The 57671-nt window shown below is 71.7% G+C and carries 50 protein-coding genes and 4 tRNA genes (2 of these 54 cut by a window edge); 12 read left to right on the top strand and 42 right to left on the bottom strand.

Annotation, left to right across the window (positions count from 1 at the left end; genetic code table 11):
• The 16 genes from GRQ65_RS14190 to GRQ65_RS14115 form a co-directional block, all read right to left on the bottom strand.
• On the bottom strand, nucleotides 1-581 hold the 5' portion of the coding sequence (locus GRQ65_RS14190) for a prepilin peptidase (RefSeq protein ID WP_160878622.1). It extends 145 nt beyond the left edge of the window; only the first 581 of its 726 coding nucleotides appear in the window; the start codon lies at nucleotides 579-581; its stop codon lies off the left edge, out of view.
• A gap of 26 nt (nucleotides 582-607) precedes the next feature.
• On the bottom strand, nucleotides 608-1471 hold the full coding sequence (locus tag GRQ65_RS14185; RefSeq protein WP_337191731.1) for a shikimate dehydrogenase: 864 nt from the start codon (nucleotides 1469-1471) through the stop codon (nucleotides 608-610).
• Nucleotides 1472-1498: 27 nt separating this feature from the next.
• The gene (mltG, locus tag GRQ65_RS14180; RefSeq protein WP_160878621.1) at nucleotides 1499-2656 is read right to left on the bottom strand and encodes an endolytic transglycosylase MltG; all 1158 of its coding nucleotides are present in this window, start codon (nucleotides 2654-2656) and stop codon (nucleotides 1499-1501) included.
• A gap of 37 nt (nucleotides 2657-2693) precedes the next feature.
• Nucleotides 2694-3170 (bottom strand): Holliday junction resolvase RuvX, encoded by a 477-nt coding sequence (ruvX, locus tag GRQ65_RS14175; protein ID WP_160878620.1) that lies wholly within the window; start codon nucleotides 3168-3170, stop codon nucleotides 2694-2696.
• A gap of 5 nt (nucleotides 3171-3175) precedes the next feature.
• Entirely contained in the window at nucleotides 3176-5893 is a 2718-nt protein-coding gene (gene alaS / locus GRQ65_RS14170) for an alanine--tRNA ligase (RefSeq protein WP_237448264.1), read from the bottom strand.
• A complete protein-coding gene (locus tag GRQ65_RS14165) occupies nucleotides 5890-6189 on the bottom strand; it encodes a DUF6167 family protein (RefSeq protein ID WP_202388099.1) in 300 nt (99 codons plus the stop codon). The genes alaS and GRQ65_RS14165 overlap by 4 nt, the downstream gene beginning before the upstream one ends.
• A complete protein-coding gene (locus GRQ65_RS14160) occupies nucleotides 6186-6671 on the bottom strand; it encodes a hypothetical protein (RefSeq protein ID WP_160878619.1) in 486 nt (161 codons plus the stop codon). Before GRQ65_RS14160 ends, GRQ65_RS14165 begins: the two co-directional genes overlap by 4 nt.
• Nucleotides 6672-6682: 11 nt before the next feature.
• Complete coding sequence (locus GRQ65_RS14155; RefSeq protein ID WP_160878618.1) at nucleotides 6683-8059, bottom strand: AAA family ATPase; 1377 nt, start codon at nucleotides 8057-8059, stop codon at nucleotides 6683-6685.
• A gap of 49 nt (nucleotides 8060-8108) precedes the next feature.
• Nucleotides 8109-9407, bottom strand: a complete 1299-nt coding sequence (locus GRQ65_RS14150) for an ABC transporter ATP-binding protein (RefSeq protein WP_160878617.1) — start codon at nucleotides 9405-9407, stop codon at nucleotides 8109-8111.
• Nucleotides 9407-10516, bottom strand: a complete 1110-nt coding sequence (locus GRQ65_RS14145; protein ID WP_202388129.1) for an ABC transporter ATP-binding protein — start codon at nucleotides 10514-10516, stop codon at nucleotides 9407-9409. Before GRQ65_RS14145 ends, GRQ65_RS14150 begins: the two co-directional genes overlap by 1 nt.
• 138 nt (nucleotides 10517-10654) lie before the next feature.
• The gene (locus tag GRQ65_RS24070) at nucleotides 10655-11668 is read right to left on the bottom strand and encodes an ABC transporter permease subunit (protein WP_160878615.1); all 1014 of its coding nucleotides are present in this window, start codon (nucleotides 11666-11668) and stop codon (nucleotides 10655-10657) included.
• 191 nt (nucleotides 11669-11859) lie between these two features.
• Nucleotides 11860-13620, bottom strand: coding sequence for an ABC transporter substrate-binding protein (locus GRQ65_RS14135; protein WP_160878614.1), 1761 nt, complete (start codon nucleotides 13618-13620; stop codon nucleotides 11860-11862).
• Nucleotides 13621-13706: 86 nt separating this feature from the next.
• Nucleotides 13707-14738 carry an ABC transporter permease gene (locus tag GRQ65_RS14130; RefSeq protein ID WP_337191729.1) on the bottom strand — a complete coding sequence of 344 codons (1032 nt, stop codon included), beginning with the start codon at nucleotides 14736-14738 and terminating at the stop codon, nucleotides 13707-13709.
• 360 nt (nucleotides 14739-15098) lie between these two features.
• Nucleotides 15099-16892 (bottom strand): aspartate--tRNA ligase, encoded by a 1794-nt coding sequence (gene aspS / locus GRQ65_RS14125; RefSeq protein ID WP_160878613.1) that lies wholly within the window; start codon nucleotides 16890-16892, stop codon nucleotides 15099-15101.
• Nucleotides 16889-18232 carry a histidine--tRNA ligase gene (hisS, locus tag GRQ65_RS14120; protein WP_160878612.1) on the bottom strand — a complete coding sequence of 448 codons (1344 nt, stop codon included), beginning with the start codon at nucleotides 18230-18232 and terminating at the stop codon, nucleotides 16889-16891. Before hisS ends, aspS begins: the two co-directional genes overlap by 4 nt.
• Before the next feature lie 16 nt (nucleotides 18233-18248).
• The gene (locus GRQ65_RS14115) at nucleotides 18249-18938 is read right to left on the bottom strand and encodes an MBL fold metallo-hydrolase (RefSeq protein ID WP_160878611.1); all 690 of its coding nucleotides are present in this window, start codon (nucleotides 18936-18938) and stop codon (nucleotides 18249-18251) included.
• 457 nt (nucleotides 18939-19395) lie between these two features.
• Between GRQ65_RS14115 and GRQ65_RS14110 the strand changes: the two genes are divergently transcribed.
• Both GRQ65_RS14110 and GRQ65_RS14105 read left to right on the top strand, forming a co-directional pair.
• The gene (locus tag GRQ65_RS14110) at nucleotides 19396-20577 is read left to right on the top strand and encodes a DUF349 domain-containing protein (RefSeq protein ID WP_337191746.1); all 1182 of its coding nucleotides are present in this window, start codon (nucleotides 19396-19398) and stop codon (nucleotides 20575-20577) included.
• 272 nt (nucleotides 20578-20849) lie between these two features.
• Nucleotides 20850-21830 (top strand): type IV toxin-antitoxin system AbiEi family antitoxin domain-containing protein, encoded by a 981-nt coding sequence (locus GRQ65_RS14105; RefSeq protein WP_160878609.1) that lies wholly within the window; start codon nucleotides 20850-20852, stop codon nucleotides 21828-21830.
• A 185-nt stretch (nucleotides 21831-22015) separates the two neighbouring features.
• Here GRQ65_RS14105 and GRQ65_RS14100 read toward each other — a convergent pair whose 3' ends face one another.
• The 20 genes from GRQ65_RS14100 to GRQ65_RS14005 all read right to left on the bottom strand — a co-directional run bounded on the left by GRQ65_RS14100 (nucleotide 22016) and on the right by GRQ65_RS14005 (nucleotide 42099).
• Nucleotides 22016-24250 carry a RelA/SpoT family protein gene (locus GRQ65_RS14100; protein WP_160878704.1) on the bottom strand — a complete coding sequence of 745 codons (2235 nt, stop codon included), beginning with the start codon at nucleotides 24248-24250 and terminating at the stop codon, nucleotides 22016-22018.
• 191 nt (nucleotides 24251-24441) lie between these two features.
• Nucleotides 24442-25023 (bottom strand): adenine phosphoribosyltransferase, encoded by a 582-nt coding sequence (locus tag GRQ65_RS14095; protein WP_160878608.1) that lies wholly within the window; start codon nucleotides 25021-25023, stop codon nucleotides 24442-24444.
• A 10-nt stretch (nucleotides 25024-25033) separates the two neighbouring features.
• Nucleotides 25034-26287, bottom strand: coding sequence for a protein translocase subunit SecF (gene secF, locus GRQ65_RS14090; protein ID WP_160878607.1), 1254 nt, complete (start codon nucleotides 26285-26287; stop codon nucleotides 25034-25036).
• The gene (secD, locus tag GRQ65_RS14085; protein ID WP_160878606.1) at nucleotides 26287-28182 is read right to left on the bottom strand and encodes a protein translocase subunit SecD; all 1896 of its coding nucleotides are present in this window, start codon (nucleotides 28180-28182) and stop codon (nucleotides 26287-26289) included. Before secD ends, secF begins: the two co-directional genes overlap by 1 nt.
• The gene (yajC, locus tag GRQ65_RS14080) at nucleotides 28182-28502 is read right to left on the bottom strand and encodes a preprotein translocase subunit YajC (protein WP_160878605.1); all 321 of its coding nucleotides are present in this window, start codon (nucleotides 28500-28502) and stop codon (nucleotides 28182-28184) included. The genes secD and yajC overlap by 1 nt, the downstream gene beginning before the upstream one ends.
• 770 nt (nucleotides 28503-29272) lie before the next feature.
• Nucleotides 29273-30328 carry a Holliday junction branch migration DNA helicase RuvB gene (ruvB, locus tag GRQ65_RS14075; protein WP_160878604.1) on the bottom strand — a complete coding sequence of 352 codons (1056 nt, stop codon included), beginning with the start codon at nucleotides 30326-30328 and terminating at the stop codon, nucleotides 29273-29275.
• 4 nt (nucleotides 30329-30332) lie between these two features.
• A complete protein-coding gene (ruvA, locus tag GRQ65_RS14070) occupies nucleotides 30333-30929 on the bottom strand; it encodes a Holliday junction branch migration protein RuvA (protein WP_160878603.1) in 597 nt (198 codons plus the stop codon).
• Nucleotides 30926-31441 (bottom strand): crossover junction endodeoxyribonuclease RuvC, encoded by a 516-nt coding sequence (ruvC, locus tag GRQ65_RS14065; RefSeq protein WP_160878602.1) that lies wholly within the window; start codon nucleotides 31439-31441, stop codon nucleotides 30926-30928. Before ruvC ends, ruvA begins: the two co-directional genes overlap by 4 nt.
• A gap of 234 nt (nucleotides 31442-31675) precedes the next feature.
• Nucleotides 31676-32440, bottom strand: coding sequence for a YebC/PmpR family DNA-binding transcriptional regulator (locus tag GRQ65_RS14060; protein ID WP_160878601.1), 765 nt, complete (start codon nucleotides 32438-32440; stop codon nucleotides 31676-31678).
• A gap of 17 nt (nucleotides 32441-32457) precedes the next feature.
• On the bottom strand, nucleotides 32458-33090 hold the full coding sequence (gene pdxT / locus GRQ65_RS14055) for a pyridoxal 5'-phosphate synthase glutaminase subunit PdxT (protein WP_160878600.1): 633 nt from the start codon (nucleotides 33088-33090) through the stop codon (nucleotides 32458-32460).
• Nucleotides 33091-33121: 31 nt separating this feature from the next.
• Nucleotides 33122-33307 (bottom strand): hypothetical protein, encoded by a 186-nt coding sequence (locus tag GRQ65_RS14050; RefSeq protein WP_160878599.1) that lies wholly within the window; start codon nucleotides 33305-33307, stop codon nucleotides 33122-33124.
• Nucleotides 33308-33475: 168 nt separating this feature from the next.
• Nucleotides 33476-34387: a S26 family signal peptidase gene (locus GRQ65_RS14045; RefSeq protein ID WP_160878598.1), complete on the bottom strand. Its 912-nt coding sequence runs from the start codon at nucleotides 34385-34387 to the stop codon at nucleotides 33476-33478.
• A complete protein-coding gene (locus tag GRQ65_RS14040; protein ID WP_160878597.1) occupies nucleotides 34384-35787 on the bottom strand; it encodes a hypothetical protein in 1404 nt (467 codons plus the stop codon). The genes GRQ65_RS14045 and GRQ65_RS14040 overlap by 4 nt, the downstream gene beginning before the upstream one ends.
• Nucleotides 35772-36500 (bottom strand): hypothetical protein, encoded by a 729-nt coding sequence (locus GRQ65_RS14035; protein ID WP_160878596.1) that lies wholly within the window; start codon nucleotides 36498-36500, stop codon nucleotides 35772-35774. The genes GRQ65_RS14040 and GRQ65_RS14035 overlap by 16 nt, the downstream gene beginning before the upstream one ends.
• 213 nt (nucleotides 36501-36713) lie before the next feature.
• Nucleotides 36714-37649, bottom strand: coding sequence for a pyridoxal 5'-phosphate synthase lyase subunit PdxS (gene pdxS / locus GRQ65_RS14030; RefSeq protein WP_160878595.1), 936 nt, complete (start codon nucleotides 37647-37649; stop codon nucleotides 36714-36716).
• The gene (pgsA, locus tag GRQ65_RS14025; protein WP_160878594.1) at nucleotides 37646-38260 is read right to left on the bottom strand and encodes a phosphatidylinositol phosphate synthase; all 615 of its coding nucleotides are present in this window, start codon (nucleotides 38258-38260) and stop codon (nucleotides 37646-37648) included. Before pgsA ends, pdxS begins: the two co-directional genes overlap by 4 nt.
• 11 nt (nucleotides 38261-38271) lie before the next feature.
• A complete protein-coding gene (locus GRQ65_RS14020) occupies nucleotides 38272-38811 on the bottom strand; it encodes an HIT family protein (protein WP_160878593.1) in 540 nt (179 codons plus the stop codon).
• Nucleotides 38808-39539 carry a TetR/AcrR family transcriptional regulator gene (locus tag GRQ65_RS14015; protein ID WP_160878592.1) on the bottom strand — a complete coding sequence of 244 codons (732 nt, stop codon included), beginning with the start codon at nucleotides 39537-39539 and terminating at the stop codon, nucleotides 38808-38810. Before GRQ65_RS14015 ends, GRQ65_RS14020 begins: the two co-directional genes overlap by 4 nt.
• Nucleotides 39540-39638: 99 nt before the next feature.
• Nucleotides 39639-41042 (bottom strand): FAD-dependent oxidoreductase, encoded by a 1404-nt coding sequence (locus GRQ65_RS14010; RefSeq protein WP_160878591.1) that lies wholly within the window; start codon nucleotides 41040-41042, stop codon nucleotides 39639-39641.
• A gap of 19 nt (nucleotides 41043-41061) precedes the next feature.
• The gene (locus GRQ65_RS14005) at nucleotides 41062-42099 is read right to left on the bottom strand and encodes an AurF N-oxygenase family protein (protein WP_160878590.1); all 1038 of its coding nucleotides are present in this window, start codon (nucleotides 42097-42099) and stop codon (nucleotides 41062-41064) included.
• 398 nt (nucleotides 42100-42497) lie between these two features.
• Between GRQ65_RS14005 and GRQ65_RS14000 the strand changes: the two genes are divergently transcribed.
• Entirely contained in the window at nucleotides 42498-43787 is a 1290-nt protein-coding gene (locus tag GRQ65_RS14000) for an RsbRD N-terminal domain-containing protein (RefSeq protein ID WP_160878589.1), read from the top strand.
• A gap of 19 nt (nucleotides 43788-43806) precedes the next feature.
• On the opposite strand, the gene GRQ65_RS22175 is transcribed toward GRQ65_RS14000, so the two are convergent.
• The 5 genes from GRQ65_RS22175 to GRQ65_RS13975 form a co-directional block, all read right to left on the bottom strand.
• A complete protein-coding gene (locus GRQ65_RS22175) occupies nucleotides 43807-44805 on the bottom strand; it encodes a glycoside hydrolase family 25 domain-containing protein (RefSeq protein ID WP_202388098.1) in 999 nt (332 codons plus the stop codon).
• Nucleotides 44806-44825: 20 nt separating this feature from the next.
• A complete protein-coding gene (gene thrS / locus GRQ65_RS13990) occupies nucleotides 44826-46814 on the bottom strand; it encodes a threonine--tRNA ligase (protein WP_160878588.1) in 1989 nt (662 codons plus the stop codon).
• Nucleotides 46815-47157: 343 nt separating this feature from the next.
• Nucleotides 47158-49818 carry a binary toxin-like calcium binding domain-containing protein gene (locus GRQ65_RS13985; RefSeq protein WP_160878587.1) on the bottom strand — a complete coding sequence of 887 codons (2661 nt, stop codon included), beginning with the start codon at nucleotides 49816-49818 and terminating at the stop codon, nucleotides 47158-47160.
• Between the two features lie 374 nt (nucleotides 49819-50192).
• Nucleotides 50193-50264, bottom strand: a tRNA-Val gene (locus tag GRQ65_RS13980).
• Nucleotides 50265-50290: 26 nt separating this feature from the next.
• A complete protein-coding gene (locus GRQ65_RS13975; protein ID WP_160878586.1) occupies nucleotides 50291-51148 on the bottom strand; it encodes an aminotransferase class IV in 858 nt (285 codons plus the stop codon).
• Nucleotides 51149-51334: 186 nt separating this feature from the next.
• Between GRQ65_RS13975 and GRQ65_RS13970 the strand changes: the two genes are divergently transcribed.
• The 9 genes from GRQ65_RS13970 (at nucleotide 51335) to GRQ65_RS13930 (ending at nucleotide 56005) form a co-directional block, all read left to right on the top strand.
• Nucleotides 51335-51407: transfer RNA gene (locus GRQ65_RS13970), tRNA-Gly, on the top strand.
• Between the two features lie 28 nt (nucleotides 51408-51435).
• Nucleotides 51436-51506 (top strand) — tRNA-Cys (locus tag GRQ65_RS13965).
• A gap of 20 nt (nucleotides 51507-51526) precedes the next feature.
• Nucleotides 51527-51601, top strand: a tRNA-Val gene (locus GRQ65_RS13960).
• Nucleotides 51602-51734: 133 nt separating this feature from the next.
• Nucleotides 51735-52001 carry a hypothetical protein gene (locus GRQ65_RS13955; RefSeq protein WP_160878585.1) on the top strand — a complete coding sequence of 89 codons (267 nt, stop codon included), beginning with the start codon at nucleotides 51735-51737 and terminating at the stop codon, nucleotides 51999-52001.
• Between the two features lie 33 nt (nucleotides 52002-52034).
• On the top strand, nucleotides 52035-52406 hold the full coding sequence (locus tag GRQ65_RS13950) for a DUF202 domain-containing protein (protein ID WP_160878584.1): 372 nt from the start codon (nucleotides 52035-52037) through the stop codon (nucleotides 52404-52406).
• Entirely contained in the window at nucleotides 52403-52678 is a 276-nt protein-coding gene (locus GRQ65_RS13945; protein ID WP_160878583.1) for a DUF202 domain-containing protein, read from the top strand. The genes GRQ65_RS13950 and GRQ65_RS13945 overlap by 4 nt, the downstream gene beginning before the upstream one ends.
• A 305-nt stretch (nucleotides 52679-52983) precedes the next feature.
• Nucleotides 52984-54555: a BCCT family transporter gene (locus GRQ65_RS13940; RefSeq protein WP_160878582.1), complete on the top strand. Its 1572-nt coding sequence runs from the start codon at nucleotides 52984-52986 to the stop codon at nucleotides 54553-54555.
• Complete coding sequence (locus tag GRQ65_RS13935; protein ID WP_160878581.1) at nucleotides 54552-55487, top strand: glycine betaine ABC transporter substrate-binding protein; 936 nt, start codon at nucleotides 54552-54554, stop codon at nucleotides 55485-55487. Before GRQ65_RS13940 ends, GRQ65_RS13935 begins: the two co-directional genes overlap by 4 nt.
• Nucleotides 55484-56005, top strand: coding sequence for an Hsp20 family protein (locus GRQ65_RS13930; protein WP_202388097.1), 522 nt, complete (start codon nucleotides 55484-55486; stop codon nucleotides 56003-56005). The genes GRQ65_RS13935 and GRQ65_RS13930 overlap by 4 nt, the downstream gene beginning before the upstream one ends.
• A gap of 107 nt (nucleotides 56006-56112) precedes the next feature.
• Here the strand turns inward: GRQ65_RS13930 and GRQ65_RS13925 are convergent, their stop codons facing one another.
• Nucleotides 56113-57671: the 3' portion of a sulfatase-like hydrolase/transferase gene (locus tag GRQ65_RS13925; RefSeq protein WP_202388096.1), read on the bottom strand. Its footprint extends 763 nt past the window's final position; 1559 of the gene's 2322 nt are visible here — the last part of the coding sequence; its start codon lies off the right edge, out of view — the gene reads right to left on this strand; the stop codon is at nucleotides 56113-56115.

Below are 57671 nucleotides of genomic sequence, written 5' to 3'. Positions count from 1 at the left end.
AAGCCGCCGTAGACGCCGACGACCAGCTCGGCCCACCCGGCGTAGCCGAGCACGAGGCCGAGCACCCCCGAGAGCCGCACGTCGCCGTAGCCCATGCCGCGCGGGTGGACCAGCCAGAGCAGGAGGTAAAGCCCGCCCGCGCCGGCCCACCCGACCAGCGCCCGCACGAGCGGAGTGGTGTCGAAGCCGCCGTCCAGCAGACCGCCCACGAGCCAGGTCGCGAGCACCAGCGCCACGGTGACGGAGTACGCCGGCGCGATGAGGCGGGTCGGGAGCAGCCGCGTGCGCCAGTCGATGACAGCCAGCGCGATGGCGACGGGCACGAGCACCAGCGCCACCACGAGCGGCCAGGTCACCCCGAGGCCCGCACCGAGCAGCGCCCCGGCGGCCCCGCCGGCGAGCGCGGCCCACGGCGCCAGGCCGGGGACCGCCGCGATCGCGGCGTACGGCTCCTTGGGATCCTGCCCCGGTTCCGCGCTCAGCTCGGGCTCGGGCTCGGGCACCGACGCGATGATCCGCGGCACCAGCCGGGAGCCTGCCCCGGCGACGGCCGCACCACCGACGACGGCCAGCAGGCTCACCGGGCGATCACCCGCTCACTCCCGGGTCACTCGTCCTGCACCTCGCGCTGGCCCGGCGCGCGGTCGACACGGCTCTCGAGCTGCTCGACCGCGGCGCGGCGCATCTCCTCGACGGGTACGTCGTCGCGCCCGGTCATGGCCCGCACCTGGTGCACGGCCTGCGCCATCAGCAGGTCGAGCCCGGTGGTGACGGGGCGGTCGCTGCGCTCCGCGGCGGCGGCCACCGGCGTCGGCCACGGGTCGTAGACGACCTCGAAGACGTGCGCGGCATCCATCGTCGAGGCGACCACGTCCGGCGTCTGTGCCGTGACCGGGATCGTGGAGACGACCAGGTCGGCCACCACCACGGTCGTCGGGAGGTCCTCGAAGGTGACGACGTCGAGCTGGACCGGTCGGTGGCTCGTCACCACGCGCACCGTCTCCGTCGCCCGCGCAGGGTCGCGCACGACGATCGTGGCGCGCTCGAGCCCGTGCTCGGCGAGGGCGAGCAGCATCGACGCGGCCGTGGCTCCGCCGCCGAGCACCAGTGCGGTGTCGACGTCGAGCCCCTCGGTGAGCTCGAGGGCGGCCGACACGTCGGTGTTGAGGCCGCGGCGGGTGCCGTCGGGCTCGAGCAGCAGCGTGTTGGCGGCGCCCGAGACCCGCACCCAGTCGTCGGCGCTGTCGAGCAGCGGCACGGCCTCGCGCTTGAGCGGCATGGTCAGTGACAACCCGCGCCACTCGGCGGGGTCGAGGCCGTCGAGGAAGTCGGCCAGCCCGCCCGCCTCGACGCGGTGCGCGTCGTACTCCCAGTCCAGCCCCCAGGCGTCGTACGCCGTGCGGTGGATGACCGGCGACAGCGAGTGGCCCACCGGGTCACCGAGGACAGCGCACTTCTTCACGTCACTCACCGGCTGCAGGTACCCCGCTGCGAGTGGTCAGCACCGGTCGGACTCGGTCGCGCAGTAGTTCTGGTACTCGTCCTTGAACTCCAGGAACTCCTGGTAGCTGTCGGTGAACTTCGTCTCGCCGGTCTTGAGGTCGACCGTGACGTAGAACAGCCAGTCCCCCGCCTCGGGGTTGAGCGCCGCCTGGATCGACTCGTCGCCCGGGGCCTCGATCGGCGTCGGGGGCAGGCCGGGCTCGGTGTAGGTGTTGTAGGGCGAGTCGCTGACCGACTGGATCTCGGCGGTCGTGAGCGCGGTCGAGCCGGACTTGCCGAGGGCGTAGTTGACCGAGGCGTCGATCTGCAGCAGCCCGTTGGTGATGCCGTTGCCGGGGTTCTCGAGCCGGTTGTAGATGACCCGCGAGATCTGGTTCTTGTACGACCCGCGGCCCTCGGCCTCGATGAGGCTGGCGATGGTCATGATCTCGCCGGGCGTGTAGCCGAGCTCGGCGGCCTTGGCCTCGAGACCGTTGTCGGTGGCCGCCTGCTGCCAGCGGGCGACCATCTGCTTGAGCATGTCGAGCGGCTGCGCGTCGGGGCCGAAGTCGTAGGTCGCCGGGAAGAGGTAGCCCTCCGGGTCGCCGTCGGCGTACGCCGGCAGGCCGAGGCCCGGGTCCTTGAGGGCGCTCTGGAACTCCGCCTTCGAGAAGTCGGTGTTCTTGGCGAGGAGCGCGACGATCTCGCGGACCTGCAGGCCCTCGGGGATCGTGACGGTGGTCTTGACGATGTTGCTCGGGTCGACGAGCACCGCGACCGCGTCGCTGGCCTTCATCTGCTCGCGCAGGCTGTAGGCGCCGGCCTGGATGTTGGCCGACTGCGGGTTGGCGTTGGCGGCGGCGATGAAGGCGTCGACCGAGGCGACGACGCCGGCCGCCTTGAGCCCGCGTCCGATCGCCGTGGCCGTGTCGCCCGTCTTGACCTCGTAGACGACCTCGCCCTCGCCGGGGCCGGAGTAGTCATCAGCGGAGGAGAACTGGTCCTTCACCTTCTCGATGCCGGTCGTGACGCCCCAGTAGCCCGCGCCACCGAGCACCGCGAGGATCACCAGCGCGATGAGGCAACCGGGACCGCGGCGCCGCCGCCGCTCGGCGCGGCGTCCGCCGGCCGGGGTCGTCGGACGGTCGTCACCCATCAGCCCGAGCTCGCTCATGCGGGACCACGCCCGGGTGTGCGCGCTGCGTCGGTCCTCATGCGGTCTCCTCGATGGTCTCGCCCGGCGCGGTGCCGCTGGTGCGTTCGGTGTCGAGCACGTGCTGCAGGATGACGACGGCCGCCGCCTGGTCGACCACCGCGCGCCTGCGGGCGCCCGAGCGGCCTCGGTCGCGCAGCATAGCCTCCGCGGTCACGGTGGTGAGCCGCTCGTCGGCGAGCCGCACCGGCACCGGGGCGACCGCGCGGGCGAGCCGGGCGGCCCACTCGCGCACCTTGGCGGCCGCCGGACCCTCCGACCCGGAGAGCGAGCGGGGCAGTCCGACGACCACCTCGACCACCCGGTCGGGGTCGCCGTCCTGCTCCTCGCGGAGCAGCTCGACGATGCGCGCCAGGTCGCCGCGACCGCGCTTGACCGTCTCGACGGGCGAGGCCAGGAAGCCCGAGGGGTCGCTGCGGGCCACCCCGATCCGGGCGTCGCCCGGGTCGAGGCCGAGTCGTACGCCGGCACGCACGGCGGCTAGGCCGTCCGGGCGACCTCGGTCGCCACGAGCGCGAGCGCCTCGTCGATGCGGGAGGCGTCGGTGCCGCCGCCCTGCGCGACGTCGGCCTTGCCGCCGCCCTTGCCGCCGACGAGCGGACCGACCGCGCATACGAGGTCGTTGGCGCTGACGCCGCGCTCGCGCGCCGCGTCGTTGACCGCGGCCACGACCGACACCTTGCCGTCGGCGTCGCCGATCACGACCGCGACGCCCGGGCGGCCCTGCGGGAGCCGGCCGCGCACGTCGAGAGCGAGGGTGCGCACGTCGCCGCCGGAGGCGCCCGGCGCGCGCGTGGCCACGACGGCCACCCCGCCCACGTCCTGAGCGCCGGCCGCGAGGGTGCCCGCCTGGGCGAGCAGCCCGGCGACGCGGACCTTCTCGAGCTCCTTCTCGGCCGCGCGCAGCTTGTCGACCATGTCGCCGACCCGGGCCACGAGGTCGTCGGGCTGGGTCTTGAGCAGCCCGGTCAGCTCGGCCACCACGTCGCGCTCGCGGGCGAGGTAGGCGAAGCCCTCGACGCCCGTGAACGCCTCGATGCGCCGGTTGCCCGAGCCGACCGACGACTCGCCGGTCACGACGACGGTGCCGATCTGGGAGGAGTGGTCGACGTGGGTGCCACCGCACAGCTCGCGCGACCAGGGGCCGCCGATCTCGACCACGCGCACCTTGGTGTTGTCGTAGGTCTCGCCGAACAGTGCGATCGCGCCGCGCTCGCGGGCCTCGGTGAGCGTCATGTAGTCCCAGGCCACGGGCAGGTCAGCGCGCAGCGCCTGGTTGGAGACCTGCTCGATGTCGCGGACCTGCGCCGGCGACAGCGCGGAGGTCCAGCCGAAGTCGAGACGGAGATAGCCGGGGCGGTTGTAGGAGCCGGACTGCAGGGCCGAGGGGCCGAGCACCTCGCGCAGCGCGGCGTGCACGACGTGGGTGCCGGAGTGGGCCTGGCGCGCGCCGGTGCGCCACTCCGGGTCGACCCGGGCGTGCAGCGTGTGGCGCGGCGCGAACTCGCCGTCGAGCGCGCGCACCTGGTGCACGACGAGGCCGCGCACCGGGCGCTGCACGTCGAGCACCTCGAGCCGCCCTCCGTCGTACTCGATGAAGCCGGCGTCGGCGGCCTGGCCGCCGGACTCGGCGTAGAACGGCGTGCGGTCGAGCACGACCTCGCCGACCTCGTCGACGCCGAGGGAGGTGACCGGCTGGCCGCCGGAGAGCAGCGCGAGCGCGCGCGACTCGGTCTCGAGGGTCTCGTAGGCGAGCCACTCGGTCGGGCCGTGCTCGTCGAGGACGGCCCGGTAGGCCGAGGTGTCGGCGTGGTGGCCCTTCTTGGCCCGGGCGTCGGCCTTGGCGCGGGTGCGCTGCTCGGCCATGAGCGCCCGGAAGCCGGTCTCGTCGACGCTGAGCCCGGCCTCGGAGGCCATCTCGAGGGTCAGGTCGATCGGGAAGCCGTAGGTGTCGTGCAGCGTGAAGGCGCGCTCCCCGGTGAGGGTCTTCTCGCCCGCGTCGCGGGCCGCGCCGACCGCGAGGTCGAAGATCTGGGTGCCGGCGGTGAGCGTCTTGCGGAAGACCTCCTCCTCGGCGTACGCCACCCGCGCGATGCGGTCCCAGTCCGAGACGAGCTCGGTGTAGGTCTCGCCCATCTTGTCGCGGCTGATCGGCAGCAGCTCGGGCAGACAGGGGTCCTCGTAGCCGAGCAGGCGCATCGAGCGGATCGCGCGCCGCAGCAGGCGGCGCAGGACGTAGCCGCGGCCCTCGTTGCCGGGGGTGACGCCGTCGCCGATGAGCATCATCGAGGAGCGCACGTGGTCGGCCACGACGCGGAACCGCACGTCGTCACCGCGGTCGGCGCCGTAGCGGCGGCCCGTCACCTCCTGGGCCTTCTCGATCACCGGGAACATCACGTCGATCTCGTACATGTTCTCGACGCCCTGCAGCAGGAACGCCACCCGCTCGAGCCCCATGCCGGTGTCGATGTTCTTGTGCGGCAGCGAGCCGGAGATGTCGAAGTCGTCCTTGGCGCGGACAGCGGAGAGCTCGTCCTGCATGAACACGAGGTTCCAGATCTCCAGCAGCCGGTCCTCGAGCGCGGTCGGCATGTCCGGGCCGAGCTGGGAGACCTCGAACTCCGGGCCGTACGCCGGCCCGCGGTCGTAGAGCAGCTCGGAGCACGGACCGCCGGGGCCCGGCACGCCCATCGACCAGTAGTTCTCCTTCTTCCCGAGGCGCAGGATCCGGTCCTCGGGCAGGCCGGTGACCTTCTTCCACAGCTCGAGCGCCTCGCGGTCGTCGACGTAGACGCTCGGGTAGAGACGGCCCTCGTCGAGACCCCAGCCGCCGTCGGCGACCGGCTTGGTGACCAGCTCCCAGGCGAGGGAGATGGCGCCCTCCTTGAAGTAGTCGCCGAAGGAGAAGTTGCCGCACATCTCGAAGAACGTGCCGTGACGCGTGGTCTTGCCGACGTCCTCGATGTCGGGGGTGCGGATGCACTTCTGGACGCTGGTGGCACGCGGGTAGGGAGGCGTCTCCTGGCCGAGGAAGTACGGCTTGAACGGCACCATGCCGGCGTTGACGAACAGCAGCGTCGGGTCGTCGAGCAGGAGCGAGGCGGACGGGACGGCGGTGTGCGCCCCCTGGGTCCGGTCGTCCTCGAAGTGCGCGATGAAGCGCCGCCTGATCTCGGCGGTGCTCAGCTGCTCGCTCATCGGCTGCTGCTCTCTTCCTGTGCGGGTGGGTCGGTGTGGGGTACGGCGGTGGCTGGCGCGGTGGGCGGCAGGGCCTGGGCCTGGCGGCCGGCGACGGCGATCCGCTCGCGCAGCTCGCTCTGCTTCTCGGCGTGGCCCTGGGCGACCTCGTCGCGGAACATCCGGGCGCCGACGGCGAGCCCGTTGAGCCGGTCGGTGAGCCCGTCGATCGTGAGCGCCTCGGCGGCGCGACGGCCGCGGACCACCGCGTAGATCCCGGCCCCGGCCCCGGCGACGAACCAGAGGCCGCGGCTCATGCCGCCGGCTCCTGCGCCGCGCGCTGCCGGGCCGCCCACTCGCGGCGGACCTCGCGCAGCTCGGTCCGGCGCTGCTTGCGCGAGCGCTTGACCTCCTGGCGCACGTGGAACCGGATCCGGTTGCGCGTCTCGGGGGCCAGCGCCCGGCGCAGGCCGTGGACGAGCGAAGCGGCCTGGACCGCGGTCTCGCGCGCGACGATGTCGGCGAAGACCGGCGCGCTGACGACGGGTGCCGAGACCGCGGGCTGGTCGACGTCGTCCTGCGGGTCGTCCTCCGGGCCGGCGTAGTCGGTGATGACGTACTCGGGCGCCTCCGTGCGCAACGTCGCGCCGGGGACGGGAGCGACGGCAGGACGGGCGGCCTGCTCGACCAGGCGGGTCTCGACTGAGGCGAGCCGCGCCTGCAGGCGCAGCACCAGGACGGCGAGCCCGGCCACGAGCGCGACGAGCACGCCCGCGACGACCACCAGGACCCAGACCATGGTCACCGACCCTACCCGCCTCGGATGAGGCGACGGACCCGCGCCCAGCGCTCCTTGGTGGCCTTCTCCGCGCCGAGCTCGGTCGGGCGGTAGTACTCCGCGTCGGCGACGACGTCGGGCAGGTACTGCTGGCGCGCGATGCCGTACGGCGCGTCGTGGCTGTAGACGTAGGTCGCCCCGTGGCCGAGGTCCTTGGCGCCGGAGTAGTGCGCGTCGCGCAGGTGCGCCGGCACCGGGCCGATCCGTCCTGCCTTCACGTCGGCGACCGCGGCCCCGATCGCGGTGGTGACGGCGTTGGACTTGGGGGCGACCGCCAGCGCGATGGTGGCGTGGGCGAGGTTGAGCTGGGCCTCCGGCATGCCGATCAGCTGCACGGCCTGCGCGGCGGCGACAGCGGTGGTGAGCGCCGTGGGGTCGGCGAGCCCGACGTCCTCGCTGGCCAGGATGACCAGGCGCCGGGCGATGAAGCGGGGGTCCTCCCCCGCGGTGATCATCCGGGCCAGGTAGTGCAGCGCGGCGTCGGCGTCGGAGCCCCGCACCGACTTGATGAAGGCGCTCGTGACGTCGTAGTGCTGGTCGCCCTGGCGGTCGTAGCGCACCGCCGCCTGGTCGACCGCCGTCTCGGCGGTCTCGAGGTCGACGGTGGTGCTGCCCCGAGCCGCGGCCGCACCGGCGGCGGCCTCGAGGTAGGTCAGCGAGCGCCGCGCGTCACCACCGGCCAGGCGCACGAGGTGGTCGAGGGCCTGGTCGTCGACCTCGTAGGCGCCGCCCAGTCCGCGCTCGTCGGCCACCGCCTGTCGCAGGACCGCCCGCACGTCGTCGTCGGTGAGCGACTCCAGGCGCAGCAGCAGGCTGCGCGAGAGCAGCGGCGAGATCACCGAGAAGAACGGGTTCTCCGTGGTGGCGGCGACGAGGGTCACCCACCGGTTCTCGACGCCGGGCAGCAGAGCGTCCTGCTGGGCCTTGGAGAAGCGGTGCACCTCGTCGACGAACAGCACGGTCTCGTGCCCGGTCGACACCAGCTCGCGGCGCGCGGAGTCGATGGCGGCGCGCACCTCCTTGACCCCCGCCGAGACCGCGGAGACCTCGACGAAGCGCCGGTCGGTCTGCTGGCTGAGGATGGAGGCGATGGTGGTCTTGCCCGTGCCGGGAGGCCCCCACAGCAGCAGCGACATCGACTGGTCACCCTCGACCAGCTGGCGCAGCGGCGAGCCCGGCGCCCGCAGCTGCTCCTGGCCGACCAGCTCCTCGAGCGTGCGCGGGCGCATGCGTACGGCGAGCGGCGCCGCCGCGTGACGGGCCGAGCTCAGCGAGCCCGCCCCACCGCCACCGGACGACCGGGCCCCAGGCGCGTCGAAGAGCCCCTCGGTCTCCTCGTCGGCGCTCACGCGGCCCAGTCTGCCGCGCTGGTCCGTGACCCGACCCGAGGGTGGTGCGTCACGCCCCCGTCATGCTCTGGCGGTCGATGTCGTACCAACGGTCGGCGTAGCCGGGGCTCGTGTTGAGCTCGGAGGATGCGCTCGCCCGAGGGTCGGCGTTGCCATCGGCGTCGAGGCCGAGCAGGCCGGTGGTGGCCGGCTTGGTCGGGTGGTTGCCGATGGTGCCCGGGAAGTGGCAGGCCACCTTGTGCTTCGGGCCGATCTGCAGCAGCGGCGGCTCGACCTTGGCGCAGATGTCCTGCGCGATCGGGCAGCGGGTGCGGAAGCGGCAGCCCGAGGGCGGATTGATCGGGCTGGGCACGTCACCCTCGAGGCGGATGCGCTCGCGACGACCACCGATCGCGGCCTGCTTCACGTCGGGCACGGCGGAGAGCAGTGCCTGCGTGTAAGGGTGCATCGAGCGCTGGTAGATGCTGTCGCGGTCGCCGATCTCGACGACCTTGCCGAGGTACATCACCGCGACCTCGGGGCAGAAGTGCCGCACGATCGCGAGGTCGTGGGCGATGAAGAGGAACGCCACGCCGAACTCGGACTGGATGCTCTGCAGCAGGTTGACCACCTGCGCCTGGATCGAGACGTCGAGCGCGGAGACGGGCTCGTCGGCGACCAGGAGCTTGGGGTTGAGCGTGAGCGCGCGGGCGATGCCGATGCGCTGGCGCTGGCCGCCGGAGAACTCGTTGGGGAAGCGGTTGTAGTGCTCGGGGTTGAGACCCACGATCTCGAGCAGCTCGCGGACCCGGTCGAGCACCTTGTTCTCGGGCACGATCTTGTGGATGCGCAGCGGCGCTCCGATGATCGAGCCGACCGTGTGCCTCGGGTTGAGCGAGGTGTAGGGGTCCTGGAAGATCATCTGGATCTCGCGGCGCAGCGGCTTGAGCTCGCGCTCCTTCAGCGTCGCGATGTCGCGGCCCTGGAAGTTGATCGAGCCGCCCGTGGGGTTGAGCAGCCGGGTGATCAGCTTCCCGGTGGTCGACTTGCCGCAGCCCGACTCGCCCACCAGGCCGAGCGAGGCGCCCTCGGCGACCTCGAAGGAGACACCGTCGACGGCCTGGACGTGACCGACCGTGCGGTGGATGACACCGCTCGACTTGACCGGGAACCACATCCGCAGGTCCTCGACGCTCAGCAGCGTCTTGGCGTCGGCGGGCGCCTCGCTGGCGCCGTGTCCCTGGACGTGACCTGGGGACCCGTCGGTCGCGACCGCCGTGGCGGCGTGCTGCGCGGGTGCTGCCTCAGGCTCGGTGGACGTGGTGGCCTCCGGGTCGACGTGGCGGCCAGGCTGCTGCTCGGCGGACATCAGGCCCGTCCTCCCTGCTCGGTGGTGCCGGTGGTGCCGTGGACTCCGGGGGCGCCCGTCTGCTCGGGCGCGGCGATCTCGTCGACGAGGTCGGGCGCGATCTCCGGGAGCACCTCCTGCAGGTAGATGTCCTCGGGGTCGGCGAGGTGGCACCGCTTGAGGTGGTGCGGGTCGCGCCCACCCGGCACGAGCTCGGGCGTCGTGGTGACGCACAGGTCGCCCGGCACCTTGTCGCGGTGCGCGCAGCGCGGGTGGAAGTGGCAGCCGCTCGGCGGGTTCAGCAGACTGGGCGGGTTGCCGGGGATCGGGATGAGCTTGGCGCTGGTGTCGCCGGTGACCTCGGGAACGCTCGAGAGCAGACCCCAGGTGTACGGCATCTCGGGGTGGGTCAGGATCTCGGAGGTCTTGCCGTACTCCACCGCACGGCCGCCGTACATCACCAGGGTGTCGTCGGTCATCTCGGCGACCACGCCCAGGTCGTGGGTGATGATGATGACCGCCGAGTTGAACTCGCGCTGCAGGTCCTGCAGCAGGTCGAGGATCTGCGCCTGCACCGTCACGTCGAGCGCGGTGGTCGGCTCGTCGGCGATCAGCATCGACGGGTCGTTGACCAGGCCCATGGCGATCATCGCGCGCTGGCGCATGCCGCCGGAGAACTGGTGCGGGTAGTCGTCGACGCGGCGGTCCGGCTGAGGGATGCCGACGCGGTCGAGCAGCTCGATCGCCCGGCGCCGGGCCACGGACTTCTTGACGTCCTGGTGGACGCGGTAGGCCTCGATGATCTGCGCGCCCACGGTGTAGTAGGGGTGTAGGGCCGAGAGCGGGTCCTGGAAGATCATCGCGACGTCGCGACCGCGCAGCGCGCGCATCTCCTTCTCCGACAGCGTCAGCACGTCGGTGCCGTCGAGGAGGATCTGGCCCGACAGCTGGGCGCTGCTGCCGTGGAACAGGCCCATGATCGCCGAGCTCGACACCGACTTGCCGGAGCCGGACTCGCCGACGATGCCGAGGGTCTTGCCGCGCTCGACGGTGTAGCTCAGGCCGTCGACGGCCTTGACGACGCCGTCACTGGTCGGGAAGTGGACCTTGAGGTCCTTGACGACCAGCAGCGGGTCGCCCGCGCTCTGCGAGCGGGTCCCGTCGTGGACCTGGGTGGGAGAAGACGACACGTTCCAACCTATCCGGGAGGTGACTGCGCGGGGTCTCGGCCGAGCCGGGGACCCCGCCGTACGCGGGGCGCGGCCTGGTCAGCCGAGGCGCACCCGCGGGTCGATGACGGCGTACAGCAGGTCGACGATGATGTTGGCGACGATGACGATCGTCGCGACCAGCAGCACGATGCCCACGATGAGGGGCAGGTCGAAGCGCTGGATCGCGGTCACCGACAGCTTGCCGACGCCGTTGAAGTTGAAGACCTGCTCGGTGATGATCGCGCCGCCCAGCAGACCGGCGAGGTCGAGCCCCGAGAGGGTGACGAGCGGCGTGAGCACGGCCCGCAGGGTGTGCTTGCCGATCACGGTGCGCTGGTTGAGCCCCTTCGCGCGAGCGGTGCGGATGTAGTCCTCGCTCATCGTCTCGAGCACGAAGGCGCGCGTGATGCGGATGTAGCCGGCCATGTAGACCACCGCGAGGGTGATCGCCGGCAGGATCATGCCCGTCGCCCACAGCCAGGGGTTCTCGGTCAGCGGGGTGTAGGCCGGCAGCTTGATCAGGCCCCACCTGATCGAGACGAACTTCAGCAGCAGCAGGCCGATGAAGAACGTCGGGAAGGCGAAGGCGACCAGCGACAGACCGACGATCGCGCGGTCGAGCAGCCTGCCCTTGAACAACGCGGCCGTGATGCCGAGGGCCACCCCGCCGACCATCCACAGGACGAACGCGGCGATGGCGAGGGAGAACGAGACCGGGAGCTTGTCCTGGATCAGCGACCGCACCGGTGCGCTGTAGCCGGTCGAGAAGCCCAGGCAGGGTGCGGGGCACTCCTGCACGAGCTGGGGCGCGGCCTTGCGCAGCTCGGGGTCGTCGGGGAAGGTCCGGCCGACGGCGACGCCCTTGGCGAACTTGCCCCACTGGACGTAGGTCGGCTCGTCGTAGCCCAGCGACTTCTTGGTCGTCTCGAGCTGGGCGGCGGTGCACTTGGGCCCGCACGCGTAGCGCTCGGGCGTCGTGGAGCTCGCGTAGAACAGGTAGAACGTCACCACGCTCATGACCACCAGCAGCAGGATGCCGGTGATGACGCGACGGATGGTGTAGGCGAACACGGAGCTCCTCGGATCTGTGGATCGAGTGGGTGGTGCCGGTCGTGGCCGTGCGGTCCCGCCGGGTGGGCGGGACCGCACGGGTCCGACGGTCGTGCCGATGTGGTGCTGGGTCGTGCTGGGCGCTGCTGGGTCGTGCTGCCCGGGGCACCGGCCGCGGCGGGGTCTCCCCCCGTCGCGGCCGGGCCGTCAGGTCACTGCTTGAGCGAGATGACGCCCAGGTCCGGGTAGCCGGAGGTGGAGGTCGAGTTCACGTAGTTCTCCACGTTGGAACCGTGGAGGTAGTAGAACTTCGTGTTGTCCAGCGCGATGTAGGCGACGTCGTCCGAGAGCTGCTGGTTGACGTCGGCCCACATGCCGTTGGCCGTGTCGATGTCCGGCTCGACCAGCGCCGCGTCGATGGCGGAGTTGACCTCGTCGGACTTGTAGTTGCCGTAGTCCTGGCCGTTGGAGTTCTTGGTCAGGTTGATGCGGCTGTCGAACAGCGGCGGGATCACCGTGGAGATCGACGGCCAGTCGGCACCCCAGCCACCCCAGATCAGGTCGCTGTCGCTACCCGGCTTCTGGATGGTGTCGTAGTAGGGGCCCGAGGGGTCGAGACCGTCGAGCGTGGTCTCGAAGCCGGCCTCGTCGTAGGAGGCCTTCAGGGCGGCGAACGCCTTGTCGGAGGCCTCCGAGCCGATCGGGTAGGTGAGCTTGATCGGGTAGGGCAGCGTCTCGCCGGACTCCTCGAGCGCCTGCTTGGCGCCCTCGGTGTCGGGGTTGCCGTCCTCGGAGTAGAGGCTGTCGGCCTCGTAGCCGGGGACGTTCGGGTTGACGATCGACTGCGCCGGGACCGATGCCTTGTCGCCACCGAGCGCACCGGAGTACGCCGCACGGTTGGTCGCCAGGCGCAGGGCCTCGCGGACCTTCACGTTGGTGATCCGGTTGAAGTTCGGCAGCAGGTAGTTGGTGAACGGCGAGACGATGTTGGTCGCCCGCGCCTCCACGTCACCGGTGATCTGCGGGTACTGCGCCGGCGTGATGTTGCGGGTCGAGATCGCGTTGGCGTCGTCACCCGAGTCGGCGATGAGGCGGTCGATCACGGTCTCGGCCTCGATGCCGATCTGGAAGACGATCGAGTCGGGGTTGGCCTGGCGGATGGTGTCCTCCGTGCCGTCCCACTGGTCGTTGCGGACGAACGTGCCGCCGGTGTCCTCGTTCCACTCGCCGTCGAGCTTGTAGGGCCCGTTCGAGAAGATCTGCAGGTCCGACTTGTCGCCCTGGTCCTGGTCCTGGCGGTAGGGGTCGAAGGCACGCAGCGAGGCGATGGCCAGGTTGAAGTCCGGCCACGGCTTGTTGAACCGGTAGGTGATGGTGTTGCCGTCGCAGGTCACGGCCTGGTCGTACAGGTCCTGGCCCTCGCCGGTGTAGGGACCCTTGTAGGCGGGGCTGCCGTCGGAGTCCTTGGGGATGTCGAGGTAGCCGAGGATGTAGTTCGGGCCGCCGGTGATGACGTCGGTCGCGAACGTGCGCGACATGCCGTACTTGAAGTCCTCACACGTGATCGGCTGGCCGTCCTGCCACTTCGGGCCGTCCTTCAGCGTGAACTGCCACTGGCTGGCGTCCTCGTTGGGGGTGCCGGTGTCGGTGGCGAGGTCGGGGACCGGGGTGGCGCCCTCCTCCTCGGTGGTCGCGCCCGCGGGGAAGGTCACCCACGAGCGGTAGACCGTGCGACCGAGGTTGGAGATGTCGCGACCGACGTAGACGCGCTGCGGGTCGAGGTGCTCGGTGACGGCCTGCTCGAGCGAGTAGAGCGTACCGCCCTTGGTCGCCTCGGTGCGCTCGGGCTGAGCGCCCTCGGAGGGGCCGGAGTTGGACTCGCTGTCGCTTCCACCGCCGCCGCAGCCGGCGAGGCCGACGGCGACCACCATGGACGCGGCTGCTGCTACCAGCCGCTTCCTGTTGGTTCCCATCAATGTTCTCCTTCGGAGGGGATGTGTCGCCGCGCGTGCGGCGGTTCTTTCCAGTGGAAAGTCTGTGGACCCCGGGCGGCGCTGGGTCAGCGCGCGGCTCGCGGGTCGAGGGCGTCGCGGGCTCCGTCGCCCAGCAGGTTGAACGAGATGACGATGGCCGCGATGACGGCCGCCGGCACGAAGAAGAAGACGAAGTCGGTGTAGGCGTACGGCAGGGCGCCGTTGAGCACGTTGCCGAGCGTCGGCGTGGGGTTCTTGATGCCGACGTTGAGGAACGACAGCGCGGCCTCGGCCGAGACGTAGGTCGGCATGAGGAGCGTGAAGTAGACCAGCAGCGGGGCCCACAGGTTGGGCAGGATCTCCTTGAAGTAGATCCGCGACCGCGAGGCGCCCATGAGGATCGCGGCGTCGACGAACTCGCGCTCGCGGATCGAGAGCACCTGGCCGCGGATCAGACGGGCGACCGGCGGCCACCCGAAGGCGGCCAGCACGATCACGACGTAGAAGCCGTTGACGAAGGCGCCGTTGGGCCCGTTGGGCACCCCGACGTCGCGCATCCGGTCGACGACGACACCCGAGAGCGCCAGGAGCATCAGCGTGCTCGGGAAGGACAGGACCAGGTCGATGATCCGCCCGATGGCGCTGTCGACGAGGCCGCCGCTGAAGCCGGCGATGATGCCGAGGACCGTGCCGATGATGACGGTGATGATCGCGGCCGACAGGGCGATGGACAGCGAGATGGTCGCGCCCAGCCAGAGCCGGGAGAGGACGTCGCGACCGATGCCGGGCTCCACGCCGAGCGGGTGGCTCCAGCTGATGCCGCCGCCCCAGCCGATGGGCAGCCCGCCGGTGGAGTAGTCGATGAGGGTGTAGTCGGGGGTCTGCGGGTCGAGCACGCCGAGCTTGATGAGGATCGGCGCGCTGATCGCGACGATCACGAACAGCGCCGTGACGTAGAACGAGATCATCGACAGCTTGTCGGCGCGGAACCGCGCCCAGGCCAGCCGCAGTGGGGAGCGCCCCTCGACGTCGACCTTGCCGTCGCTCTCGCCCTGAGGCTCCACGTCGACGAAGTCGTCGTCTCCGTGGGACTCGAGGTTGGAGGTCGTCAGCGACACCTGGTCTCCTTTGCGCAGCCCGAACCACTCGTGAAGGGACAGGCACTGGTTGCCCTGCCGACGACGCACTCTATGTGACCCAGCACGCGTCGTAGATCGCGAGCCGGTAACGATCTGATCTCGGGCGGATGGCGTCACGGCGTCCTGTCAACGACTTTTCCAGCGTCATTGGCGGCCCGTCCGACCGGTGCTCGCCGCAGGACGTCCGGTCGAAGAGGGGGCCTCGCCGCAGGACTTCCTCCGCGGTCGGGGCCGACGCCGGCCGACGACGAGCACGACGAGGTCACGGTCCGACGGCGACGGCCCGCCCGGCGGAGCCGGACGGGCCGTGGTGCCGCGGACGGGTGCCGCGAATGGTGCTCAGGCCTGCGGAGCGGGCGCGGCCGGCTTGGCGTCGACGCCGGCCTCCTTGCGCTGCTGCGAGGTGATCGGCGCGGGCGCCGCGGTCAGCGGGTCGTAGCCGCCGCCGGACTTCGGGAAGGCGATCACCTCGCGGATCGAGTCGACACCCGCGAGCAGGGCGACGATCCGGTCCATGCCGACCGCGATGCCGCCGTGCGGGGGCGCACCGAAGGTGAAGGCGTCCAGCAGGAAGCCGAACTTCTCCTGCGCCTCCTCCGCACCGATCCCCATGACGTCGAAGACCCGGCGCTGGATGTCGTCGCGGTGGATACGGATCGAGCCGCCACCGAGCTCGTTGCCGTTGCACACGATGTCGTAGGCGTAGGCGAGCGCGCTGCCCGGGTCGGTGTCGAAGGAGTCGAGGAACTCCGCCTTGGGGCTGGTGAAGGCGTGGTGGACCGCGGTCCACGCCCCGGCCCCTACCGCGACGTCGCCGCTGGCGACGGCATCGGAGCTCGGCTCGAAGAGCGGTGCGTCGACGACCCAGGTGAAGGCGAACTGCGAGTCGTCGAGCATCCCGCCGCGCCGGCCGATCTCGAGACGGGCGGCCCCCAGCAGGGCCCGGCTGGACTTGGCGGGCCCGGCGGCGAAGAAGATGCAGTCTCCTGGCTGCGCACCGACGTGCGCGGCGAGTCCCGCCTTCTCCTCGTCGGTGATGTTCTTGGCGACCGGCCCGCCGAGCTCGCCGTCGTCGGAGACCGTGACGTAGGCGAGGCCCTTGGCGCCGCGCTGCTTCGCCCACTCCTGCCACGCGTCGAACTGGCGCCGCGGCTGGCTGCCGCCGCCCGGCATGACCACGGCGCCGACGTACGCCGCCTGGAAGACGCGGAACGGCGTGTCCGCGAAGTAGTCGGTGCAGTCGACGAGCTCGAGGCCCATGCGCAGGTCCGGCTTGTCGGAGCCGTACTTCGCCATCGCGTCGGCGTACGTCATCCGCGGGATGGGGCGCGGGATCGTGTGGCCGGCCTGCGCCCACATCGCCTCGAGCACGTCCTCCATCAGCTCGATGACGTCGTCCTGCTCGACGAAGCTCATCTCGATGTCGAGCTGGGTGAACTCCGGCTGGCGGTCGGCTCGGAAGTCCTCGTCGCGGTAGCAGCGCGCGATCTGGAAGTAGCGCTCCATGCCGGCGACCATCAGCAGCTGCTTGAACAGCTGCGGGCTCTGGGGCAAGGCGTACCAGCTGCCCGGGCGCAGCCGCGCCGGCACCAGGAAGTCGCGCGCGCCCTCGGGCGTCGAGCGGGTCAGCGTCGGCGTCTCGACCTCGACGAAGTCGTGGCGGTCCAGGACGTCGCGGGCCGCCTTGTTGATCTTGCTGCGCAGCCGCAGGGCGGAGCTGGGGCCGGAGCGGCGCAGGTCGAGGTAGCGGTACTTCAGCCGGGCCTCCTCCCCCACCTCGCCGGCCGAGGAGCCCGCGTCGTCGATCGGGAACGGCAGCGGCGCGGCGGTGGAGAGGACGACCAGGCCACCCTCCGGTGAGATCACCTCGATCTCACCGGTGGGCAGGGCCGGGTTGGTGTTGCCCTCGGGGCGCACGGCGACCTCGCCGGTCACCTGCACGCAGAACTCGTTGCGCAGCTGGTGGGCGACCGACTCGTCGCGCACGACGACCTGCACGACGCCCGAGGCCTCGCGCAGGTCGATGAAGGTGACGCCGCCGTGGTCGCGGCGGCGCGCGACCCAGCCGGCCAGCGTGACCGTCTCGCCGGCGTGCTCGGCTCGCAGGCTGCCTGCGTCGTGGGTGCGGATCACTTCTCTGTCTCCTCTGCTGGCGTCCAGCTGTGGGGGTCGGCGGCGGACTGGTCGCCGCTGCGGATGTCCTTGACCTGGTGGTCGGTCCCCCCGTCGGTCCCGTCGGACCCGTCGGTCGCGGGGAACCACACGTAGGGGATGTCGCGGCGCTCGGCGTAGCGAATCTGCTTGCCGAACTTCTGCGGGCTGGCGGCCACCTCGGTGGCGATGCCCCGGCTGCGCAGGGCGCGGGCGACGGCGTCACTGGCCGGGCGGCTCTCCTCGTCGGCGAGGGCGACGAGTACCAGGCTCGGCACCTTGCGGCCCGGGGCCAGCGCCCCGTCGGCCAGCAGGGGCACGACGGTGCGCGAGACGCCGAAGCTCACACCCACCCCGGGGTACGTCGTGCGGCCGTCGCTCGCGAGGGCGTCGTAGCGCCCGCCACCCCCGATCGACTTCAGCCGTTCGTAGCCGTCGAGGAAGATCTCGAGCACGGTGCCGGTGTAGTAGTCGAGCCCGCGGGCGATGCGCAGGTTGGCCTCGACACGCACCCGCTCCCCCGCGACGCCGGCGCACCCGTCGACGACCGCGACGAGCTCGTCGAGCCCGGTGGCGAGCAGCTCGTCCTCGACGCCGAGCCCCTCGACGTACTCACGCAGGTAGACGGTGTCGCTGGTGCGGAGCCGGGCCATCTCGACGCAGCGCCAGGCCTGCTCCTCGCTGGCCCCGGCCTCGCTCACCAGCAGCGCGACGACAGCGCCGGGCTCCTGCTTGTCGAGCTTGTCGATCTGGCGGATCGCGGCGGTGACGTCGGGGATGCCGAGGCCGCGGTAGAAACCCTGGATCAGCTTGCGGTTGTTGACCTGGATCGAGAGTCCCGGCAGCGGCAGCTCGGCGAGGGCCTCGGCCATGACCCGCACGACCTCGACGTCGTGGTGGAAGCCGAGGGTGTCGCGCCCGACGATGTCGATGTCGGCCTGCGTGAACTGGCGGTAGCGCCCTTCCTGCGGCCGCTCACCGCGCCAGGCGGGCTGGATCTGGAAGCGACGGAAGGGGAACTCGAGCTTGCCGGCGTGCTCGAGGACGTAGCGCGCGAAGGGCACCGTGAGGTCGAAGTGGAGGGCGAGGCCGGAGTCGCCGGCGGAGTCCTCGGCCTGCAGGCGGCGCAGGACGTAGATCTCCTTGTCGATCTCCCCGCCCTTGGAGAGCCGCTCGAGCGGCTCGACCGCGCGGGTCTCGATGTTGGCGAACCCGTGGAGCTCGAAGGTGCGCGACAGGCTCGCGATCACGGCGCGCTCGACGACCCGGTGCTCGGGCAGCAGCTCGGGGAACCCGCTCAGGGGCGTGGGCTTGTCAGACATGCGTGTGGAGGCGTCCTCAGCTGTGGGTGGGGAGGTCCTGCAGGTAGGGGTTGGTCGCCCGCTCGCGACCGATGGTGGTCTGCTCCCCGTGCCCGGGCAGGACCACGATGTCGTCGTCGGCCAGCGGCAGCACCTTGGTGGCCAGCGTGCGCAGCATCGTCGGGTGGTCGCCGCCCGGCAGGTCGGTGCGCCCGATCGAGCCCGCGAAGAGCAGGTCGCCCGCGAACATCACCTCGGAGACCTCCGCCAGGTCGGCGTACGGCGTGCGGAAGGTGACGGAGCCGGCGGTGTGGCCCGGGGTGTGGTCGACGTGGAAGCTGATGCCGGCGAGCTCGAGGCTCTGGTCGTCGTCGAGCTCGCGCACGTCGTCGGGCTCGGCCCAGCTGTGGTCGCCGCCCAGGAGCATCCGCGCCGAGTCCGGGGACATCCCGGCGAGCGGGTCGTTGAGCAGGTGGCGGTCGGCCGGGTGGATCCAGGCCGTGGCGTCGTAGCCGCCGGCCACCGGGGCCACGCAGAACATGTGGTCGACATGGCCGTGAGTGACGAGCACGCTGACCGGCTTGAGACGGTGCTCCTCCACCACGCGACGGACCGCGTCGGTGGAGTCCATGCCCGGGTCGATGACCACGCACTCCGCGCCGGGTGCGGTCGCCACGACGTAGCAGTTGGTCTGCCACGGACCGGCGGGGAAGGCGGCGATCAGCACCGACCCACCGTATCGGTGCGGCGATCACGAGCACGCATCGGTTTCACCGGGGCCCTCGGCCCCTGTAGGTGACGCCGACTACTATCCGGCAGTGATGAGCGAGGGTGCTGTGCCTGATCACGAGTCGGGCCGAGAGTCAGGTCCGGAGACGGACCCCCAGTCCGTGACGCCGAGCGGTGCGGACGAGGTCGAGGCGGCCGCTGCGGGCGACGGCGCACCCGAGTCGGCGGCTGGTGAAGCGCGTGACGCAGCGCCCTCCGGGGTGTCCTCCGGGGTGTCCTCCGAGGCGCCCACTCCGACACCGAGCGCCGTACCCCGCCCCGGGCCGCGCCCGGGACCGCGTCCGCAGGCCCCCGCCGCGCCGGCCGCTCCCACGCCCCCGGCGGGCACCCCCGGTGCCCCCGACGGTCCGACCGAGCACGAGTGGGGCCGGGTCGACGACGAGGGCAACGTCTTCGTGCGCACCGCCGACGGTGAGCGGCCCGTCGGGCAGTACCCCGCCGGCACGCCCGCCGAGGCCCTGCACTTCTTCACCGAGCGCTTCGCCGCGCTCGCCTTCGAGGTCGAGCTGCTCGAGCAGCGGATCCGCTCCGGCGTGATGTCTCCGGAAGAGGCGCAGGAGTCGATCAAGAAAGTCACCGCCCAGGTCACCGACGCCAACGCCGTGGGAGACCTCGCCTCGTTGAGCGCGCGCCTCGACGCCCTGCGACCGGTCCTCGACGGCCAGCGCGAGTCGCGTCGCGCCGAGAAGGCCCAGCGCTCGGCCGCCGCCAAGGCCGGCAAGGAGAAGCTGGTCGCCGAGGCCGAGAAGCTCGCCGAGGGCACCGACTGGCGAGGCGGCGCCAACCGACTGCGGGCCCTGCTCGACGAGTGGAAGGCGCTCCCCCGCATCGACCGCGCGAGCGACGACGCCCTGTGGCGCCGGTTCTCGAGCGCGCGCACGACGTACACCCGCCGGCGCAAGGCGCACTTCGCCGAGCAGAACGAGCAGCGCGAGGGCGCTCGTGCCGTCAAGGAGCGGCTCGTCAAGGAGGCCGAGGCCGTCGCCGACTCCACCGAGTGGGGTCCGACCGCCGGCCGCTACCGCGACCTGATGCGTCAGTGGAAGGCCGCCGGCCCCGCCCCCAAGGACATCGACGACGAGTTGTGGCGGCGCTTCCGCGCCGCGCAGGACCGGTTCTTCGGTGCCCGCGACGCCGCCAACGCCGCGCTCGACGCGGAGTTCGCCGGCAACGCCGAGGTCAAGGAGCAGCTCCTGGTCGAGGCCGAGGCGCTCGTGCCCGTCACCGACCTCGACGCCGCCAAGCGCGCCTTCCGCGACCTCGCCGAGCGCTGGGACGCCGCCGGCAAGGTCCCGCGCGACCGGATGAAGGAGCTCGAGGGCCGCATGCGCGCCGTCGAGAACGCCATCCGCTCCGTCGAGGACGAGCAGTGGCGGCGCTCCGACCCGGAGAAGTCGGCCCGCGCCGACGACATGGTCACCAAGCTCGAGGCCGCCATCGCGACGGTCGAGGCCGACCTGGAGAAGGCCCGCGCCACCGGCAATGAGAAGAAGGTCCGCGAGCTGGAGGAGAACCTCGCCTCCCGCCAGTCCTTCCTCGACATGGCCCGCCGCGTCAGCGCCGACTACTCCGGCTAGAGGGCACGCCGACCCGGCGCAAACTGCTGCTGAGCGCACGCCGACCCGGCGCAAACTGCCACTGGGCGCACGCCGACCCGGCGCAAATTGTTGCTGGACGTACGCCGACCCGGCGCAAACTGCTGCTGAGCGCACGCCGACCCGGCGCAAACTGCTGCTGAGCGCACGCCGACCCGGCGCAATGTGCGAAGCGCACAGGTCGTCCTGACGGTTCTCCACAGCTCACTCAGTGGCCGGTGTGACCGCCTGCCGCGAGGGCCACGCTGCCGAGCATGGATCTTGACGACATGGTGGCGACCTCGCGACTGGGGCCGCCGTTCCCGCTCCCTGCCGACGAGCCGTTCACCCGCCGCGAGGCACTTCGATCCGGCGTCACTCGCTGGGACCTCGACAGGCTTCTGACGGAGGGCCTGCTCCGCCGTCCGATCCACGGCGTGTACGCGGCCACGCTTCTCGGCGACTCACTCGCGCTCCGGGCAGCGTGTCTGAAGCTGGTGGCGCCTGAAGACGCTGTGATCGTGGACCGCCACGCTGGGTGGCTCCACGGGGCAGAGATGGTGTTGCGGCCGCAGGAGCACCTGCAGCTCCAGCCGGTGTCGATGTACCTCCCCACACCCGGACGCCGACTGCGCTGCGCCCTCGCCGACAGCGGAGAGCGGACCTTCGGCAGGGGCGACGTCATCGAGGTCGCAGGACTGCAGGTCACGAGCCCGCTGCGCACCAGCTGGGATCTCGGACGGACCCGCTGGCTCGATGACGCCGTCAGCGCGCTCGACACCATGCTCCGTCTCCGGCAGTTCAGTGCTGACGAGCTGATCGTCGGGGTCGAGCGGTTCAAGGGGATGCGGTGGGTGACGACCCTGCGGACCGCGGCGACCCTGGCGGACGCGCGAGCGGAGTCGCCGGGCGAGAGCGTCCTGCGTCTACGCGGACTGGAAGCGCGACTGCGTCTGGTCCCCCAGCTGGAGGTGTGGTCGGGCGACAGGTTCATCGCCAGACTCGACCTCGCCGACGAGACGCTCAAGCTCGGCATCGAGTACGACGGGGAGGAGTGGCACTCCTCCGACCAGCAACGGGCAGCTGACGAAGAACGCCGCTCGGCGCTGCGGGACCTCGGGTGGACGATCCTCGTCTTCACCCGCCACGAGGTCTACGGCCAAGCGAGGACCGTCGACCTCGAGATCGCCGCGACCGCCCGTGCACTGCGTCGACAACGAGGTGCGGAAGTCGTCTCGGATCTCTCGAGACGCTGATCCTCCGCCCAACGGCGAGGCAGCCTGACCAGCACTCTGCGCCGGCTCGGCGTACATCCAGCAGCACTCTGCGCCGGCTCGGCGTACATCCAGCAGCACTCTGCGCCGGCTCGGCGTACATCCAGCAGCACTCTGCGCCGGCTCGGCGTACATCCAGCAGCACTCTGCGCCGGCTCGGCGTGCGGTCAGGCGGTGACGCGGTAGGCGTCGAAGACGCCGGGGACGGAGCGGACGGCGCGCAGGACGTTGTCGAGGTGCTTGGCCTCGGCCATCTCGAAGGTGAAGCGGCTCTTGGCGACGCGGTTGCGGGTGGTCGAGAGGTTGGCGCTGAGGATGTTGACGTGGGCGTCCGACAGCACCATGGTGATGTCGGCCAGCAGCCGGGCGCGGTCGAGGGCCTCGACCTGGATGTTGACCAGGAACGTCGACTGGCCGGTCGGGGCCCACTCGACCTCGAGGAGCTTCTCGGGCTGGGTGCGCAGCTCGGCGGCGTTGGTGCAGTCGGTGCGGTGCACCGAGACTCCCCCGCCCTTGGTGACGAAGCCGAGGATCTGGTCGGGCGGCACGGGGGTGCAGCACTTGGCGAGCTTGACCCACACGTCGGGCGCGCCCTTGACGATGACGCCGGCGTCGCCGCCGCTGGTCGCCTTGGAGCGGGCCCGCCGACCCGTGATGGTGACGGCCTCGGCGAGGTCCTCGTTGGCGCCCTGCTCGCCCCCGTGCAGGTCGACGACGCGGCGTACGACGGCCTGGGCCGAGACGTTGCCCTCGCCGACGGCGGCGTAGAGCGCGGAGACGTCGGCGTAGCTGAAGTGCCCGGCCGCCTCGGTGAGCGACTCGTGCGACATCAGCCGCTTGAGGGGCAGCCCCTCCTTGCGCATCAGCTTGGCGATCTGCTCCTTGCCCTGCTCGATCGCCTCCTCGCGCCGCTCCTTGGTGAACCACTGGCGGATCTTGGACTTGGCGCGCGGTGAGCGGACGAAGCCGAGCCAGTCGCGCGAGGGCGCGGCGTTCTGAGCCTTGGAGGTGAAGACCTCGACGACGTCGCCGTTCTCGAGGGTCGACTCGAGCGGCACGAGGCGACCGTTGACCCGCGCGCCGATGGTGTGGTGACCGACCTCGGTGTGCACGGCGTAGGCGAAGTCGACCGGGGTGGAGCCGGCGGGCAGGGCGATGACGTCGCCGCGCGGGGTGAAGACGTAGGTCTCGGCACGGTTGATCTCGAAGCGCAGCGACTCGAGGAACTCTCCCGGGTCCTCGACCTCGCTCTGCCAGTCGAGGAGCTGGCGCACCCAGGACATGTCGTCCATGTCACCGAGGCGCTCGGTGTCGAGGCCGGCGCGGCCGTCCTCCTTGTACTTCCAGTGGGCCGCGACGCCGTACTCCGCACGGCGGTGCATCGCGAAGGTGCGGATCTGCATCTCGACCGGCTTGCCCTGCGGGCCGATCACGGTGGTGTGCAGCGACTGGTACATGTTGAACTTCGGCATCGCGACGTAGTCCTTGAACCGCCCGAGGACGGGGTTCCACCGCGAGTGGAGGACGCCGAGGACCGAGTAGCAGTCGCGGTCGTCGGCGACGAGGATGCGGATGCCGACGAGGTCGTAGATGTCGGAGAACTCCCGGCCCCCGACGATCATCTTCTGGTAGATCGAGTAGTAGTGCTTGGGCCGGCCGGTGACCGTGGCCTTGATCTTGGCCTCGCGCAGGTCCTTCTCGACGTTGCTGATGACCTCGGCGAGGAAGGAGTCGCGCGAGGGCGCGCGCTCGGCGACCATCCGGACGATCTCGTCGTAGATCTTGGGGTGCAGCGTCGCGAACGCGAGGTCCTCGAGCTCCCACTTGATGGTGTTCATGCCCAGCCGGTGGGCCAGCGGGGCGTAGATGTCGAGCGTCTCGCGCGCGACCCGCTCCTGGGTCTCCTGGCGCACGTAGCGCAGCGTGCGCATGTTGTGCAGCCGGTCGGCGAGCTTGATGACGAGCACCCGGATGTCGCGCGACATCGCGACGATCATCTTGCGGATGGTCTCGGCCTGCGCGGAGTCGCCGTACTTGACCTTGTCGAGCTTGGTCACGCCGTCGACCAGCCGCGCGACCTCGGCGCCGAAGTCGGCCTCGACCTGGGCCAGGGTGTACGGCGTGTCCTCGACGGTGTCGTGGAGGAGAGCGGCCACCAGCGTCGACTCGGTCATGCCGATGTCGGCGAGGATCGTGGTCACCGCGAGCGGGTGGGTGATGTAGGGGTCACCCGACTTGCGCATCTGCGTGCCGTGGAGCTCGGCCGCCGTGGTGTAGGCCCGCTCGAGCAGGGCCAGGTCGGCCTTCGGGTGGTTGGCTCGTACGGCGCGGAACAGCGGCTCGAGCTGGGGGTTGCCGGGCGCGGCCGTGCGGGTCGCCACCCGCGCCAGCCGGGCACGCATCGAGCGCGTCGTCGCGGGGGTCGTGCCCTCGCCGCGCTCCTCGGCGCGCATGGCGTTGCGCCGCGAGCGGGGCGTGCGCTCCGGGGCCGGCGCCGCAGGCGTGGTCGCCTGCGGGGCGCGGGGTTCGGTGCGCTCCTCGGTCATTCGCCCAGCCTACGCGGCAGCACCGACGTCCGCGCCGCGCACAGCGCTCAGATCGTCAGCAGCGAGGTGAGGGGCACGTCGCCGACCGCGTCGCGCCCGGGCAGGAAGCTGAGCTCCATCAGCACCGCCACCCCGACCACGGTGCCGCCGCAGCGCTCGACGAGCTCGCGGGTCGCCGCGACCGTTCCGCCGGTGGCGAGCACGTCGTCGACGAGCAGCACCCGGTCGCCGGGCTGCACGGCGTCGCGGTGCAGCTCGAGCGTGGCCTCGCCGTACTCCAGCGAGTACGACACCGCGTGGGTCTCGCGGGGCAGCTTGCCGGCCTTGCGCACGGGCACGAAGCCGGCCCCCAGCGCCAGGGCGACCGGGGCAGCGAGGATGAACCCGCGCGCCTCCATGCCCACGACCTTGTCGACCACCGTCGCACCGTCCGTCCCGCGGCCGGCGCCGGCCAGGCCCTCGACGACCGCGGTGAAGCCGTCGTGGTCGGCGAGCAGCGGCGTGATGTCCTTGAAGACCACCCCGGCCTGCGGGTAGTCGGGGACGTCGACGATGAGCCGCTCGAGCGCCGACTGCGCGGCGGACCGGACGGAGGACTGCGTCGAGGACTGCGCGGAGGAGACCGTCACGGGTGCGCGGTCACTTCCGCTTCGAGCGCGGGGCGCGGCTGGGCTGCTGCCGACCCGAGGACGAGCTGGGCCCGACCGGACGCGACTGGGTCGGCGCCGTGCGGCCCCGGCCGAGGGCGTCGCTCTGCGGGGCGGTACGCCGACGCGCGGGCTGGTCGTCGTAGCCCTCGTCGTACTCGTCCTCCTCGTCGAGCACGGCGATGCCGCCGCCGTCGCGCTCCGGGTCCTCGGAGACCGCCATGTCGTCGGTGAAGACCGGCACGGTGGCGTAGGGGTCGACGGCGTTGCGAGCACGGGCCTTGGCGCGGCGCTCGGCGAGCACGACCTCACTCTCACCGGACTTCAGGTGCACCAGCACGCGCGGCGCGAGGAAGATCGAGGAGTAGACGCCGACGGCCATGCCGACGAACTGGCTGAGCGCGAGGTCCTTGAGCGAGCTCGCGCCGAGCAGCGCGGTGCTGGTGAAGAGGATCGCGCCGATCGGGATGAGCGCCACGATGCCGGTGTTGACCGAGCGCACCAGCGTCTGGTTGACCGCCAGGTTGGCGGCCTGCGCGTAGGTCTGGCGGTTCTGGCGCATCTGGTGGGTGTTCTCCTTGACCTTGTCGAACACCACGACCGTGTCGTAGAGCGAGAAGCCGAGGATGGCCAGCAGACCGGTGACGGCCGCGGGCGTGACCGGGAAGCCCGAGAGGGCGTAGACGCCGATGGTGATGACGATGTCGTGGACCAGCGCGACGAGCGCGGCGAGCGACATCTTCCACTCGCGGAAGTAGAAGCCGATGAACAGCATCACCAGGACCAGGAAGACCGCGACGCCGATCGCGGCCCGCTGACCCACCTGCTGGCCCCAGCTGGCGCTGATCTCGTCCTGGGAGATCTCCGCCGTCGGGCTCACGGTGGCGTCGATGACCTTGACGACCTCGTCGCTGGTGGCCTGCGGGATCTCCTCGACCTGCACCAGGAGCGTGTCGCCGGCCGTCGTCACGACGGGGTTCTCGACACCCTCGATGCCGGCGTCGGCGACGGCCTCGCGCACCTTGTCGGCGTTGGCCTGGGTGACCTGGCCGGCCGCCAGCGGCACGCGGTACTGCGTGCCGCCGGTGAACTCCACGCCGAAGTTGAGCCCCTTGACGACGACGACCACGATCGCCAGTGCCACGAGGACCGTCGACACGGCGTACCAGAGCGCACGCTGGTGGACGAAGTCGATCGACTTGCGACCGCCGTAGAGGTCGTTGCCGAGACGCGAGAACTTGCCCATCAGGCCTTGCCTCCAGCCGGTGCCGAGGTACGTCGGGCCGCGGGTGCGGCGGGACCGTCCATGCCGAGGGTCTCGCGGCTGAGCCCGGAGAACCGGGAGCCGGAGTTGAAGAAGTGGAAGCGCGCCAGCCAGGACACCATCGGCTTGGTGAACCAGAACAGGATCGCGAGGTCGACCAGGGTCGAGAGACCGAGGGCGAACCCGAAGCCCTTCACGGCGCCGGTCGCGAAGATGTAGAGCACCGCAGCCGAGAGCAGCGAGACGACCTGGGCGGCGAGTCGCGTGACCTTCGCGCGCTTCCAGCCGGTCTCCACCGCGACGCGCATCGTCTTGCCCTCGCGCATCTCGTCGCGGATGCGCTCGAAGAAGATGATGAAGGAGTCGGCGGTGACACCGACGGCGATGATCAGACCCGCGATGCCGGGCAGCGTGAGCGTGAAGCCGGCGGTCTTGCTGAGCAGCAGCACGAGGGCGTAGGTGAGCGCAGCGGCCGCGAGCAGCGAGCTGACGACGACCAGGCCGAGGCCGCGGTAGTAGATCAGGCAGTAGATCAGCACCAGGCCGAGACCGAAGGCGCCCGCGATCAGACCGGCACGCAGCTGGTCACCGGCGAGCGAGGGGCCGATCGTCTCGGTCGAGGGGTCCTCGAAGGCGATCGGCAGCGCGCCGTACCGGAGGCTGGTGGCGAGGCTCTGGGCGCTCTCCTGGGTGAACCCACCTTCGATCTGCGGCTGGCCGTTGGTGATGAGCGCGTTCATCTGCGGCGCGGAGATCACCTGCCCGTCGAGGACCACACCGAACTGCTTGTCGGTGTTGACGAGGGCCCGCGAGATCTCGGTGAACGCCTTGGTCCCGGCGCCGTTGAAGTCGAGCTGGACGACGTAGTTGACCTGGCTCTGCGGAATGACGGCGTCAGCCGAGTCGAGCTCGCTGCCCTCGATCATCGCGGCGGAGAGGAGGTACTTCGTCGCGACCTGGGCATCCGGGTCCCACTGGCACGACACGAGCGGCTTGGCCGGGTCGTCCTCGACGTTGACCGGGCTGCCGTCCTGCGGGCAGGTGAAGGCGTTGTAGGCGTCGATGGCCGCCTGGTTGGGGGCGTTGATCCAGGTCAGCGGGTCGGCGACGTCCGGGCCGCCGTCCGGCGCGGGGATCGGCGTGTTGGCCTCGTCCGTCGTGCCGGCCGTGGCGCCGTCGCTCGGCTCGGTCGAGGCCGAGGCGGACGCGGATGCGGAGGCGCTCGGCTCGGCAGACGGGGACGCCGTCTCGCTGGCCTGGTCGCTGGTGGCGTAGCGCGCCGGCGCCCGGTTGGCGGACCCCGAGGGGGTCGCGGCGTCGGACGCGGCACCCGAGGTGGCGTCGGACGGAGCCGAGCTCGCGTCGGTGCTCGGCGCGGCGTCGGAAGGACCGGTGGTGGCGTCGGCACTGGGGGTGGCGCTGGGGGCGATGACGCCCGCGCCGGGATCCGTGGTGGTGTCCGAGCCGGGGACGGTCGGGTCGGTCGCGGTGGCGCCGCCGGCGCACAGCGTGGGGTCGAGGTCGGAGCAGGCGACGACGCGGAACCGGAGCTGCGCCTGCCGCTCGACGGTCTCGGTCAGGTCGCGCCGGCTGTCGCCGGGGATCTCGACGACGATGACGTCACTGCCCTCGGCGACGACCTCGGCCTCGGAGACACCGGAGCCGTTGACGCGCTGGTCGATGATCGAGCGCGCCTCTTCGAGGTTCTCCGAGGTCGGGTTGCCCTTGGCGATGAGGGTGATCCTGGTGCCGCCCTGGAGGTCGAGACCGAGCTCGGGCTTCCACGTACCGGTGAGCGCGACCAACCCGAAGGCGATCGCGAGCCCGATGAAGAACGAGACGAGCGTGCGTCCCGGTCGGGCGGTCCTGCGGGCCATCAGCTCTCCTCCGAGACGTCGTTCGCGACACCGGTGTCGTCGGTGTCGTCGGTGTCGTCACCACGCACGACCTGGCCGATCGCGGCGCGCACCACCCGGATCGTCACGCCGTCGGCGATCTCGATCCGGGCACCGCCCTCGTCGTCCAGGGAGCGGATGGTGCCGTAGACACCGGAGGTCAGCACGACCTCGTCCCCCACCCCCAACGACGACTGCATGCTCGCGAGTTCCCGTTGGCGGCGCTGCTGCGGACGGATCAGCAGCAGCCAGAAGATGAGGGCCAACCCGACGAAGGGCAGCAGCGCGGCGAGGTCTTGCACGACGGGGAAGTCTACGGGCGGCGCGTGACCCAGGCCGCATCGCGGGGTACCGGCCTCGGCCTCCTGCAGCCTCAGTGTTCGTTCCCCATAACAAGACACTATGTTTCGGCTACCTCGCTGCTGCGCTGGTAGGCGCACGATACGAAGCGGCCAGCTATCAACGCTCCTTCGCGCTAACTCTTCGCGCTAACTCATAGCCAACACGCTAGATCTGACGTCGTTCAGGACCCGCTGTTTCCGAGCACAACGGCCGCGCGGAACTGAGTTCCGCGCGGCCGTCTGAGATGGACAAGGTCACCCCAAGGGGAACGACTTGTTGCATGTCGGGTCGCTGAGCGACTTGTCAAATACGAACTTGAATGCAGCGCCGCCCGTCCCCCGGTAGTAGTTCGTGCTGAGCAGCGTGTGCCACCCGTTATCTTGCACACCGCTACCGGTAGAAGCGGTCTTGGTGGGTGTGGTCGCGTAGTCGTACCAGACGACGTTCGCCTTGTTCCCTCCGCTGTTCGAGCCCTTGTCGATTCGATACTCGACGGAGTAGACGGTCCCCGCGCTCGCTGTCGACGTGGATGTGCGGATGTACCCCGTGAAGCCGCCGGCGCTACAAGACGAAGTGGTTGTTACCGCGGCGTAGGCGGGCGTAGCGAACCAACCCAGACCCGCGGTGAGTGCCAGAACAACAATGACTTTCAAGACCCGAGACATGAATTCACCGTTCTAGAGGAGAGGCTTGCGACCGACAGCATCCTCGCCCAAAAGTACGGTGTCAATCACTCCTCGAAGAGGGGGACCTCGGCCACCGGTGCCCCCTGGGGCACCCGCAGGCCCAGGTGTGCCCATGCGGCCGGTGTGGCGATCCGACCGCGCGGGGTGCGGGCGAGGAAGCCCTGGCGCACCAGGAAGGGCTCGGCGACCTCCTCGACCGTCTCGCGCTCCTCGCCCACCGCGACCGCGAGGGTCGAGAGTCCGACGGGGCCGCCGCCGAAGCGGCGGCAGAGCACGTCGAGCACACCGCGGTCGAGCCGGTCGAGGCCGATCTCGTCGACCTCGTAGAGCTCGAGGGCGGCCTGCGCGACCTCGAGCGAGACGACGCCGTCGGCGCGCACCTGCGCGAAGTCGCGGACGCGGCGCAGCAGGCGGTTGGCGATGCGTGGGGTGCCGCGCGAGCGCGAGGCGATCTCGGCGGCACCGTCGCCGGAGACGGGTACACCGAGCAGCCCGGCCGAGCGGTGGACGATGCGGTCGAGCTCGTGGGGCTCGTAGAACTCGAGGTGGCCCGTGAAGCCGAACCGGTCGCGCAGCGGCCCGGGGAGCAGACCCGCGCGGGTCGTCGCGCCGACCATCGTGAACGGCGGGATCTCGAGCGGGATCGCCGTGGCCCCCGGACCCTTGCCGATCACGACGTCGACCCGGAAGTCCTCCATGGCGAGGTAGAGCATCTCCTCGGCCGCCCGCGACATCCGGTGGATCTCGTCGATGAAGAGGACGTCACCCTCGTTGAGCCCCGACAGGATCGCGGCGAGGTCGCCGGCGTGGGTGAGCGCCGGGCCGCTGGTCAGCCGCAGCGGGCTGCCGAGCTCGGAGGCGATGATCATCGCCAGCGTCGTCTTGCCGAGCCCGGGCGGCCCGCTGAGGAGCACGTGGTCGGGGGCCCGCTCGCGCAGCCGGGCGGCGTCGAGCACCAGGGCGAGCTGCTCGCGCACCCGCTGCTGGCCGACGACCTCATCGAGCGAGCGCGGGCGCAGGGCCGCCTCGACGGCCCGCTCGTCGGGCTCGGCGTCGGCGGTGGTCAGGCTGTGCTGGCTGCGCTGGCTGGGCTCGGCCACCGGCTCAGGCCCGGCTCAGCGTCTGCAGCGCCGCGCGCATCAGGGCGCCGACGTCCGGTCGGTCGCCGGCCTGGTCTGCCACGGCGTCGACGGCCCGCTCCGCCTCCCGCGCGGGCCAGCCGAGCCCGGTGAGGCCCTGGTGGACCTGGTCGCGCCAGGCGTCCACCGGCGCCGGTCCGCCCGAGCGCACCACCCCCGTGGCGGGGCCCAGGCGGTCGCCGAGCTCGAGGATGATGCGCTGGGCGACCTTCTGGCCGATGCCGGGCACCTTGGTCAGCGTCTTGACGTCCTGGGCCGCCACGGCGGTGCGCAGGTCGTCGGGGCTGAGCACGGCGAGCATCGCCTGGGCGAGCTTGGGCCCGACTCCCCCGGCCGTCTGCACCAGCTCGAAGACGGCCTTCTCGTCGTCGTCGAGGAAGCCGAACAGCGTCATCGAGTCCTCGCGGACCACCATGCTCGTCGGCAGCGTCGCCACCTGCCCGGTGCGCAGGGTGGCGAGCGTGCCGGGCGTGCAGATCAGCTCGAGGCCCACGCCGCCGACCTCGAGCACGGCGCTCGACAGGGTCACCTGGGCCACCGGGCCCTTCACGAACGCGATCATCGGCCTGCCTTCTCCAGAGCTTCCTCGATGCGGCGCCGGGCTCCCCCGCGCCAGATGTGGGTGATGGCCAGCGCCAAGGCGTCGGCGGCGTCGGCGGGCTTGGGCGCCGCGTCGAGGCGCAGGATGCGGGTCACCATGAGCCCGACCTGCGCCTTGTCGGCACGGCCGTTGCCCGACACCGCGGCCTTGACCTCGCTGGGGGTGTGCAGCGCGACCGGCAGCCCGCGCCGGGCCGCGCAGACCATCGCGATCCCACTGGCCTGGGCCGTGCCCATGACGGTCGAGACCGCGCTGCGGGCGAAGACCTGCTCGACGGCGACCGCCTGCGGACGGTGCTCCTCCAACCAGGCGTCGATCGCGCGCTCGAGGTGGACCAGCCGCTGCGGCGTGGACTCCCCGGTCGGGGTGCGGATCACGCCGACATCGACGAGGCGCAGGGGTCGTCCGACCTCACCCTCGACGACGCCGACACCGCACCGGGTCAGGCCGGGGTCGATGCCGAGCACGCGCATGGGTCTCCCTCTCGTCCGAACAGGTGTTCGCACGAGCACGCTATCCCGCAGGCGCTCCCGCGACCGCGCAGGACACGCGGGCCCACCGCTGGTTGAGGAGGTCGCGCTGGCGACCGTCTCGACACCACCACCGCCGTGGGAGTGGTTTCGAGACCGGACTCCGTCCTTCCTCAACCACCGGGCCGGCAGGACGTCGTCCTTCCCCGACCACCGGTGGCGGGCTCCGAGCACGCCTCAGGCGTCGAGCGACTCCATGACCTCGCCGGAGACGTCGTAGTTGGCGTAGACGTTCTGCACGTCGTCGAGGTCCTCGAGGGCCTCGACGAGGCGGAACATCTTGGTCGCGGCGTCCTTGTCGAGCTCGACCTGCATGTCGGGGACGAACGACGCCTCGGCGGAGTCGTAGTCGATGCCGGCGGCCTGCAGGGCCGTGCGCACGCCGACCAGATCGGTCGGCTCGGAGACGACCTCGAAGGCCTCACCGAGGTCGTTGACGTCGTCGGCACCGGCGTCGAGGGTCGCCTCGAGGATGTCGTCCTCGGCGAGGGTCTTGCCCTCCTGGTCGGCCGGCACGACGACGACGCCCTTGCGGTGGAAGAGGAAGGAGACCGAGCCCGGGTCGGCGAGCGAGCCGCCGTTGCGGGTCATCGCGGTGCGGACCTCCATGGCGGCGCGGTTCTTGTTGTCGGTGAGGCACTCGATGAGCATCGCGACGCCGCTGGGGCCGTAGCCCTCGTACATGATCGTGGTGTAGTCGGCGCCGCCCGACTCCGCACCGGAGCCGCGCTTGACGGCGCGGTCGATGTTGTCGTTGGGGACCGAGGACTTCTTGGCCTTCTGGATCGCGTCGTAGAGCGTCGGGTTGCCGCCGGGGTCTCCCCCGCCCATGCGCGCGGCGACCTCGATGTTCTTGATGAGCTTGGCGAACATCTTGCCGCGGCGGGCGTCGATGACGGCCTTCTTGTGCTTGGTGGTCGCCCACTTGGAGTGGCCGGACATGGCTTACCTCTTCCCAACTACGACGTGTGGACGGCGACGAGGTCGACGAACATCCGGTGCACACCGGAGCCGCCCGCCACCTCGGGGTGGAACGACGTCGCCATCAGCGGTCCTTGACGGACCATGACGATCCTACCTGCGCCGTCGTCCGGCGCGCTCGCGTCGTCCGGCCCCGTGGCGGCCTCGGTGCGGGCCAGCACCTCGACCCCCGGCCCGGCCGACTCGACCCACGGGGCCCGGATGAAGACCGCGTGCACGGGGGCGTCGAGACCGCGCACGCTCACCTCGCGCTCGGAGGAGTCGACCTGACGCCCGAAGGCGTTGCGGCGCACCGTGACGTCGAGCCCACCGAGGGTCTCCTGGCCGCGCTCCCCGTCGAGCACCCGGTCGGCGAGCAGGATCATCCCGGCGCAGGTGCCGAACGCCGGCATGCCGGACGCGATCCGCTCGCGCAGCGGCTCGAGCAGTCCGAAGGTGCGGGCGAGGCGGATCATCGTCGTCGACTCCCCGCCCGGGATGACGAGCCCGGCCACCCCGGCCAGCTCGCGCTCACGGCGTACGGCGACCGCGCGCACGCCGAGCGAGTCGAGCACGGCGACGTGCTCGCGCACGTCGCCCTGGAGGGCGAGGACGCCGATCGGTGGGGCCACCCCGGGATGGTAGGCAGCGCCTCGCCGGCGCTCAGCGCCGGGCGCGCACGAGGAGCCGGTGGCGCCACACTGTGACGGCGGCGACGCCCGCGGCGAGGAAGAGAGGAGCGAGCTCGAGGTGCGCACCGCTCGTGTCGTGGATCAACGACGACGCCAGCACGCCGGGCACCGCGACGAGCACCACGATCGCGACCACGCCGACCCTCGAGCGGACCACCGCGCACTCCTCGCTCCCGCGCGGCCGGGTGCCGCGACAGGACCAGCGAAGCGGATCGGCGAGCACCCGCAGGCGTGATCGAGCGCGGCTCGACCGAACGCCGTAGCAGGTCTGCCCGGCCGGGCGCGGCATGACCCGAACGGGCCAGGGAGCCCGGTCAGACCCGGCTCACACCCGGCTCAGGGGCCGCGCGTGACCGGCTCGCCCGGGGAGCCGCCGATGCGGGCGCCGTGCGGGCGACGGCCGACGAGGAGGCGGGGGCGGTCCCGGTCGCCAGGCGCTGACGACGGCCGGCGCCAGGCAGGCGACGACGATGAGCACCCACACCCACGGGGGTACGGCGGGCCGCAGGTCGAGCTGCAGCCGCCCGGCCTCGACCACGGGCGCGACGACGCCGGCCTGACCGGGTCCGAGCTCGACGTCACCGCCGACCGCCGAGGCGAGGCGCACCGGCAGGAGCCCGGTCGAGACCAGCCGCACGCTGGGGACAGCGCCGGCCGACGCCGGCGCGGCCGGCCCGAGCTGCTCGACGGCGGTCAACGGCTGGTGCACGACCATCGCCGCGGTCAGGGTGAGGGCCGCGCCGACCACGGCGAGCGGCAGCTTGCCGCTGCGGCGCACCAGCGCGACGACGATGGCGGTCAGCAGGCCACCGGCCAGCAGCACGGGAGTCGCCTCGACGAGGCGTCCCGCGCCGGGCCAGGCCCACACGACCCGCCCGACGAGGTCCTGCTCGTCGACGCGCCACTTGTCGTCGCCGCTGAGGTCGCCCCGGGTCTCGAAGGTGCCGTCCTCGAGCAGAGCGCGCACCCGGTGGCTGTAGACCGGCCCGTCGACCACGCCGGGCCGGTGGAAGGTCACGACGTCGCCGACCCGCAGCTCCTCGACCGTGGCCGGCCGCACCCACAGGAGCGTGCCGACCGGGGCGGCCGTGCCCATCGACGGGCTCTCGACGCGCTCCCAGTGCCCGCCCGTCACCCGGAACAGCACACACGACGCGAGCGCGGCGAGCACCACCGCGAGGGCGGCGAGCTCGAGCACCAGCGCGGGGCTGCGTCGCCGGGGCGGGCCGGGCCTCACGGCACGACCACCGCGGAGTCGGCGCTCGCGAACCGGAACGTCTGCGTCCACCCGCTGCCGGCGGCGCCCGCCACGACCCTGTAGGTCAGCGGCACCAGCAGCCGCAGGCCGGCGACGTAGGCGTCGGCGCCGCTCGCCCGGGCGACGCTCAGGGTCGAGGTCTGCGGTGCGCCGGGCCCGGGGACGGCCGCGACGGCGTACGCCGTCCCCGCGGCGACCGTCGAGGCGGGCAGCGACGTGAACGCCGTGGCGGCGGGCGAGGCGAAGGTCCAGGTCAGCAGCGTGAGCGCGCAGGGCGAGGTGGTGCCGATGACGGGCTGCGTCCCGGTCCAGGTCGTCGTTCCGGTGTCGTCGAGCACCCAGTGGTCGGTGGCGCCCGTGGCGAAGGTGTTCATCGCGGTCTGGTTGGCCGGGTTGCTCGCCGGCACGGCGGGTGCGTTGCCGCCGGCGAAGACCACGAAGTTCGACAGCGACCCGGTGAAGTAGGCGGGCGTCGACACGGCGCCCCAGCCGACGTGCCAGTAGCCGGTGGTGGTGACGTACTGGACCACGACCGCGTTGAGGGCCTGCTGCTGGGCCGCCTGCTGCCCGTCGACGAAGACCGTGGTGGTCAGGGTCAGGCCCGACACGACCATGGTGACGTAGGCGAAGTGCCATGAGCCGTCGGCGTACGACGCCGTCGTGGTCGCCGGGGCGGGCTGGAGCAGGTTGAGCCCGCGCAGCGCCGTGAAGGTCAGGCGGCCGTCGGTGCCGAGGCTCAGGGTGCGGTCGTCCTGCCCCGACGTCGCGGTGTCGGTCGGGCTGGCGTCGAAGCTGAAGAGGGTGCCGCCCTGCCCGGACGCCGCACGGAACCAGATGCCGTAGCCGTAGCGCCCGCCGTTGACCGACGTGCTGGTCTGCGACTGCACCGAGGCGGCGTACGCCGGTCCGCTCGGCGAGGTGCCCAAGGTGATCGCCGAGCCGGCGCCGTACGGCCCGGTCTGGCGGAACTGCACGGAGCGGCGCGGCACCATCGGGGCCGAGGGCGCGATCCGGTCGGCGAGCTGGACCGTGCCGCACGACTCCCCGCGCACCGTGGCCGAGATGCCGGCTGCTGCTGTCGTCCCCGCGTTGCTCACCGACCCGGAGCCGACCAGCGAGCCCGGGCAGGCCTGCGGCGCCGCCAGCGTGGAGGTCACCCCGGCCGCCTGAGCACAGGCGCCGCCGCTCGAGCCGGTGACGGTGAAGGCCAGCGTGCCGGTCCGGGCTCCGTTGGTCTGGTTGGTGACGACGCCCCTCGTCCACGCGCCCAGCGCGGGTGAGGTGCTCGTCCACACGAGCAGGAGCAGGGCGACCGCCGCTGCGGCCGCCCCCGCCCCCGCCCGGTGCCGACGGTGGGCGAGCCTCAGCTCAGGGTCCACACGAGGGGCTGCGAGACGACGATGCCCTGGTCCGCGACGCTCGCGTTGGCGTTCAGTGCGACGGTGAAGCGGCAGGTCCAGGAGGCGCCGGGACCGGCCCCGAGGGCCGTGTGGGTCTTCTCGGTCAGGGCCGAGGGCGGACCGGCGGCGTAGGTCAGATCGCTCCACAGCTGGGCGCCGTTGTAGGTCGTTCCGTTCGAGCAACTCATCGCCACGGTGAGCTCGCCGGTCGCCGTGCAGAGGTTGTTGACCGGCGGGGTCGCCGCGGCGTTGGCGGTCGGCGTCTGGGTGCAGGTGCCGGGGGTGAGCGTGAACGTGCTGCCCGTCGCCGCGCCGGCGTTGGAGAACGTCACGTCGAAGGTGCGGCTGTCACCCGGGCTGAAGGGCGTGGTCGTGCCGCCGTACTTGTTGATCGTGGCGCAGGTGTAGGAGTTGGCCGCGCCCTGGCTGCTGTAGCAGTCGGCGGCGCCGTTGGACTCCTTGAGGATCAGCGCGTTGGCCGTGGCCACCGAGTTGGTGCTGTTGGTGACGATCGCCGACGTCCAGGCCGAGAGCGTCCCGTTGACGCCGAGCACCAGGACGATGGCCGCGACGGCGCTGGCCGCCCAGACGAGCGGCAGGAAGCGACGCCGCGGGCGCGTGGTCTGGTCGAGGTGGTGGGGACCGTCGGTGACGCGCGCGCGGTCGTTCAGGTCGTGCAGGTGGTTCGACATCGGGGAGGGCAACCGATCTGAGAGGGAGGACCGCCGGTGCGGTCATCTGACAGATGCGTGGTGCCGTGTCGCGTGTGTGCCGGTGCCCGTGCAGGCCGCCCCGTCGAGGGCTCCGGCACGTCTGACGACAAGCCCCCCGGACACCTCGACACCCCCAGGATAAATGCTCCCGGGGGTGTCGAGAAGGGATTTGTCAGGTTTTGTTTGACAGACTCACCAGCCGCGCTCGGCGAGTCGGTGCGGCTGCGGGATCTGCTCCACGTTGAGTCCGACCATGGCCTCGCCGAGCCCGCGGGAGACCTTCGCGACCACGTCGGGGTCGTCGTGGAAGGTGGTCGCCTGCACGATCGCCTCGGCCCGCTGGGCGGGGTTGCCCGACTTGAAGATGCCGGAGCCGACGAAGACGCCCTCGGCGCCGAGCTGCATCATCATCGCGGCGTCCGCCGGGGTGGCGATGCCGCCGGCGGTGAAGAGCACCACCGGGAGCTTGCCGGCGCGAGCGACCTCGGCGACCAGCTCGTAGGGCGCCTGCATGTCCTTCGCAGCGACGTAGAGCTCGTCGGGGTCGAGCGCACCGAGGCGGCGGATCTCGCGACGGATCGTGCGCATGTGCGTGACCGCGTTGGAGACGTCGCCGGTGCCGGCCTCGCCCTTCGAGCGGATCATCGCTGCGCCCTCGGTGATGCGGCGCAGGGCCTCGCCGAGGTTGGTCGCACCGCAGACGAAGGGCACGGTGAAGGCCCACTTGTCGATGTGGTTGGCGTAGTCGGCCGGGGTCAGCACCTCGGACTCGTCGACGTAGTCGACGCCGAGCGACTGCAGCACCTGCGCCTCGGCGAAGTGGCCGATGCGGGCCTTGGCCATCACCGGGATCGAGACCGCCTCGATGATGCCGTCGATCATGTCCGGGTCGCTCATGCGCGACACCCCGCCCTCGGCGCGGATGTCGGCGGGCACGCGCTCGAGCGCCATGACGGCGACGGCGCCGGCGTCCTCGGCGATCTTGGCCTGCTCGGCGGTGACGACGTCCATGATGACGCCGCCCTTCAGCATCTCCGCCATCCCCCGCTTGACGCGGGTCGTGCCGGTGGCGGGAGCCTCGTGCGTGTCGTGCTGCGCGTCCTGCTGTGCGTCGTGCTGGGTGCTCATGCTGCAGACGTTAGCGCCTGCCTCCGCACCAGCAGGATCCGCTGCACGACGGTGATCGTGGACAGGGCCGCGATCAGCCACAGCGCGATCTCGTAGAGGATCGGCAGCCCCAGCAGGTCGCCGAAGAACGTCGGCACGAGCAGCCCCACGAGCCGGTCCGGCCGCTCTGCCAGACCGGTCTTGGCGTCGAAGCCGAGCTGCTCGCCCTTGCTCCGCGCGTACGACGTCACCGCGCCCATCGACAGGCAGACCAGCGAGAGCACGAGGTAGAGCCGCGACTCGGCCTGCCAGGCGAAGAACATCGCCATCGCGCCGAACAGCGCCGCGTCGGCGACCCGGTCGAGGGTCGAGTCGAGGAACGCGCCGAACAGGTCGGTGCGCCCGACCTTGCGCGCCATCGCCCCGTCGACGAGGTCGCTGAAGACGAACGCCGTCACCACCAGGACGCCCTGCCACAGCCAGCCCTGGGGGAAGAACACCAGCGCCCCGAGGGAGACCCCGAGGGTGCCGACCAGGGTCACCACGTCGGGGCTGACGCCCAGGCGGATGAACAGGTTGATGAAGGGGGCGAGGGCCTTGCCCTGCCAGAAGGCCTTGAACCGGTCGAGCACGACCGACGAATCTACTGCCAGGCCGCCGCGACGAGGTCGCGGGTGTCGGAGAGCAGCTCGGGCAGGGTCTTGGTGCGCCCGATGATCGGCATGAAGTTCTGGTCGCCGGGCCAGCGCGGCACCACGTGCTGGTGCAGGTGAGCCGCGATGCCCGCGCCTGCGACCTCGCCCTGGTTCATCCCGATGTTGAACCCGCCCGCGCCCGAGACCGAGCGCAGCACCTCCATGGCCCGCTTCGTCAGCTCGCCGATCTCGACCATCTCGGCCGGCGTGGTCTCGTCGTAGGAGGCGATGTGGCGGTAGGGGCAGACCATCAGGTGCCCCGGCGAGTAGGGGTAGAGGTTGAGCACGACGAACGCGAGCTCACCTCGGTGCACGACGAGTCCGTCGGTGTCCGACAGGGTCGGGATCCGGCAGAACGGGCACTCGCCCGACGAGGCGTCGCTCGGCTTGTTCTCGCCGCGGATGTAGGCCATCCGGTGCGGGGTCCAGAGGCGGTCCAGCGCGTCGGGCTCCCCCACGCCGTCCTGGCGCAGCTCGTCGCTGCTCATCCGGCCGCTCCGTCCAGGGCCCCGTCGAGCTGGCCGTCGAGCTGGCCGAGCAGCTCCTCCACCGGCACGTCGGGGTCGAGCACGACACCGCGCTCGCTCGCCATCCCGGCGATCTGCAGCCAGGTGGCCTGGGTCAGCAGCGTCACGAAGGTCTCCTGGGAGGGCCCGGCCTCGGGCCGCGAGAGCCAGCGCCGGGTGGAGGTGAAGACGCCCCCGACGAGACCGAAGACGAGCGGGTCCAGGGCGGCCGTCTCCTCCTCGACGAGGCTGACGCCGAGGACCTCGACGCCGATGTGGAAGAGCGCCTCGATCTGGCCCGCGATCTGCTCGACCGCCTGCTCCATCTGACCCGGCGCCGCGCCGGGCGGGTCGGCCTGCGCGAACTCGTGGATCGAGGGGTGCGCCGCCGCCCACCCGACGTACGCCGAGACGATGCGGCGCACGATCTGCACCGGCGTCCCCTCGAACGACAGCGCGGGCAGCAGCTCGGCGCGCAGCAGCTCGAGCGCCCTCGCCTGCACCGCGCGGTCGAGGTCGGCCCGATCGGCGAAGTGGCGGTAGACGACCGTCCGGCTCAGCCCCGCACGCTCCGCGATCTGTTGCACCTTCACCTCGTCACCCGCCGGGGTCTCGGAGAACACCGCGATGGCAGCGTCGAGGATGTGCTGGCGGCGCGCCTGGTTGTGGCTGTCCCAGCGCAGCTGCCGCCCGTCCTTCTTGCCCGCCATCCCGAACGTCCCTCCTGAGGTCCGGGTCAGCCTATGCGGACCGCCAGTTCCACCGGGTACCCGGTGAAACTCACGCTTCCCCTACGAAGTTTCAGCCGGTCAGCGTGAGTTCCGTCCGGTCAGGAGACCTCTCACCCGACGGGACGGGTGGGCGTGCGGTGAGGACGCCGTCCCGAGGCCTGCATCGAGGTCGTCGAGGAGGGCGCCGACGGTCTCCTGGGCGCACGCCTTGTTGGTGCCGAGGAAGCCGGTCGGGCCGCGCTTGGCCCACCCCGTGACGTAGACGCCGGGCCGCACCCGGCCGCGCTGGTGGGCCACGGGGGCCCAGTCCTGCCCGATCGCGCCGACGACCAGGTCGGTCTCCACCACCGACCCGTCGGCGAGGCGTACGCCGCGGGCCCGGTCACCCCCGGTCACCTCGGTGACGGGCGAGTCGAAGCGCAGCACGATGCGCGGGCGACCTGGCGCGGGGCGACGCTGGGCGAGCTCGGTGAGCAGTCGCGACCGGACGCCGCTGCCGGGTGCGGGGAACGGCTCAGGGACGGGCGCAGGGCCGGACTCGAGCAGCACGTCGACCGGGTCGGGGCGGGAGGGATCGGCGAGACCGACGAGGCCGACCAGCTCGGGCGTCGTGAATGCCGCCGCGTCGACCCCGCGCCGCCCGAGCACCAGCACCTCCCGCGCGCCGACCATCGGCCCGACGAGCAGCCGGGCCGCGTCGAGCGCGACGTTGCCGGCGCCGATGACCACGGCCCGGCCGCCGTCGACGGCCACGAGCTCGGCGGCGAGGTCGCGTCGGGCGGGGTGGGCGTTGGACCACTCGGCGAGCGCGGTCGCGCCCAGGACCCCCGGCAGGGAGTCGCCCGGCACGCCGAGCCGCCGGTCGGCCGGCGCCCCGGTCGCGTGCACCACCGCGTCGAAGCGCGTCTCGAGCTCCTCCGGGGTCACGTCGCGACCGACCTCGACACCGAGGTGGAGTCGCAGTCCCGGCTGTGCGGTGATCTGCTCGAAGAGCCGCGCGACCCGGCGGGTCTCGACGTGGTCGGCGGCGACCCCGAAGCGCGCCAGCCCGTGGGGCACGTCGAGCCGCTCGAACACCTCGACGTCGATCTCGGGGTGCTTGAGCAGCTCGTCGGCAGCGTAGAGCCCGGCCGGCCCCGCCCCGACCACGGCGACCCGGAACGGGCCGGGTCGCCTCAGCCGACGCTGCCGCGGCACGAGGGCGACCGGGGTGCGGTCGCGGTGGGGGAAGACGTCGTAGTACTCCGCCGCCAGGTCGACGAACGCGCGCTGGTCCTCACGCAGCCGGGTGTCGGGCACGATGGCGCCGACCGGGCAGGCGGTCACGCACGCGCCGCACCCGACGCAGGTCTCGGCGTCGATGAAGACCATCTCCGCCTCCGCGAAGCCGGGCTCCCCCGGTGCCGGGTGGATGCAGTTGACGGGACAGGCGACGACGCAGGAGGCGTCGCTGCAGCAGGACTGCGTGACGACGTAGGCCACGACCGGTCGGCTCCGCGCCTCAGTGCGAGGCCGCGGCCGGCTCGCTGCGGAAGCGCGAGGCGCGACCGTCGATGCCGAGCACCCGCCACAGGAGCCGCGAGACGGGATTCATCATCCCGGTGCGCTGGGCGAGCATCCGCACGTCGGCGAACATCTCGCGCAGCGTCCGCCGCGACTCGGGGGTGCGCCAGTAGAGGTCGCGCACGACGTGGCGGGGCAGTCCCATGTCGCGACGGGCCTGGCGGCTCGGCTTCATGATCACGTCGCACAGCCAGCGCATGATGATCGGGAAGGCCAGCGACATCAGCACCCGCGAGGGGAACGACAGCTTCGGTGCGTTGTGCTCCAGGAACTGGTGGGCGAAGCCGATGTGGCGAGCCTCCTCGGCCACGTGGATCTGGATGATCCGGCGCTGGAGCGGGTGGATCTGCTCGTCGGCGCGCAGCACCGCCTTCTGCATGTGGTCGATCGGCTCCTCCCCGGCCAGCACGCCGACGAAGAAGCCGAACGGCAGCCGATGGGCGGCCAGGGGCAGGAACGGTGCCAGGAAGCGGAACAGGCGGCTGCCGCCCGCCACGTCGACCCCGACGCGGTTGACGAACTCCTGGAACATCTGGGTGTGGTGGCACTCCTCCGTCGCCTCGTGGGTGGCGTAGCGGAACTCGGGGGTGCCGTTGGGCAGGCGGAAGGCGAAGTTCATCAGCCCGGCGATCAGCACCTGCTCGAACTGGAGCCCGACCTTCACCACGTTGGCCTGGCGGTAGCGTCCGATCTCGATCTGGCGCTCGCGCGGGAGGGCGAGGTACCACGGGTGACGCCCGAGGACGTCGGCCTGCGGCAGGATCCACCGCCCGTCGTCGGCGGCGACCGCGAGGTCGGGGTCGTCCCACGCGATGTCGAGGAAGGCGTCGAAGTGCTGGGTCACGGACGCCTCGGAGAGGGTCCGGAGGTTGTCGAGGTACGCCGCGTCGCGGGCCCGGCGGTCGGCCGGGTCGTGCGGGGCGGGCTCCTCGACGACATCGCGCTGCGCGAGGGGGGACGTCGGCGTCGCTGTCATGGACCGAGGTTAGTGCGACACCATGTCCGGCATCAAGGGTTTGCGCGACACGGCGTCACAGGTGTCGCGCGCAGGGCACAGCGGCGAACGCCACGACGGACTCCGCGACGGGCGGGTCGACGGGCGGGTCGACGGGCGGGTCGACGGGCGGGTCGACGGACTCAGTGACGGGCAGGGCGACGGACTCCGCGACGGGCGGGGCGAGCGGTGCCCGCCCCCGCCCGTCGGTGGACCCCCCTGGTCCCGGAGCGGGCGCTCGTCGCTCGTCGTTCGTGTGACCCCCCAAGGCCACCGCCGACGAGCGGACGCGCCCGCAGCATCAGCGTGCCCGAGGCGCGACGTGCGCAGCAGTGGGAGGCGTCTGGACTTGCCCGCGCCCTCTTTGTGATCCTTCACAGGTGCCGGTCCGTCCCACGCCCCCGACCGAGCCGGTCGGTTCCGGCTCGCAGCCCGGGCAGCCCGTGCTCGGCGGGATGGAGGCCAGGACGCTGCTGCGTCGCATGCGCCACGAGCTGATGGACGCGATCTTGGAAGAGATCACCGCCGAGGTCGCCTTCTACGCCGGTCTGCCGGAGGACGTGATCCGCGACGAGATCCGACCCGTGGCACAGTCCAACCTGCAGATCTTCCAGGACGCCCTGGACGGTCGACCGCTGACGGCGCAGGCGCGCCAGCAGCTCACGGACTCCGCCTACCGACGCGCCGAGGAGGGGTTCCCGATGGAGGTCGCCCTCAAGGGCTACCTCGTGGGTGCCCGGGCGGCGTTCGAGCTGGTGAGCGCGCGCGCCTCGTCCGACGAGATCGACGCGCTTCGGCTGCTGACGCGGCGCCTCATCGACCACCTCGCCGACGTGCAGTCGGTGCTCTGCGCGGCCTACCTCGACGAGCTCCGTTCGACATCCGGCTCCGAGCAGGCGCTGCGGGCCGGGCTCGTGCGAGCCCTCCTCGACGACGACGCGGTGGCCGTCGAGGGTGGGGCCCTCGCGGTCGGGGTCGAGCTGGCGGCGGAGTACGCCGTGGTGACCTTCGAGGTCGAGACCGGCGGCGGCCGCTCGTGGTCCGACGACCTCGAGGACAGGGCGGTCCCCGTCATGGCGCGAAGGTTCCTGCGCACGGTGCGCGGGGTGCTGCTCGACGCCGAGCCCGAGCCGCTGCTGCGCCTGGCGCCCAGCGGCGGCGTCGTCCTGCTCCCCCAGCGGCCCGGCAGCGACTGGACCGGCCCACGGACCCGGGCGCTGGTCGACCGCATCCAGGACGCCACCGGAGCCGCGCTGCGGGCGGCCGTGGCGACCGGGCCTCGCGGAGATCTCGGAGCGGCTGCCCACCTGACCCGCGAGCTCGTCGACCTCTCCACCGCGCTCGGGCTGCCGGCCGGGACGTACTGCCTCGACCAGCTGCTGCTGGAGTACCAGCTCAGCCGTCCCGGCCCCGGGGCCGACGCGCTGCGACGGCGCATGCTGCCGCTGACCGAGCACCCGGTGATGTGGCGCACCCTGCACGCCTACGTCGGCACCGAGCACTCCCGCCCGCGCACGGCGGCGCGGCTGTCGGTGCACCCCAACACCGTCGACTACCGGCTCTCGAGGGTGCGCGACCTCGTCGGCCTGGACGCGACGGTGCCCTCGGAGCTGGCGACCCTGAGGGCCGGCCTGGCGGTGCTGGGCGCTCCCGACCCGGCCGCCTCCTGATCGCGGCTGCTGCGGCGGCTCAGCGGGTCGTGGCGAACAGCTCCCCCAGCCGGAGCTCCGCGCCGGGGCAGGTGACGTTCTTGTCGCGGCCGTCCTGGACCCACTGTCCGAGCACGGCGGTGCCGCCCTGGATCGACCAGTCCGCGCCGCAGCGCGAGAGCGCCTCGGCCATCGAGGTCTGCCCAGCGGCACGCCACTCGGGGACGTCGCGCCCGGTGCTCTCCTGCAGGCTCAGGTCGCCCACCAGCTGACCCCAGATGTAGGGGGTGGAGTAGACGCCGATGGCGTAGCCGGCGTCGAGGTAGCCCTGGGCGGCACCGAGGACGACCTCGGCGTTGGCCCGCGGGTCCTGGGACCACTCGTAGTGCGGCACGTGCTCGACGTCGAGCCAGACGATCGGCGTCTGCAGGCCCACCGCCCGCATCGACGCGACGTTGAACGCCGCCTGCGCGCGACCGGCCTCAGCGAGCCCGCCGTGCTCGGCCTGTGCAGCGGCGTCGGGCCAGCTGACGACGGAGTACGCCGAGAGCAGGAGCCCGCGCTCGCGCACCCACGCGACCTGGTCGGCGAGGCAGGGGTTGGGCGTGAACCCGGGGCCGTTGGTGAGGCCGACGACGACGTACTCCGCCTCGGCGGTCGGCATCGGGGCGCCGTGGGAGACCTTGTGCTCGATCCCCATGCCGGCCGGGCACTGGGGCCAGCTGACGTCGGCCCCCAGCACCTGCTCGCCGGCCCGGGCGGTCGCGACCTCGCCCGCCTGCGACTGCGCGGCTTCGGCGAGCGCCGCGAGGGCGTCGTCGGAGGCGGGGCCAGGAGCAGGAGCGGGTGCCGACGCCGTCGGGGACGGACTCGGCAACGGACTCGGAGACGGCGCCGCGGCCGACGGCCCCGCCGCGCCGTCGTTCGTGTCGCGGGCCGTCGGCGTCGTCTCAGGCGCCTGCGGGGTCTCCCCCGACCCGCAGCCCGCGAGCAGCGCGAGCGACAGCAGTGCCGCCGCCCCCGCCGCCCGTCGGACCATGACCGCTCAGACCTGACCGCTCAGACCTGCTCGCGCGCCTCGACGGCAGCGACCACTCGGGCAATGGCCTCCTCGACGGGCACGCCGTTGTCCTGGCGACCGTCGCGGTAGCGGAACGACACCGCGCCCGCGGCCACGTCGTCGGCGCCGGCGATGAGCATGAACGGCACCTTCTGCAGCTGCGCGTTGCGGATCTTCTTCTGCATCCGGTCGTCGGAGTCGTCGACCTCGACCCGCAGCCCCTGCGCGCGCATCCGCTTCGCGACGTCGTAGAGGTAGTCGGCGAAGGTGTCGGCGACCGGGATCGCCTGCACCTGGACCGGCGCGAGCCAGGGCGGGAAGGCGCCGGCGTAGTGCTCGACGAGCACGCCGAAGAACCGCTCGAGGGAGCCGAACTTCGCCGAGTGGATCATCACCGGCTGGTGCTTCTGCCCGTCGGCGCCGTTGTACTCCAGCTCGAAGCCCTTGGGCTGGTTGAAGTCGTACTGGATGGTCGACATCTGCCAGGTGCGACCGATCGCGTCCCGGGCCTGCACCGAGATCTTGGGGCCGTAGAACGCTGCCCCGCCCGGGTCGGGCACGAGCTCGAGCCCCGAGGCGACCGCGACGTCCTCGAGCACCTTCGTGGCGACCTCCCAGTCCTCGTCGGAGCCGACGAACTTGTCGGGCTTGGAGTCGTCGCGGGTCGAGAGCTCGAGGTAGAAGTCGTCGATCCCGAAGTCGCGCAGCAGCCCGAGCACGAAGTCGAGCAGGTGCTGGATCTCGCCGGGCGCCTGCTCGGGGGTGACGTAGGAGTGGGAGTCGTCCTGGGTCAGGCCACGCACGCGGGTGAGGCCGTGGACGACGCCGGACTTCTCGTAGCGGTAGACGGAGCCGAACTCGAACAGCCGCAGCGGGAGCTCGCGGTAGGAACGGCCCCGGGAGCGGTAGATCAGATTGTGCATGGGGCAGTTCATCGGCTTGATCATGTAGTTCGAGCCCTCGAACTCCATGGGCGGGAACATCGTGTCGGCGTAGTAGGGCAGGTGGCCCGAGGTGTAGAAGAGCTGGTCCTTGGTGATGTGCGGGGTGCCGACGTAGGAGAAGCCCTCCTCGATGTGGCGCTGGCGGACGTAGTCCTCCATGACCCGCTTGATCACCCCGCCCTTGGGGTGGAAGACCGCGAGGCCCGAGCCGATCTCGTCGGGGAAGCTGAACAGGTCGAGGTCGCGCCCGAGCTTGCGGTGGTCGCGGCGCTCGGCCTCCTCGAGCCGGTGCAGGTGCTCCTCGAGCGCTTCCTTCGACTCCCACGCGGTGCCGTAGATGCGCTGCAGCTGCTTGTTCTTCTCGTCGCCACGCCAGTACGCCGCCGCGCTGCGCATCAGCTTGAACGCCGGGATGCGCTTGGTGGTGGGCAGGTGGGGGCCGCGGCACAGGTCGCTCCACGCGACGTCGCCGTTGCGGCGCACGTTGTCGTAGATCGTGAGCTCACCGGCGCCGACCTCGACGCTGGCCCCCTCTGCGGCGTCCTCGCCCTTGCCTGACCCCTTCAGCCCGATCAGCTCGACCTTGTAGGGCTCGTCGGCCAGCTCGGAGAGCGCGTCGTGGTCGGTGGTGACGCGGCGCTCGAAGCGCTGCCCCTCCTTGATGATCTTGCGCATCGCCGTCTCGATCTTGGCGAGGTCCTCGGGGACGAACGGCGTCTCGACGTCGAAGTCGTAGTAGAAGCCGTCGCGCACCGGCGGGCCGATGCCGAGCTTGGCCTCCGGGAACAGCTGCTGCACGGCCTGGGCCATGACGTGCGCGGTGGAGTGGCGCAGGATGTCGTGGCCGTCGGGGCTGTCGATGACGACGCCCTCGACCTCGTCGCCGTCGCGCAGCTCGTAGGAGAGGTCCTTCAGCTCGCCGTTGACCCGGGCGGCGATCACGTCGGCGTCGTCGCGGAACGGCTCCCAGGCCTTGGTGCCCGTGGTGACCTGCCGCTCCTCACGCTCACCGGCGTGGACGAGGGCGATCTTCAGGTCGGACACGTGAGGGCCTTTCGCAGGAGCGGAGCTGACCCCCTGATGCTAACGACGCCCGCCGACGCCCCGCGCCCGCATTCCTCGGGGACGGTTGCACCCACCGCCGCTGGTCGAGGGAGTCGCGCTGGCGACTGTCTCGAAACCACCCACCACCGACAGTGGTTTCGAGACGGCGCTAGCGCGCCTCCGCAACCAGCGGCGGTCGGCTACCGCTGGGCTCTCGGCCCTGAACGGGCGTCCGGGCAACCGTCCCAGAGACCCGACGACCGGGCCGCAGCCGCCGACACGAGCCGAGGCCCCGGGGTGGTCGACCCCGGGGCCTGGACCCGCCGTACGCCGCCGGTGCAGCTCAGCCCAGCGACGTGCGGTCGTTCTTGCGCGGCGGCGCCGACTTCACGTCGGAGGGGTCGGAGCCGAGCCGGATCTCCAGGCCGTCGTTGACTCCCCCGCCGTCGGTGTCCCAGTTGAGCGGGTCGGTGCGCCGCTTGCCGTAGCGCTTGTTCTTCGTGCCCGTGACCTCGAACCGGTCACCGAGCTTGTCCCCGTCGGTGTCGGCCTTCGTCGGATCACTGAAGAGCCGCCTGAGGACGTAGCTGCCGCCCTTGGCGCGCACGACCTGCTTCTTGATCCTGACCCCCTTCAGCTCGGTGCTGTCGGAGAGACCGTCGCCGTCGGTGTCGGCCGCGCAGGGGTCGGTGCGGACCAGGCCGATGGGCTTCTTCCCCTGCTTCGTGCGCACCTTCTTCTTCACGACGATCCCGGAGCGCTCCACGCCGTCGCGCAGGGTGTCGCCGTCCGTGTCCGCGCGCAGGGGGTCGGTGCGACAGCTCGACCCGGCGACGCCGTTGACCTCGGCCGCGTCGCTCAGCCCGTCGCCGTCGGTGTCCGCCCGCAGCGGGTCGGTGCCGAGCTGGGCCTCGCGGGCGTCGTCGAGGCCGTCGCCGTCGGTGTCGCGCGGACCGGTCGGGTCCGGGTCGGGACCCGGACCAGGCCCGGGGCCCGCGTTGGCGGCGTCGTCGGTCGGGTCGAGCGGGTCGGTGCCGCGGGCGACCTCCGCGCCGTCGTTCACGCCTCCGCGGTCGGTGTCGGCGACCCGCGGGTCGGTGCGGTGGGTGTTGACCTCGAGGCCGTCGCGCAGGCCGTCGCCGTCGGTGTCGACGCTGAGCGGGTTCGTCCCCAGGGTGTCGACCTCGCGGCCGTCGCCGAGGCCGTCGCCGTCGGAGTCGGGCCGCAGCGGGTCGGTGAGGGTCGTGTTGACCTCGCGCCCGTCGCGGAGACCGTCGGAGTCGGTGTCGGCCACACGCGGGTTGGTGCCGGCCGTGCGCACCTCGGTGGAGTCGCTCAACGTGTCGGCGTCGGTGTCGGCCAGCAGCGGGTCGGTGAGGTAGGTCTTGACCTCCGGCCCGTCCAGCAGCCCGTCGTCGTCGGAGTCGGGGTCGTTGGGGTTCGTGCCGGCCGTGGCCTCCTCGGCGTTGGTGAGCCCGTCGCCGTCCGGGTCGTTCGGCGGCGCCGGGACGTCGTCGGACGGGTCGAGCGGGTCAGTGCCCCGGCCGACCTCGGTGCCGTCGGGCACCGTGCCGCCGTCGGTGTCGGCGCGGGTCGGGCTGGTGCGGTAGGTCAGCACCTCGGTGCCGTCGCCGAGCCCGTCGCCGTCGGTGTCGGTGGAGCGGGGGTTCGATCCGTAGGCGTTGACCTCGACGCCGTCGGACAAGCCGTCGCCGTCGGTGTCGGCGACCAGCGGGTCGCTGGTGACCGGGCCGTCGACCTCGGCGCCGTCCGTGCGGCCGTCGCCGTCAGTGTCCGGCTTGGTCGGGTCGGTGCGGTGGGTCTTGACCTCCGGACCGTCGCGCAGCCCGTCGCCGTCGGTGTCGGGGTTCATCGGGTTGGTGCCGTACTGCGCCTCCTCACGGTCGGTGAGGCCGTCACCGTCGCTGTCGGCGTTGGGGTCGGAGCAGTCGACGCCCCCGCTGGGCGCATGGGCGACGACGCTCATCGGGGCGGTGCCGAGCACCACCGAGGCGACCTGGGCGTCGAGCGGTCCCGTGACGTCGAGCGCCACGCGCAGCAGGTCGTCGACGTTCGCCGACCCGATCGCACCGCTGGAGGTGTCGGTCGGGTTGAACGCCGTCACTCGGAGCGAGATGTTCAGCAGCGGGTTGCTGGGCAGCACGACCGGGACGCTCACGGGCTGACCGTTGAGCGGGACCGGGGTCACCGTCGAGCCGACGGTGACGGTGATGGTCGGCTGGTCCGCGAACGCCGCGGTGCCCGTCGTACCGTCCGAGGTGGCCTCGAGCACGACCGGCGAGGCGACCTTCACGACGGCCGCACCGCCGAGCAGCGAGATGTCGCCGACGGTCGTCTGCACGGTCGACTCGACGGAGGCGCGTCCACCGGCGCCGTCGACGAGCGAGGTCTGCGTGAAGACCTGGGAGGCGGCGACGCGGGCGATGTACGGCGGCGGGGGCAGCCCGGGCAGGGCCGGGAGCGCGTCGAGGACGTTGGCCCCGGCGAGGGTGGTGGTCGAGCGCGACAGCACCCGCGCGCCGTTCATCGCGGGGACGCACGTCGCGGTGGCGGAGGGCGCGAACGCCGCGACCCGGCCGGTGAGGGCACCGAGTCCCACCAGCGGGTTGGACGGCACGGTGAGCCCCCGGTAGGGGTCGGGTTGCCTCGGGTCCGTGCTCGGCGGCGCTGCGGCGCGCAGCGTGTCGACGGCGAGCTGGGTGCCACCGAGGGCGAGGTCGAGGTTGGCCGACGCGGCCGTCGCCTGCTCGGTGGCGTCACTGTCGGCCGTGCTCTGGGAGTGGGCGACCTTGAGCCGGGTGATCGACTGGCCGAGGGCGCTGACCGACGCCAGGTCGACGACGTCTCCGTGGGCCGAGGCCTCGAACGTGCCGGGCGCGGCCGCCGCGGAGGCGGCCGGGGTGGTGAGGGTGGCGACCCCGGACGAGACCACGAGGGCGGCCGCCAGGGCGGGTGGGATCAGCAGAGCCGAGCGCTTGCGCATGGGGAGGGTCCTTCCGGTGAGCTGCACGGAGCACGCCGGACCCGTGGCCCCCCTCCCCAGAAGAACCACCGGCGTACGAACCCGGCGCGCAAAGTCAAACTTGGCAAAAGAAGTCGCGGGTCGGACCCGATCGCTCCCGGACCACCCGTTCGGGCGAGGTGCGCGGTCCAGACAGGTTGATCTTGACGTGATGGTCCGGGGCGGTAGTCACCGACGTTCGGTCGTTACTCACCGACGTTCCGGGGGCCTGAGACACCTCTCAGGGGTGCCGAACGTCGGTGAGTACCGGACGGGATCGACACGGGAGCTGCGCAAGGTCGAGGCGGAGAGCTCGAGAAAGGGCTACGACGATGGCGTCGGTCGGGAGCGGGGGGTGGGCGATACTGGGTTCGAACCAGTGACCTCTTCGGTGTGAACGAAGCGCGCTACCACTGCGCCAATCGCCCCTGCTGCGGTCAGTGAGACTAGCCCATCACCGCAGGTCCTCCAGCATCGAGGCCTCCCTCGACGCCCAGACCTCCTGCGCGGCCCGGGTGACGGGGCCGGGGACCGGCAGCTCGACGACCGCGCCGGCGTCGTCCCAGGCGCCCACGGGCTGCACGTCACGGGTCGTCGAGGCCAGGAACACCTCGCTGGCGTCGCGCACCACCGACACCGGCTCGTCGACCTCGCGGGCCCCGCACCACTCGAGCACCAGGGCCCGCGTGACGCCGGCGAGGCAGCCCGAGGCGAGGGTCGGCGTCCGCAGCTCGCCGTCGACGACGTAGAAGACGTTGGAGCCCGTCCCCTCGCACAGGTGCCCGGCGAGATTGGCGAAGACCGCCTCCCCCGCTCCCCGCCGCGCGGCCTCGGCGAGCGCGACGACGTTCTCGGCGTACGACGTGGTCTTGAGTCCCGCGAGCGCACCCCGCTCGTTGCGCGGCCACGGCACGGTCGCGACCCGCGTCGAGACGGCGGCCGGCGGGAGCGGACCGCCCACCACGACGAGCGTCGGCGCGACCTCCTCACCGCCGGCGCGACCCGACCCCATCGGCGCCGGACCTCCGGTCCAGGTGATCCGCACCCGGCTCAGCGGCTCCGTCTCGGGGTCGACGTCGGCCAGCACCGCACGTACGCCGGCCCGCACCTCGTGGAGGTCGGGCGCCGGGAGCCCGAGCCCGGACGCGCTCGAGGTCAGGCGCTGCAGGTGCCGCTCGAGGGCGAACGGCCGACCGCCGACGGCCTTGACCGCCTCGAAGACGCCGTCGCCCACGGTGAACCCGTGGTCGCTCACCCGCACCGCCGGCTCGTCGACCGAGGACAGCTCCGACCCGTTCACCCACGCGCGCACACGGTCATTCAACACGCCGTTCGACCGTTGCCTGGGCGGCGCTCCGAGGCCCCGCCGACACGCGCCCGACACCCGAAGAACACACGGCGAACACGCGAGAGACCCCCTCGGTTTTCACCTCGCGGACCCCATCCGCTACTGTTCTCAACGCAGTCAGGGACGCCCCCCGGGGCCGAACTGGTGCAGGCGGACGTAGCTCAGTTGGTAGAGCGCAACCTTGCCAAGGTTGAGGTCGCGAGTTCGAGCCTCGTCGTCCGCTCGGAGTGGGTCTCGGCAGACCCGTTCATGGTGGGTTGGCCGAGAGGCGAGGCAACGGACTGCAAATCCGTGTACACGGGTTCAAATCCCGTACCCACCTCGTCTCACACAACTCCACACGGGCGATTGGCGCAGTGGTAGCGCGCTTCCTTGACACGGAAGAGGTCACTGGTTCAAACCCAGTATCGCCCACCAGCACCACCGCAGGTCAGAGGCCGGATCCCGATCAGGGAGCCGGCCTCGTGGCATTTGCGGGCAGATCGCACCCGGGCGCACTGGGGAGGCACCGCACCTGCCGCTGTTCGAACAGGTGTTCTAATCTCGGTCCATGACCGGCGCCGGCCACAGCCACCCCCAGCGCCACCCCGGAGACGGGTGGCTCCCCCGCGCCGAGCACGTGTGGATCAACCACGTCTCCGGGCTCACCGAGGCCCACCTGCCCGGCCTCCTGCTGGCCTGGCGGCGCCACCCGGCACGGCCGGCCGAGTGGCAGGGCTGGGTGATCTACGCCGAGCTCGGGTCGGCAGCGGGCGGAGGCGGACCGTTCATCCGCCAGTCGTGGGTCGAGGCGACCGGCATCCAGCCACGGGGCTGACGAGGGCCCGGTCGCCTCTGCCACAGTGACGCTGTGGACGACCAGGGTGCGGGTCGGCCGGCGTGGCCGGCCTGGGTGTACGGCGGGGGCCAGGACCCCGACGTGCGGTTCAGCCTCGCCAACGAGCGGACGTTCCTGGCCTGGGTGCGCACGTCGATGGCGCTGCTCGCCGGCGGGGTCGCGCTGGACGCCGTCGACCTCGACGGGCCGCGCGGGCTGCAGACGCTGCTCGCCGTCGTGCTCGTGCTCCTCGGGCTCGGCGGGGCCGCGGTCGCGTGGGTGCGGTGGGCGATGACGCAGCGGGCGATGCGACGGCGTGAGCCGCTGCCCGGCACTCGCGCGCTAGCGGTGTTCGCGCTGGTGCTCATCGTCGTCGCCGCCGGGCTCGTGGTGCTCGTGCTGTGACGCCACCGGCTCAGCCTCCGCTGGACGACCAGGTCGAGCGCACGCAGCTCGCGTGGCGGCGCACGGCGCTGTCCTACGTCGCGGTCGCGCTGCTCGTCGCGCACCTGTCGACCGGCGACGACCGGGTGGCGCTGCTGGTGGTGCTCGCCTCGGTCGCCGCGGTGCTGGGGTTCGTGTGGTTGAGCCCGGCCAAGCTGGTGGCACTGGACGGGGCGGTCATGGTCGCCGGGGTGGCTGTGCTCGCAGTCGTGGCGCTGGTGGGGCTGCGGTGAGTGGTTTCGAGACAGGACTTCGTTCTTCCTCAACCACCGGGTCGGCAGCATTTCGTCCTTCCTCAACCACCGGGTCGGCAGCACCTCGTCCTTCCTCAACCACCGGGTCGGCAGCACTTCGTCCTTCCTCGACCACCGGGTCGGCAGCACGTCGTCCTTCCTCAACCACCGGGTCGGCAGCACGTCGTCCTTCCTCGACCACCGGTCGCACCGGAGCGCGCGGCGATCGGCAACGCCTGTCACCGAGGTCGTTGACACCCCCACCCTGACGACCCAGGGTGGTCGAACCTGGGTAAGGGGTTGGGATGAGTAAGCAGCTCAAGGGCGTCGACCCCGCGGTGTTCTGGGGATCGGCCGCTCTGATCGCGGTGTTCGTGGTGTGGGGTCTGGTCGGCCCGGCGAGCCTCGGGTCGGTGATGGCCACATCGCTGAACTGGGTGATCGGCAACTTCGGCTGGGCCTTCGTGCTGATCGCCTTCGCTGCGCTGGTGTTCTGCCTCTTCCTCGTCGTCTCGCCGTACGGCGGCCTGCGGCTCGGTCCCGACGACTCGCGACCGCAGTTCTCGACGTTCTCGTGGGTCTCGATGATGTTCGCGGCCGGACTCGGCGCGGGACTGCTCTTCTACGGCGTCGCCGAGCCCGTCACCCACTGGTCCGCTCCCCCGCACGGCCTGGCCGAGCCGCGCTCGGAGGAGGCGGCGCTGGTCGCGCTGCGCTACACCTACTTCCACTGGGGCTTCAACGGCTGGGCGATGTACGCGATCCTCGGCGGGGCGATGGCCTACTTCTCGTTCCGGCGCAACCTGCCGGTGCAGGTCTCCGCAGTGTTCACCCCCGTGCTCGGGCCGAACGCCATGCAGCGCCCGATCGGCCGGCTCATCGACGCGCTCGCGATCGTGGCGACCCTCTTCGGGACCGCCACGGCACTCGGGCTCAACGGACTGCAGCTCAACAGCGGCCTCGACTACCTCTTCGACGTGCCCAAGTCGAACGCCGTCGCCGTGGTCATCATCGTCGTCGTCACGGCGCTCTTCATCCTGTCCGCGACCTCGGGGGTCGAGCGGGGCATCAACTTCCTGGCCAACCTCGGCTCGTTCGCGACGATCGCGCTCTTCGCCTTCTTCCTCGTGGTCGGCGGCTCCACGGTGCTGGTCATCAGCCAGGGCATCGAGTCGATCGGCAACTACGTCATCCAGGTCATCCCGATGTCGCTGCAGACCGGCGTGGGCGACGAGAAGTGGATGGCCAGCTGGACGATCTTCTACTGGGCGTGGTGGATCTCGTGGGCGCCCTTCGTCGGCATGTTCGTCGCGCGGATCTCGCGCGGGCGCACGATCCGCGAGTTCGTCATCGGCGTCGTCGCGGCGCCGACCGGTTTCGGGTTCCTGTGGTTCGCCGTGACCGGCGGCGTCGGCATCGAGCTGCAGCGCTCCGGTGCCGCTGACATCGTCGGCTCGCTGGCCACGCCCGAGCTGTCGCTCTTCACCGCGCTCGATGCGCTCCCGTTCCCGGTCGTGAGTTCCGCGCTCTGCGTCGTGCTCATCGCGCTGTTCTTCATCTCGGGCGCCGACGCCGCGGCGATCGTCATGGCGACGATGGCCTCGCGCGGCTCGCTGGAGCCGTCGAAGGTCGTCGTGGTCGTGCTGGGTGTGCTCATGGGCGGCATCGCCTGCGCGATGCTCCTCGTCGGCGGCCTCACCGCCCTGCAGCAGGCGGCCGTGCTGGGGTCCGTGCCGTTCACGTTCGTGCTGATCGGCGTCGCCTGGTGCTGGCTCAAGGCGATGCGGGAGGACACGCGGGCCGAGCACCACTCGCCCACCAGCGGTGAGCGCATCATCAAGGAGCAGGTCGAGGCCGGCGCCGAGGCCGAGCGGTGAGGCGTCGTACGACGCTGGCGGGCGCGGCTGCGATCGCCGCGGTGCTCCTCGGCGCCTGCGGCGAGCCCAACGACGAGACCGGGGCCTCCCAGCAGCCGCAGGGCGCGGCGCTGCGGGTCACGCTCGGCACCCAGGAGTTCCCCGAGGCGCGGGTGCTCGGCGAGCTGTGGCGCCAGGCGCTGGCCGTCAACGGCTACGCCGTCGACCTGCGCAAGGGCGTCGGCCCGGCCGAGGAGCTCGACCAAGAGCTGCAGGACGGCACGATCGACGGCTACGTCGCCTACACCGGCACGGTGCTCTCGGTGGTCGCCGGCCAGGAGGTCAGCGGTCTCGACCCCGAGGCGACGTACGCCGCGGCGGAGGAGTTCTACGCCGGCCAGGACATGGTGATGAGCGAGATGACGCCGTTCCAGAACAAGGACGCCGTCGCCACCACCACGACCTTCGCCGACGACAACGACCTCACCGAGATCGGCGACCTCGCGGGCGTCGAGGGGCTGAGGTTCGGTGGACGGCCGGAGTTCGAGGACCTCACGCTGGGCCTCGCAGGACTGAGCGACGTCTACGGCCTCACCGACGTCGACTTCCTGCCGCTCGATCTCGGCACGCAGTACGCCGCGCTCGACTCCGGCGAGGCCCAGGCCGTTGACGCCTTCACCACCGACCCGCAGCTCGACGGCGGCGACTACCGCATCCTGGACGACCCGGAGCTGCTGTTCGGCTCGCAGAACGTCGTCATGGTCGTCGGTGCCGACGACCTCGAGCGGGTCGACGCGACGGCGTTCATGGACGTCGTCAACGCCGTCAACGCCACCCTCGACGAGCAGACGATGGTCCGGCTCAACGCCGAGGTGCTCGAGGGCACCAGCGACGAGACCGTCGCCCGTGAGTTCCTGCGCAGCCGCGGGCTCGACCGTCCGCTGCGCTCGTGACCGCCCCCACCCCCGACCCGTCGATGGAGCCACCCGTGCCGGACCGCCGCAACCCCTTCGAGGGCGTCACCGACTTCTTCAGCGAGATGGCGCGCATGCGCACCGTCGGTCTGCACGGTCGGGGCGAGGCCGACACCGGGGAGCGCACCCACGCCTCGGCGTGGGTGCCGGCCACCGACATCCTCGCCCGCGGCGAGGATCTCGTCATCCGCGTCGAGCTCGCCGGCGTCGACCCCGATGACGTCGAGCTCGGCTTCAGCCACGGGGTGCTCACGATCTCCGGCACCCGCCGCTCCGGCGACGACGCCGACGCGGAGTTCCTCATCCACGAGCGCTTCTACGGCGAGTTCCGCCGCGTCATCACGCTGCCCGAGGGCACCCGCGCCGAGCAGATCGAGGCGGCGTTCGACGACGGCCTGGTCGAGATCACCGTGCGTGACGGCGTCTCCCCCACCGACCGCACCCGGATCAGCCTCACCGACCGCTCGGGCGCGGCCACCACGCGCCGGCTCGGCTGACCGGCTCCCGAGAGTGGTTTCGAGACAGGCCTAGCGGCCTTCCTCAACCGCCGGCACGCCGGTTGAGGAGGTCGTGCAACGACCGTCTCGAAACCACGTCCGCCCACCTACTGGTGCGTGTAGTGCGCCCGGGCGCGCAGCTCCTCCGAGGGCGGCTCGCCGACGGGGCCGAGGTCGAAGCGGACGCGGTGGATGAGCCCCTGGAACTCGTTGTGCACGGGGCGGTAGTCGTCGACGACCGGGCTGCCGCGGTCGACGCCGACGTTGAAGGTCTCGTCGAAGGCGAAGTAGTAGGCCGTCGTCACCGGAATGCGACCCGACCCGATCGTCTCGCCGTCCACCTCGAGCGCCACCGAGGCGCCGCTGCCGGGCGGGCCGCCGTCGTAGTCGAAGCGCACGACGAGGTCGTGGCGACCGGGCTCGAGCGGGCCCGACGCGCGTACGACGGTGAGGTCGCGGCCCACGAAGTTGTAGGCGTAGGTCGGCACGCCGCCGACGAGGTAGAGCGACCAGCCGCCGAAGCGCCCGCCCTGGGCGACGACGACGCCGTCGGTGCCGGTGACGACCTCGAGGTCGGCGGTCACGACGTGGGAGCGGTTCTTGACGTTGGGTGCCGCCTCCTCGGTGAGCCGACCGACCCGGGGGCCGAAGCTCATCGAGGTACGTCCGACGTGGAGGTCGAGACGGCCCGCGACCTCGGGGTTCTCGCGCTCGGTGACGCGGTCGTCGAGCGGCAGCACCTTGTAGCGCGCCGCCTCGACCTCGAAGCGCGCACGCAGGGCGCGCAGCCGCTCGGGGTGCTGCTCGGCGAGGTCGCGCGCCTGCGTCCAGTCGGTGTCGAGGTCGTAGAGCTCCCAGACGTCGTCCTCGAAGGGCCGGCTCGAGTCGACCATCTCCCACGGCACCCCGTGCCGGGTGCCGGCCAGCCACCCCTCGTGGTAGACGCCGCGGTTGCCGATCATCTCGAAGTACTGCGTCGTGCGGCGGTCGGCCGCGCCCGCGTCGTCGAAGGTGTAGCGCAGGCTCGTGCCCTCGATCGGCTGCTGCGGCGTGCCGTCGACGCTCACCGGCTCGGGCAGTCCGGTCGCCTCGAGGATCGTCGGCAGCACGTCGATGACGTGGTGCCACTGGTGGCGGATCTCGCCTCGCGCCTCGATGCCGTTGCCCCAGCGCACCACCATGCCGTCGCGGGTGCCGCCCAGGTGGGAGGCGATCTGCTTGGTCCAGGGGTAGGGCGTGTTCATCGCCAGCGCCCAGCCCACGGGATAGATCGGGTACGTCGTGGGGTCGCCCAGGGAGTCGAGCCGCGCCGCCATGTCCGCGGTGTCGTCCTGGATGCCGTGGCCGACGAGGTGCTCGCGCATGGTCCCGCGGGGTCCGCCCTCGCCGGAGGCGCCGTTGTCGCCGAGCAGGTAGAAGATCAGCGTGTCGTCGAGGACGCCGAGCTCCTCCAGCGCGTCGACGAACCGGCCGACCTGGACGTCGGCGTGCTCGGCGAAGCCGGCGTAGGTCTCCATGAACCGTGCCGCGACGCGTCGCTCGGTCTCGTCGAGCTCGTCCCAGTGCGGGACGCCCTCGGCCCACGGCGCGAGCTCGGCGTCCTCGGGCACGATGCCGAGCTCCTTCTGCCGGGCCAGGGTCGCCTCGCGCTGGGCGTCCCAGCCGG

The organism is Nocardioides flavescens, assembly GCF_009823805.1.
Taxonomy (GTDB): Bacteria; Actinomycetota; Actinomycetes; order Propionibacteriales; family Nocardioidaceae; genus Nocardioides; species Nocardioides flavescens.
The sequence above is the reverse complement of the archived record's forward strand: the minus strand, read 5'-3'. Positions and strand labels throughout refer to the sequence as shown.

What these genes read in the sequence shown, in the direction of transcription:
- mltG (WP_160878621.1), bottom strand. Translation starts at nt 2,656, where the DNA reads ATGAGCGAGCTCGGGCTGATGGGTGACGACCGTCCGACGACCCCGGCC.
- alaS (WP_237448264.1), bottom strand. Translation starts at nt 5,893, where the DNA reads ATGAGCGAGCAGCTGAGCACCGCCGAGATCAGGCGGCGCTTCATCGCG.
- GRQ65_RS14165 (WP_202388099.1), bottom strand. Translation starts at nt 6,189, where the DNA reads ATGAGCCGCGGCCTCTGGTTCGTCGCCGGGGCCGGGGCCGGGATCTAC.
- GRQ65_RS14160 (WP_160878619.1), bottom strand. Translation starts at nt 6,671, where the DNA reads ATGGTCTGGGTCCTGGTGGTCGTCGCGGGCGTGCTCGTCGCGCTCGTG.
- GRQ65_RS14150 (WP_160878617.1), bottom strand. Translation starts at nt 9,407, where the DNA reads ATGTCCGCCGAGCAGCAGCCTGGCCGCCACGTCGACCCGGAGGCCACC.
- GRQ65_RS14135 (WP_160878614.1), bottom strand. Translation starts at nt 13,620, where the DNA reads ATGGGAACCAACAGGAAGCGGCTGGTAGCAGCAGCCGCGTCCATGGTG.
- hisS (WP_160878612.1), bottom strand. Translation starts at nt 18,232, where the DNA reads ATGTCTGACAAGCCCACGCCCCTGAGCGGGTTCCCCGAGCTGCTGCCC.
- GRQ65_RS14105 (WP_160878609.1), top strand. Translation starts at nt 20,850, where the DNA reads ATGGATCTTGACGACATGGTGGCGACCTCGCGACTGGGGCCGCCGTTC.
- GRQ65_RS14100 (WP_160878704.1), bottom strand. Translation starts at nt 24,250, where the DNA reads ATGCGTGCCCGGCTGGCGCGGGTGGCGACCCGCACGGCCGCGCCCGGC.
- secF (WP_160878607.1), bottom strand. Translation starts at nt 26,287, where the DNA reads ATGGGCAAGTTCTCGCGTCTCGGCAACGACCTCTACGGCGGTCGCAAG.
- secD (WP_160878606.1), bottom strand. Translation starts at nt 28,182, where the DNA reads ATGGCCCGCAGGACCGCCCGACCGGGACGCACGCTCGTCTCGTTCTTC.
- ruvA (WP_160878603.1), bottom strand. Translation starts at nt 30,929, where the DNA reads ATGATCGCGTTCGTGAAGGGCCCGGTGGCCCAGGTGACCCTGTCGAGC.
- ruvC (WP_160878602.1), bottom strand. Translation starts at nt 31,441, where the DNA reads ATGCGCGTGCTCGGCATCGACCCCGGCCTGACCCGGTGCGGTGTCGGC.
- GRQ65_RS14060 (WP_160878601.1), bottom strand. Translation starts at nt 32,440, where the DNA reads ATGTCCGGCCACTCCAAGTGGGCGACCACCAAGCACAAGAAGGCCGTC.
- GRQ65_RS14035 (WP_160878596.1), bottom strand. Translation starts at nt 36,500, where the DNA reads ATGTCGAACCACCTGCACGACCTGAACGACCGCGCGCGCGTCACCGAC.
- pdxS (WP_160878595.1), bottom strand. Translation starts at nt 37,649, where the DNA reads ATGAGCACCCAGCACGACGCACAGCAGGACGCGCAGCACGACACGCAC.
- GRQ65_RS14020 (WP_160878593.1), bottom strand. Translation starts at nt 38,811, where the DNA reads ATGAGCAGCGACGAGCTGCGCCAGGACGGCGTGGGGGAGCCCGACGCG.
- GRQ65_RS14015 (WP_160878592.1), bottom strand. Translation starts at nt 39,539, where the DNA reads ATGGCGGGCAAGAAGGACGGGCGGCAGCTGCGCTGGGACAGCCACAAC.
- GRQ65_RS14005 (WP_160878590.1), bottom strand. Translation starts at nt 42,099, where the DNA reads ATGACAGCGACGCCGACGTCCCCCCTCGCGCAGCGCGATGTCGTCGAG.
- GRQ65_RS22175 (WP_202388098.1), bottom strand. Translation starts at nt 44,805, where the DNA reads ATGGTCCGACGGGCGGCGGGGGCGGCGGCACTGCTGTCGCTCGCGCTG.
- GRQ65_RS13985 (WP_160878587.1), bottom strand. Translation starts at nt 49,818, where the DNA reads ATGCGCAAGCGCTCGGCTCTGCTGATCCCACCCGCCCTGGCGGCCGCC.
- GRQ65_RS13955 (WP_160878585.1), top strand. Translation starts at nt 51,735, where the DNA reads ATGACCGGCGCCGGCCACAGCCACCCCCAGCGCCACCCCGGAGACGGG.
- GRQ65_RS13940 (WP_160878582.1), top strand. Translation starts at nt 52,984, where the DNA reads ATGAGTAAGCAGCTCAAGGGCGTCGACCCCGCGGTGTTCTGGGGATCG.